Genomic DNA, 57,671 nt, shown 5'->3' with positions numbered 1-57,671 from the left:
GAGTTGAGAAAAAATAATCGTGATCTTACCCTGCGCGGAAGAAAAATAATTGCCGATGCATTGCAAACAGAATTACCTGCACCCGATACTATGATTGGCCATCTTGCCAATATTCTCATGGGCAAAACGGATCTTCCTCCTTATGGATTCAATTACATTCATCCTATCCAGGAAAAATTATTTTCGCAGTATAAAATTGAAGTTCCTGTTTTTACTTTCAAAAGAAATGATCCGAAAGCGTGGGTGAGAATTGCGTGTCAATGCTATAATGACATTTCGCAGTATGAATATTTGGCATGGGCACTAAAAGAAATAGTTGCCTGAGTTGGTTATGTTGGTTTGGTTTGTTAAGATCTGAAGCAACTCAACGAACTTATCCAACCAACAAACTATCTTCGCCGAGTGAAACGCATTGCCATATTCGCATCAGGATCGGGAACGAATGCGGAGAAACTCATTCAGTATTTTGAATTTCATAAAAGGGCGCAGGTGACGTTGGTGGTTTGCAACAATGAGAAAGCAGGCGTGGTGGAAATTGCGAAAGAACACGGTGTTGAAACGCTGCTCATCGCCAAAGAAGAATTCTTTTCCGAAAATTCCATTGTAGATGAATTGAAAGTGCGCGGCATTGATCTTATTGTGCTCGCAGGATTTCTCTGGCTCATTCCGGAAATCATCCTCAGGAAATTTCCAGACAGCATCATCAATATTCATCCGGCGCTGCTTCCGAAATTCGGTGGCAAAGGAATGTTCGGAAACAAAGTACACGATGCCGTGATCGCTGCCGGTGAAAAAGAAAGCGGCATCACTGTTCACTTTGTGAATGAAAAATTCGATGAAGGAAAACACATTGCTCAATTCACCTGCCCGGTTCTTCCCGGCGATACTTCGCGCACACTCGCCGCACGCGTGCAGGAACTCGAACACAAATATTTTGCTGAAGTAGTGGAGAAAATAATTTCGTGATAAATTTTCTTAGCGGGGCCTGCTTCGCATTCTCAATTATTTTTTCTCACACAAATTTTTTTCGGAGACTCTCACTGATCAGCGCTTCTGCCCGGATGACCCGTTCGGACGGGCTGCTGCCGCTTTCTCCTTAGGAGTTCACCACTTCCGCTTACTGCATTCTGCTTCTATCCTACGTACTCATTATTTTTCCACGTCCCCGTTTTCTTTGTTCCGTTCGGGTAGGTCATTGTTCCATGGCCATCGTATTCATCATCTTTCCATTCTCCTTCATATTTTGTTCCATTGGGAAAAGTCATGGTGCCAGTGCCGTTCCGTTTTCCATCGGAGAATTGCCCGATATATTTTTCTCCCGATTTAAAGATCATCGTTCCGTTTCCGTCGAATAAATTGTTTTTCATGTCGCCGGTATATTTTGTTCCTGTCGTATACGTGTACGTTCCTTTTCCTTCCATGTTCCCTGTGTGAAATTCCCCCACGTATTTATCCCCGTTCGCATAGGTAAGTGTTCCCTGCCCTTCATATTTATCATCGGCCCAGTTGCCGGAATATTTTTCTCCGGAAGCAAAAGTGATCGTTCCCTGCCCGCTTCTCTTACTGTGTTCGTAGTGCCCTGTATATTTTTCTCCACTGGGAAAAGTAGTGGTTCCTTTGCCGCACATTTCTCCCGCTTTCCACTGACCAACGTAAACCTGCCCGCTGGCAAAATACATGGTGCCCTGCCCTTCGTAATCGTCATTCTTCCATTGCCCGTCGTATTTTGTTCCTTCAGGGAAAGTCATTACACCCTGGCCGTTTCTTTTTCCATTCTTGAAATTTCCGCTATACACGTCGCCATTGGCAAAAGTCATTGTACCATGACCGCTGTATGTTCCTTTTTTGAATCCGCCTTCGTATACTTCTCCGGTGGAGAATGTCATTTTTCCTGTACCATTCATGCAGTCGCCGGAAACGCATCCTTGAGCAGAAGAAAAATTGTAAATGAAAATAAATGCGGGGAGGAAGAATAATTTTTTCATAGGACTGGTGGTTTTAATTTTCAAATATAAGACGCAAAGAGGAATAAGATTACGACGACGAGTGCGTTATATCATCTTAAATTCTGATAAAATGCACAATAGAATTGAATTCCTATTTTTGCACTCCTTATTAAACCGGACCCATAGCTCAGTTGGTTAGAGCAGCGGACTCATAAGGTGTTGGTGTTTTTCGTTCTTCAAAATAATCGGACTCGTAGCTCAGCGGTTAGAGCGCTCGACTCATAATCGATCGGTCGCAGGTTCAATCCCTGCCGGGTCCACGGCAAACGCCCTGAAATCAATAGGTTCAGGGCGTTTCGCTTTTTGAGTGAAGTGAATTTTTTTGAGAAAAAAATTAGAGCGGGAAGAATTTTTCTGGCAAAACGTGAAGGCGAAAAAAACCTGACAAAACAACCGGGTGCGGTTACGGGTGCGGTGGAAGAACGGTTTTTTTACGCGAAGCAAAATTTCAGGAAGGAAAATAACAGGCCGTGTAACGCCGTATAACGCGTTTTAAGGGCGGTGTTTGGCCGGTGTGGTAGTTTTTCCCAACCAAGGGCGGAGGCAACGCGGAAACAAGGGTTGTGCTGAAATACAACCCCGCGTTTGACAATTTTTGTTTCCCATACATAACGTGAAAAAAGGATTGACTCTGGTTTCCGCAGAGTTAGCATGGCGGTTAGACAAAACCAAAAACGACAGCCATGAAAAAAAGTTCTTTGCAAAACACAGCGCCCGCCCAACAGCAGAATGAGAAAAAAGAAAATTTCTCAATTATAAGTAAGGAACTCAAGGATATCGGGTTCATCGTCCACGATCAATATTTTCTTTCTGGTATCCACAATAATTTTTTTTGTAAAAGCATTGCCACTACAATAGGTTAACAACATCTTAATATTACGGAATCATCAATTAATCCAAATCAAAACCACATTGAGTTTTATTACCTAACGGACACGCGTGAAAAAAACATTTTTTTAAACCCAAAACTTAATATCGGCTTAATGACCTTACAATCTGGGAAGGATAGTTTTACAATGTGCAAGCAAATTCATTTTCCCGAGAAAAAGAATCCTACCGCCTGTTATTGGTGGATACTGACGAAATTTTTTTGGATGCACTCAAAAACATTTTTGAAAACGCCGACTTCAAGGTTGTGACTTGTAATAATGGAAAAGAAGCGATTGAAATTTCAAAAATTTTCCAACCGCATCTTGTTTTATTGGAATTGGTTTTACAAGGAATGGATGGAATAGAAGTTTGCCACGATATAAAATCAATTCCATCCTTGAAAAAAACATTCATCGCGTTTTACACTTCCAGAAGCGAAGATTATTCACAAATTGCAGCTTTTTCCGTTGGTGCCGACGATTATATTATTAAACCTGTTCGTCCAAATGTTTTGATGATGCGCGTGAAAGCGATTTTGAAACGTCATCGTTCGAATGATTTTAATAAATCGGTGGAAGCCGGAGCAATCAAATTAAATCGTGAACGTTATCTTGTTGTAAAAGGAAATGAAGAAATTATTTTGCCACGAAAGGCATTTGAATTACTTGCGTTAATGCTTGCCACTCCAAAAAAAGTTTTTACGCGCGAAGAAATTTATCAGGAAATTTGGAGAGGGGAATATGGAAGAAACAATCGAACGATTGATGTGCACATTCAAAAACTGCGGGATAAAATCGGCGAACAATTTATCAAGACGGTGAGGGGAATAGGTTATTGTTTTGAAACGAAATGAAAAAATGATGATCAAATTTCAAATGCGCAGATTGCAAATTCTTTTTCCCATTGTGCCATTTCTATTTTCTGCGTGCGGGGAAAATAAATCAAACGAAAAGGTCGACAGCATAATTTCTAAAACTGTTTTTGTTGATTCTTCCAAAATTCAAAAAATAACAGAACTTCCTCCCCGAAAAATTTCGGAAGCTGAATTGGCTTGTTTTTACGTTTTGAATGATAAATATGCCGGAACTCCCAAATCGGAAATTTTGTCGAAGTGGTTGGAAACATTTCTTGATTCTGTGAATGGAAAAAACATTGACAGCAACGATAATCTCTTTAACAATGGCGGTGGCGGCCCCATGGGTGCGCAATGGAATCCGAATGCTGATTTATTGTTTGCGGCTTTTTTCACTGGAAAATTGGATACTTCCTCCGTTATTTTCAAGATGAATGATTTTCCTGTTTTGAAAAACAAGACTGGAATAAATAAAAGAAAAGATGGAATTACCGTCTGTTGGTTTCTCATTCCCAAAAACAGATTTACAGTGATGCTGCATCTTGCATCTGAAAAAGAGATAAAAGAAATCTGTGAAATAAAAAAGTTGGATCAAAATTCCTGGATTAAAAATTCTTGTACGGTGATGAAAATTTCCGCCGAAGCGAAAGCGAATGGCAGTCAAACAATTCTTTTGAATTATTTGCTTGCGTCATTTGGCGAATAGGGAATCCCCAATCATGATTTTTTTATTGTGCTTCTGAATAAACCCGTTCGCCGGTAAGTGTTCCGTCCCCATTCCACATTCTCCAGGTTTTGCATTTTTCACCTTTGCAATAATGCATTTCCATCATTTCTTTTCCATCGTCATTCCACACCAGCCAAGTTCCATCTTTCACGCCTGAAAGGTAATTTGCCTCGCCAATTTTAATTCCTGTGTCATTCCATTTTTCCCACAATCCATCGCGCAATCCATCCAAATAACGTCCCGTTTCCATTTTATTTCCACTCTCATAAAAATAAACTGCAACTCCATTTGCTTTTCCCTTGATAATATTGATTTCAGATTTTTTTGCACCATCTGCAAAATGTTCCGTGAATTGTCCGGTAAATAAATTTCCTGATGCGTCAACATACAATCCGTTTGCAATAAAAATGCTTTGCGCGTTCAACGAAAAAATTGAACCGGCAAAAAGAAACAAAAGAAGCGCGAATTTTTTCATGACTGTTAGTTTTTGGTTATTGATGCCATAACGTTAACAATACAAATTTCGAGCGTCGATTGAACTTTACATAATGATTAGTTTACAGGAATTTTACAATATCCGTAAAACAATGATTTTCAAGCATGATATTTTCTCCTGCAATGAAAAACTTAACATTGGAAAATTAGTTCTGCTGAATTTCCACTGAAAGCGTGGAGCAATAATCGCACCCTGAAGTTTCAGGATCATTCACTACTTGGGTTGTTTTATAGGTGATGTAACTAAATTCCAATTGGTATGAACCGCGGGGAAGATTTGGAATAAAAAAATTGCCGTCGAAATCCGTGTAAACATTAATGTCGGTTCCAATCACATGCACTTGTACGCCTGCAAGCGTTTCGTGTGTGGTTTTGTCGGTCACATTTCCACTCATGAAAATTACATCGCCGTTTGTGTTTCCTGCGAAAAGAGAAAACCGAATTGCAAAAAGAAAAATAAGAGCAAGAAATTTTTTCATGGAAATTTTCTGGTGTAAAACTAATGAAAATCCTCCATGACTCGGGAAAATCAAACTCATTAAAGAATGAAGTAAGTGTAAATTCGGAATCTGATTTGTAAAGTTGGGGTTATCCAAAAAACGGATTGTAATTTATCAGAGGGAATAATCTACTTACAATTTTCTAACTCAATAAAATTTTACCGATTGAAATATGAATTAACCTTTGAAATTTTCGGAAACGATTACATTCAAGACCGCAGTGTCAATTGAGGCAATTAACTCTGTTCCCATAAAATCAGGTTCACCATCATAATGAATTGCTCCTTCCGATTTCCTTGTAATTGTAATTTTCTTTCCACTGAAACTTTCAAGAAATCGAGACGTGTCGAGTTTTTTTCCGAACATTTTTCCTGCAATTCCAATCATGTTCCACCACCGGAAGGGAAGTAAAATTGAAAAATGTAAAATTTCGTCCCTCACATTTGCCTTTGGTGCGATCCACGCATTGTTTCCATATTGTCCGGCATTTGCAATGGTCATGAGAAAAGCATTTCGTTCAAATTTCTTTCCGTCAATAACAATCGTGTAATTTTCCGAATGATAGGAACGGAATTCCGCTAAAGTCATTTTGCCATAGGTCCAGAATCCTCGTGAATCGCTTTCTGCAAATAATTTTCCAATGTGTGCATCAAATCCAACTCCTGCAGTGCAGAAAAAAGAACGATGATTAATTCTTCCACGATCAATTTTTTTCACCACACCTGTTTCCAATAATTTCATTGCTGCCGATGGTTTTAACGGAATTCCCAAATGACGTGCAAGACCATTTCCCGAACCGAATGGAATAATTCCAAGCGCGATAGTTGTCCCGCACAAAACTTCGGCCAATTGACTCACGGTTCCATCACCTCCAACTGCAACGGCGATATCAAATTCTCCAGTTACGATGTTTTGAAAAATTTCATCGCGATCAGAAATATTTTTCCAGAGAATAATTTCACTGTCGTAGGAATAATTGACCAAACTGCGAATGAGCTTGACGCGATCCGTTTTTTTGTCACTTCCAGAATTCGGGTTAATGACAAAAGCAATTCTCTTTCGGTTCATAATTGGGAAATAAATGGGAAATAAAATATTGGATTAAACAGGAAGTAATTCTGATGACAAGGGATCTGCCGGTGCATTCGCTTCCAACACTTCATTGAAATTTTTCACAAAAAGATTTTCCGCTTTTGATTCCCATTTGCGGAATGATTCCGACATCGATTGGTGTTTGGGAAGCCAATCCAAAAATTTCCAAATATCAAATTTCAAATCAAAAATTCCAACTCCGGCGCGTTGTGCATCATGACCGTTGCACAGTTGTTCGAAATGTCCCTCGACGGGAACCATAAAAACCGGTTTGTCGAGATAAAAAGCCTCACAAACCGATTCAAATCCCGCAGTACTGATCAAGCCGTTGCAGCTTGCCATGTACTCGAGAAATTTCATGTCGCTCAGTCGATGAAAAAAAAGATTTTCGTGAACTTCAATAAATTCCCTTTCCGATTCCATATCGGTAAAAACATGCAAACAAATTTCTGGATTTTTCTTGTGCCAGTTTTCAATATCATTTCTGTAACCCGCGTTGACAAGATAGCAGAGATAATAACCGCGCTTGTTCACCGACAATGTTTTTACTTCCCGGCGAAGCAGCGGAGGAACAACTTTTAATTTTTCATCATTTGAAGATGCCAATTGTGAAAAAGACAACGCAAGAATTCTTTCCGCACCGGCAGAAGTCAAACGCGTGTAATTCTTCAGAAAAATTTTGTCTATTTTATGTCCTTGTGGAAATTCAAAATCGGGATGGTCACCAAGGTATTGATGTGCAATGCAAACGATCGGAGGCCGTTTGCTTTTGTGAGTTGTTTTTGAATACAATCCTACCATCGGCTCATAAAAGTTGACGATGATTTCAGGATTCCATTCTGCCACTTTTTGTTTCAACAATTTTGCGGAGCGGAGATAGGTTCTGATTCGTTTCAAATTATGCCACACAGTTGCGCCGATATTTATTCCCCGATTGTTTTTGGTGATGAAATTCGGACTTTGCATTCTCACTACGGGAATTTCTGAAAATTGTTTGTGAAAAAAATCAGGAATTGTTCTTCGTTCGCTTGTGCCGACAATTGCGCCACAAATTTCAAAATCATTTTTCTCGAGTAATTGTCGAAGAGAAACCGCTTGCGTCATGTGGCCGCGGCCTTCGCCCTGGACTACAAATAGAACTTTGGATTTCATATCATTAATTGGTTTTTAGTTCACGAACATTATCCGTTTCTAATTCCGATTCCGTTGACAAATGCATTTCCAATTCTCTCAACCATTCTGTGTAATAAATAATTTTCCATTCCCCTTCATACGTTTCAACAAGTGCGGTCAACGATTCCACCCAATCGCCACTATTGAGGTAATGAATGTTTCCAATCATTTTATTCGCGGGCGTATGGATGTGTCCGCAGATAACTCCATCACATTTTTTCTTTTTCGCGACGGAAGCCAATTGTGTTTCGAAATCGGAAATGAAACTGACTGCGCTTTTTACTTTTACCTTGATGACTTGTGAAAGCGAATAATAGGATTGCCCGCGTCTTTCTCTCCAATTATTGTAATGTTTGTTCAGCCAGAGCAAAAAAGTGTAACTCACATCACCGAGTTTGGCAAGCCATTTCAATTTGGTTGTGACCATATCGAAAATGTCGCCATGAACTACATAGTATTTTTTATCACCCGATTCCAGATAATAATCCAGGCGAATTGAAAAGTTGCCGAGTGTGAAAGGAAGAACTTCATCCAGAAAATCATCGTGATTGCCACGGATGTAAATGATTTTTGTTTTTTTCGATGCGAGTTTTAAAACGAGTCGGATAAATTTTGTGTGTTTCTTTTCCCATTCTCCGGATTTTTTCAATTGCCAACCATCTATAATGTCTCCATTAAGAATGAGCTTTTCGCATTTGAGATGTTTGAGGAAATGAATGACTTCTTTCGCTTTGGATGTCGACGTACCCAGATGAATGTCGGAAAGAATGATTGTTTTATATCGTGTTTTCTTCACCTTATTTTGGTTGAACAAATTTCCCTTTTCAATATCAAGGGAAGATGAAGGGGCAATCACGTTTGTACTATCATTGTGTTTTGCGTAGGGAATTCAGGATGTGAATTCTTCATACTCTGTTAACGGGCAAAACACAAAGTCAATATGTTCTTATGAAAAATTGGCGATTTCAAAAAATGTTAATGCCAATAACTTCGTTCAGGAATTTAAGTAGTGGCAGGTGGAAGAAAATAAATTGGCAATAGCTTTGACGTCAGCCACAATTCAACTCGTTTCAACAATAATTCTATTCTGATGGGTTTGCCGATAAACGCATCAGCTTCCAATTTCAAACCAAAATCTTTTGCAGTTGATTCGTTTAATGCAGAAAGAAAAATAATTTTTGTCTTATCGAAAATCGGATTCTTCCGCAATTCAATGCAGGTTTCGTATCCGTTCATCACTGGCATGAGTACGTCAAGAATGATAAGATCAGGTTTGAATTCCAGTGCCAAATCCATTCCTTCTTTACCATCAGAGGCGGTAATTACGATGTAACCTCTTCGAAGGAGATTGTAGGAAATGAATTCTCGGATATCCGGCTCATCATCCACGATGAGAATTTTCATTTGTTTGTTTTTCACTTTAGGAATATTTAAAGCAAATCTACCGCCACAATGTGGTGTGAGTATTATGAAGAGGTTAGGGTTCTATTTTTATTTTTAATCGGAAATTTTTTTCAGGAACAATAATCGATTAACAAGTATAAATTCAAAAGAGCCGCCCCATTTCTGAAGCGACCCTTTTCTTACTACTAAAGAATACTCTTTAGTTTTTCTCGACTTTATTAATTCAATGACAACATTGTCACCCTGAGCAAAGTCGAAGGATTATTTGTTGATCATCACTTTCATCGTATTCACTTTTCCGTCGTTGATGATGCGGAGGAAATAAATTCCGTTATCCCAATTGGTAACATCGAATGTCATCAAATTGTTTCCGGAAGTGAGTGCGCGATTTTCGTTGATCATTAATTTTCCCGTTACGTCGTAAGCAACAATCGAAACTTCTTTATCGGAAAGAACATTCATTTCCAAATTGATTTGCTCGTTCGCTGGATTTGGATAAAGAGTTGTTGTTTCACCTGCAGGAGTAACAGTATTGATTCCCACGTTGATCATGATTGGCATACAAACTGAATCAGCACAACCGAAAGAAGTCATTGCAGTGAGACAAGCCGTGTAATTTCCATTCCCGGAATACGTGTGAGTAGGACTCAGGTTCGAAGAAGAATTTGAATCGCCAAAATCCCAAGTGTAAGTTGTCGCACCGGTAGAACCGTTCGTGAAAACAACTGTCGGCATGTTGGTGGAATTGTAAGTGTAACTCGCAACAGGAAGTGGGTGAACGGTGACAACAACATTTTGTGATGTTCCTGTTCCATTGCAAGCATTGCTGTTTGTTTCCGTTACGTTATAAGTTCCGGCAGTTCCAACAGTAATGCTTTGTGTTGTTTGTCCACCTGGCGACCACATGTAAGTATCACCTTGAGAAGCAGTAAGTGTTACCATATCACCTTGACAAATTGAAGTGTTTCCTGTGATTGTAATTGTTGGAGCAGGAGATGCACTTGCAGAAACTGTTATCGGTGCAGAAACGGTCGATTGGCAACCATTCGCATTTGTAACTTGCACAGTATAGTTTCCGGAATTGTAAACGGTGATGCTTTGTGTAGTTGCAAGTGTGCTCCATAAATAAGATGCAGAAGCATTCGCAGTTAGAATTACACTGTCGCCTGTACAGAAAGATGTCGGACCACTTGCGGTAATTGTTGCATTCGGAAGTGGATTCACAACAACAGTTACTGCCGATGAAGTCGCTTGACAACCGTTTACATCAGTAATTGTTACCAAATAATTTCCAGCTGTATTTGCAGTAATGGAAGGAGTTGTTGAACCATTGCTCCAACTGTATGCGGAAGAATTATTTGCAGTCAATGTTACATTTCCACCTTGACAGAAAGTAATTGGCCCGCCGGCAGTGATGGTTGCCGTTGGTGCAGCATACGTTGATACAACAAGGTTTGCAGAAGTTGTAGAACATCCTGTTGAATTTGTAACAACGAGATTGTAAGTTCCAGCAGCAGTTGCAGTATAACTTTGGTTCGTTGCGCCGTTAATGTTTACGTTAGCCAACATCCACTGATAAGTATAACCACTTCCTGAATTTCCATTCAACACAACTGATCCACCAGAAGGACAAATTGTTGTTGAGCCAGCAGCAGTAATTGTTGCAGCGGGAGCACCCGTTAAATTATAAGGAGTATTAACCGGATCGAAATTGCACCATCCGTTCATCCAATCATCCGCTGTAGTTTGTGTTCCTGAAAATGCACCAACATAATTTGTTTGCGTAAAGAAAGGGCTGTTCAATTTTCCGCTGTTCCAAACCGGTAATCGTGTTGGGGCATTGTAATGTGACAACCAAATTGTCGTGTCAGTATTTATCGGCAACATTGGATTGAAAGGAAATACACTTCCGTTGTTGAATGGATTTGAATTTCCATAATGCGCTGTAAATTGTGTGTATTGATTTGGATTGGAAGGATTTGTTGAAAGTGTGCTCAGCGCTTTACTGTTATAACAAACAGGCGAAGTACTTGTTGGAACTTCATTTGGATTTGCAAGGTTGAAAGGATTTGCAAGACGTACTCCGGTTTGTTCAGTTGGATAAGTCCAGTTTTGATATTTAGGACCCGCTTGAGGATTGTCGAAAAATAAATTGAAAGGACCGGAAAATGACGAAGCGGTTGTTGCACTTCCGAAAGGAGTAGTAGATGTTGTATCAGCTTCCGTTGCTGTATTTGTCAATGAGCGAGCGCCATCAATTACAAACTCCAATTCCTTTTTTACTGGAGTTGCGTTTGTAGGAATTCCGCAAACAATATCTCCGCGAAGTTGACCGATTGAATCACCTGCGGCACCGAGTATTTCATAATTTCTTGTTGTTGATCCATAACTCGCTGATGATTGATCAAACAATATTCCGCAAGGATAACCAACAAAAATACTATTCATAATACTGATTGCATCTCCTCGTCTAATATGCGCGGCGGAAACAAATTGCGGATCATAAGCAGTTGAAGTTGGACTTACCAATGGTCCAATCACAGTCATGTTGCAAAAAACGGGACGTGTTAATCCAGTTGTGTCTCCTGCTAATCCTGTTAATGTTCCAGATTGATAACTGTCCGATTCAAATGCTTTCGAACCGGATTGGTCAGCTGCAAAAGGATCTCTAATTCCACATCCGAATTGAACTTTTCCGCGATAACCATTGTCTGTATCAAAATCATCATCCCATCCGCGATAAGCGACAAGATATTTGCAATTCACATTTCCGCCAAACCATTCGAAAGAATCGTCGCCGGAATAAGAAACCTGAATGTGATCAATATTTGTTCCGTCACCAACTCCGCACAATGTAAGTCCGTTGATTTCATTGTTGGGAGAAAATGCGACGCCTGCAAATTCAATTCGAACATAAGACATCGAACCTGAATTATCGTGTGGCATATCATTTCCTGCGCCACCATAAAGTGAACGTGGTCCACCTTCAACCTGACTTTGATCACCATTCCAATTTACAAATGCGCGACCGCAAAGAATTACTCCACCCCAATCGCCATAAGTACGAGAACCTGGAGCTTGATTAGAAGTGAAAACAATTGGTTCCGCAGCTGTTCCATTTGCATAAAGTTTGGAACCACGTTCGACGATTAAAGATCCTTTTGTGTTCTTGTCGCCTTTGATAATTACACCGGCATCAATTGTCAATATTGCATTTTGACAAACGTAAACGTAACCCATTAATAAATATTGGTTACATGCTGTCCAATGTGTGTTGGTGTAAATACTATCCTGGACGGTGATGACGGATTGTGCTTTCAGATTTTTCGCTGAAATTCCTGTCAACAACAGCACCAGAATCATTCCGAGTGTGTGTAACGATTTTTTTTTCATTTGTTTTTGATTTTTTGCCGATGCTTAGTTTCGGCGTGATTGTTTTGAAATTGAATTGGGTTGATGAAATAAAAAAAGCATATAAATTTTTTTATTCAGGCAAATGTATCCACGCAGTATTATCACGTCTTTGCGCCTGCATTATTCTATCAACGCTAAAATGATTGGAGTTTGTAAAGTGTTGACGAGAATTGTAAATAAATTATTTCCGCGAAAAAAACAGGTCAAGAAAAATGGATGGAATTATTTTCCAGTTAAATTCACTTTTATTCCTGCTGTAAAATATCTTCCCAATTTATATCCCATTATTTCCTCATCCATTCCATTCTTTTCAAATTTTCCATTTCTATTGGTGTCTTGAACCATTCGGACATGCTGATCCAAAATATTCTGAATTCCGAAAGTCAGGGAAAAACATTTCCAGATTTTTTGAGAAACAGAAATGTCAAGCGATTGTCGGGGAAGTTCGCCAATGTTTGCATAGTTAAGCGCGCCAACCAAAAAAAGGCGCGGCCCGAAAACATTATATAAAAGGGAAGCTTGAAATCCGATCGAATCATTCTGATAATAAATTCCACCATTCACCACATAAGGAGATTGTCCCTGCAACGGATTTGAAGCCGCCTGATTTTGAATACCACTTATATAAAGTCGACTTTTTATCAATGAGAAATTTGCAACAACATTAAAATTTCCAAATGTTTGCGTTTGAAAAATAGTATCGAACACAGCAAGATTTTTCCGCATGTCAAATTCAATTCCCTCTGTAAACGCATAATCAGCATTGATAAATGAAAACGCGCGACTGTCACTTCCGCCCGAATTCAAAATCACTTGTTGAATAGGATCTTTCAATGATTTGTAAAAAACTCCGAACTGAATATAATCGGCAAGCCCGGGATAAAATTCAAAACGTGCGTCGTAATTATCAACTTGCGCAACTTTTAAAACTTGTCCTTGCGGCGCAAGAACGGTTGGATAAAGCGAGCCATAAGTTCCTGCAAGAAAATCGAAATCGTAAAAATAAAATGGAGACCATTCCCGAAACTCAGGTCGGTTCAAGGATTTTCCGTAAGCCAAACGGATCAATGTTTTTTCATTGAAGTTGTAAGTTGCATTGACAGATGGCAACAGAAATTTCGTTGTGATTTTCGGATTGATGCTGTCTTGATTTACAAAACTCTGAAGCGCCTGTTGATTGAACTCGTAGCGCGTTCCCCCCACGATTTTTATTTTTTTCCCGATTGGCAAACTCAATGAGGTATATTCCGCCACTTGTAAATTCTGTGCAGTGTATTTATCCGAAGCGCTGGTAATCTCATCCATTTTAAATCCGGTGCCGCCAATATTTTCTGGAGAAAAAATTTGATCAATCGGTAAAAATTTTAAATAATAAGCAGTTTGACTTGGATTGATTGTATAGCCGATAACTCGCGCAATAAATTGCCGCGATTTATATTCGGCGTAAGTTCCAATGTTCACATCAAAATGAAATCTGTTTTTTGCAGAATCACCCCCGATATAAAAAGTGTGGCGGAAATTTTGATTGAAAGAATACACACGTTCGTTTTGCCACGCGAAAAATCTTCCTCCACCGTGAATCGGATCAACAATCGGTGCCACTTGCGCACTGTACATGGAGTCACCTGCTGTGCGCGCTTTCGCGTACGTGATGCGGCGCAAGTCGGGAGCATTTCTTTCTGTGTAACCAAAACCCGCTGTCCAATTATATTCTGTCTTTCCATTTTTCGATTTATGATCGCCAACCAACTGTGAAGAATAAATCAATCTGTTTTCATAACCTTCTGCATACGATTTTTCGCTTGGACCATCGAGGTAATTACTCACGCGTTGTGTCACCCAACTTCTCCCTTGAGAATTTATCAAATTTTTAAATTCCAATTTATTGTTTCCAAAAAGCATCGAAAAATTTTCAATTGCATTCGTGCGCACCGTCTGTGTGCTTTGTATGTCCGCGTAATCTTCTGTCTGCGTAAGCGAGTCCCAGTCCTGCCGATGAATTTGATAAGTTGTAAAAACATTTGAATAACTGACACCAAAAGTATTTCCAAATAAAATTCCATTTTTCAAATGAATCGGTGCAGCATACATCAAACTGAATCGCTGATCAGGAATTGCACCTTTGCTTAAAATTCCCCAGTCGTTGTGAAACGCCAATGTTTGTTGAGTATTAGTTGCGCTGCTGCGATTGAAATAATCTGGCGAGCCATCCGGCATATTTCTATAACCGTTATCGATTCCGAATTTGTCCATCGAACTTCCCAAATTATAATAAAATGTTTTTCCCGTTGTTCCCGCGCGAAAAGAATTTTGATAATTTACGCTGAGATAATTTTTTTCCGGAAATGCTTTCGTATAAATTTTCACCATTCCTCCAGCGAAATCGGCTGGCAATTCGGGCGAAGGAGTTTTATAAATTAAAATGCGGTCTACCATGCCACTTGGAATCATTTCAAAAGAGAACGCGCGTTTGTCGGTTTCCATACTCGGTGCGCCGGCATCATTCAACCAAACGGAATTGTATCGTTCGCTCAATCCACGCACCATGATAAAACGATTGTCAATAATTGTAACACCAGGAATTCTTTTCACAACTTCACTTGCATCCCTGTCCTGCGATTTTGAAATTTGAGCACCGCCAATCACGCTCACGGCCTTGTCTTCATTTTTCATTTCCGCCGCAACACTGCTTTCCGTATTGGAAATTCTAATTTCCTTGATGACAACTTCCGAATCCATAACAGTCGAAGGTTCCATCACAACATTTAGCACAATGTTTTTTTGTCCCGATTTTATTTCAACGCCGGTAATTAATTGTGTTTTGTAACTCTGCGCAGAAAATCGGATTTTGTAAATTCCAATTGGCATTCCCGTAATTTTGTAATTTCCATCAAAATCCGAGCTTGTTCCTTTTTTCCCAACAGAAGTGCTGTCGATGAAAACAACTGCGCCGCCCAATAATTCTCCAGTTACTTTATCTGAAATTGTTCCGCTGACTGATCCTGTTTCACTGTTTGTTTGCGAGAAACAAAAATTTGTGTGCGAGAAAAAAAACACGGTAATTATAAATTGTAAAAAAATGCGCATCAAATAAATGTCTTGAATGCGAATTACTTGTTATGCTATGACACGAACATTACGCCCTAGTTAACGTTTTGTAAACTGAAATTGATTTATAACAAAACCTTGTCCCATTAAATTAATCTTACGTTAACACAATTTTCAAAAAATAATCTTTCAATTTTTGAGTAAGGACAATTTTTTTTTCATCGGAAAAATTAATGTACTTCCACTGCTGCTCCAGTCGAATTTAATTTTAAAACACGTGGGGAGGAGCATCTTGCAGCGAATCTTTCCGCATTATTGTATCAGCTTGCTAAACTCATGGAAAATGAGGATGGCATTATTATTTTTGATGGAACACCAGTTGACACCTTGGCCTTTATAGAATTATTTACGAAAGACAAGAAAGTATATTCTTCGCTTTCTCCTCAAGTAACTAAAGTAATGGAGCACTTCGATTTAATTTATTTAATTGAGCGGGCTGATAATGACTATTCAAAAAACACTACCCTTTTGACAGGTGATCAGCGAAAAGAAATAAATGAATTCATAAAAAATATTATTCAAACATTAATACATGGAATGAAAAAATAAAATTTTCCGAAAAGGAACTTGAAAAAGATATCGACTTACAAGTAGATAACTCAATTAAGGTTATTATGGACTTATATATTCAGAAACGAAGAAATTCCTGAATTACACACTCACCCCGCTCCTAAAACATTCTTCAAGAAAACTTTTGATTTAAACTCTGATCCCCGCCACCAGCACATCATCCACCTGTTCGAGATCTTTTTTCCAGTTTTCAAATTCTTCTTCCATTTTTTGTTTCTGCTCTGCTACGGGCAATGAAGAAATATGCTGCAATAATTTTTTCAGGTTTGCTTCTTTGAATTTTTTCCCGAGCGGCCCGCCGAACTGATCGGCGAATCCATCGGTGTAGAGATACAGCGCATCTCCTTTTTGCAATTCAAGTTTGCGCGTGGCGAACGGAATCTCTTTTTCTCCTTTGCCCACCGGCATTTTATCGGTTTCACAAACAATGATCTCTTGTCCACGCACGATCACAGGCGCATTGTGCGCAGCCGCATACGTGATGGAATTATTTTTTCTGTCGATGCAAAGCAACACTGCATCCATTCCGTCTTTCCCCCCATCCTGTGAAATATTTTCTATAAGCCGCGAGCGCACATGATCGAAAATTTTTCCGGGTTCATTCATTTTCTTTTCAATGATGGCTTCGTTGAGATAAGAAATATTCAGCAGCGACATGAAGGCGCCGGGTACGCCGTGGCCTGTGGAATCACAAATAGCCAAATAAAATTTTTCTCCCTGCAGAGTAGCCCAGTAAAAATCGCCGCTCACAATATCTTTCGGTTTAAAGAGAATAAAACTTTCTGCCAGATTATTTTTCAGTAGCTCTTCATGCGCGAGCAACGCGTACTGTATGCGCTGCGCATAATTGATGCTGTCACGAATGTCTTTATGTGCGGCCGTAACTTTTTCTTTTTCTTCCTGCAGCTCAAATGTACGTTCACTCACTTTCTCCTCGAGAACTTCTTTTTCCTTCCTGAGAATGCGTTCTCTTCTCCTTATGAAAAGCCACACGCCGAGAATGAGAGAAAGAATGCACAACGTATAAAACCATTTTGTTCTCCAGAACGGAGGCGAGATCGTAATGTGTATCACCGCTTCTTTTCCACCCCAGTAACCATCGTTGTTCGACGCGCGCACGCGGAACGTGTATTCGCCCGGATCAAGATTAGTGTACGTAACAAATCTTCTTGTTCCGGCGTCCACCCAATCGGCATCGAATCCTTCCATCATGTATTTGAACTGATTTTTTTTCGGATTGGTGAATTCGAGTCCGGCAAAATCGAAGGAGAAAAAATAATCGAGATAAGTAAGTGAAATATCACTGGTGAAAAGAATGTCCTGTGTCAATGGATATTTTTTATTCAGTACAGAAAACCCGGTGATGAATGCAGGTGCCGGCGTTTGATTCGGTAAAATATCTTTCGGATAAAAAATATTCATCCCATTCACACCGCCGAACCATATTCTTCCGTCGCCTGATTTGAAAACCGCATTCTGGTTGAATTCATTTCCCTGCAATCCGTCATCGGTTGAAAACGTACGCACACTTCTCTGCGCAGGATCGAAACAACAGATACCACGATTGGTACTCATCCAAATTTCGCCGTGATCACCTTCTGCAATTCCGTTGATCACATTGTTCGGCAATCCGTCATTCTCGGTAACGGTCACAATTTTATTTCCCGCTTTGTAAACCAATCCTGAACCGGCAGTACCGATCCACAGGATGCCGAGTTTGTCAATGTAAATTGTAGAGATCCCGATCTCATTCGGGTTTTTCCAGATGAGCGAATATTTATTTGTTTTTGTGTCGAGATCGAAAACCTGCCCGCCGGTAAGTCCGATAACAAGATGATGCGGGCCGCTCTGTGCAATTCCTATAACGCAGTTGCTGGGAGAAATGCTGTCTGATTTTTCGAATGGGATATTGATGAAACCGTCAATGGAAGGATCGTACTTCTGAAAATCTCCGTAGCCAGCCGCAATCCATACCGTTCCATTATCATCACAAAAAATATCGGTGACCGTACTTGCGTTGAGATTATTCGGAGCGCCCGACGCAGGTTCCCAGTGCTGGTATGTTTTTGTTACAGGATCATAACAATGCACTCCGGTTCCTGCAGTTCCCATCCAGATTTTCCCGGAATGATCGCGGCACATTCCCTGGATATTCGATCGATTACTCGGCGCGCCGATAGTTTTGGTATGATCAATGGCATCATCAAGTGGTGGTGGCTCAAAAAATTTTGTCGCTGTTTCATAATGAACCGGGCCGGCAGAAGTTCCGATCCATAATCCTGAAGCGCCGTCAGAACAAAATGACCAAATCGTATTTGCGGGAAGACTATTATTGTTTTTCGGATCCATTTTCATCAATCCGAATCGTTCGAGTTTTGAATCATAAACATTCACTCCGCCCTGCCATCCTCCGGTCCAGATGAGTCCGCCTTTATCTTCCGTAACACTCCACACATTATTGTCATTGATCGTCCACGGATCATTCGGATCATTCCTGAAATTTCTCCATGTCCATGTGGAAGGATCTACTTCATACAATCCGTTTTCAGCTGTAGCGATCCAGATATTTCCTTTGTGATCTTCGTGAATCGACCACACCATCCCGGAAAAAATTCCTGCAACAGGGCCCGTTGAATCGTATTCATATTGCATTTTTCCTGTTGACGGATCGAACAGATCGATTCCTCTTCCCCAGGTTCCTATCCACACTCTTCCTTTTCTATCGACACATATAGCGCCACGGCTGTTCGGAGAATTCAAACGCAGATCTCCTTCGTGATCACTGTAAGAAGTGAATGATTTTTTCTTCGGATCAAAATCACAAACACCGTTCGACCATGTGGCTATCCACAAATGCCCATTGGGCGCACAGCAGATGCCGCGTACATCATTCCCACAAAGAGAATTTTTATTTTTTTCATCGTGCCGGTAATTGGTGAATTTTCCGGTACGCGGATCGAGAACAGAAATTCCTTCTTTAAAAGTTCCGATCCAGATATTACCACTGCTGTCCTGCGCAAGAGCGAGAATATTATTGCCGGCGAGCCCATTTGTACTTTTAAAATAATGTTTGAATTTCCCTTTTGCCGGATCATATTCATTGAGGCCGTTCTTTGTTCCCGCCCATATATTTCCCTCACGATCGGCGAGCATGGCGCGTGCCGAATTGTGCGAAATGGAATTACTGTCGTTGGGATCGGGACGAAAAATTGTAAAATGATTTCCATCGAAACGCGAAACACCATCCAGCGTTCCCATCCACATGAATCCCTGTTTATCCTGCACGATTCCGAAAACCGAATTCTGTGAAAGTCCGTCTTCAATGGTGTAATGGCGGAAAAGCCCTTTGTCCTGTGAAGAAAGATGAAGACAAAAAAATAAAAAAAGCAATAGTGTCGCGGCGCGTTTCACAGAGGAGAAAGGTAGAAAAAAGTAAGCAGTAGGCAGTAAACAGCAAACAGTAATCAGCACCCTTTAAGAAAGTTTAAAATAATTATCGCCTCTCATCCGACTACTCTATTGTAATTTTGCAGCAATGCATCGTATTCCGGGTTTTACCGCTATTATTTTTTTTCTCGCTTTCCTGTTGCTGATCGACTTCTATGTTTTTTCGGGAGTCCGCACATTGACGACGGGCTACACTGCGCGCACGCGGAAAATAATTCACTGGAGTTACTGGATAGTGAGCGGTTCTCTTTATCTCTGGTTCTTTTTACTTTATTTTTTAGTGACGTTTGATAAACTGATTCCCCGGCCGGCGATGGCGTTCATTGTAACATGGGTATTGTTCTTCATTCCGAAACTTGTTTTTGTTTTTTTTCTTCTGGGCGAAGATGTGTATCGTTTGCTCCGAAGCATTGTCGTTTATTTCCGGAATCTTTTTTTGCCGGGCGATAAAATTGCGATCTATGAAAGCCGCAGAAAATTCGTGAGCACCATTGGCCTTGCTGTTGCGGCGATACCGTTTCTCGGAATTCTGCACGGCATGACCATCGGGAAATTCAATTACCGTTTGCGCAGGGAAAAACTTTTCTTTCCTGATCTGCCCGAAGCGTTTGATGGATTCACCATTACACAGATCAGCGATATTCACGTCGGAAGTTTTGATCCGGTTTCTGATCGTGCAGAAATTGTGCGTGCGGTACAGATGGCGAACGACGAACGTTCCGATCTTTTTGTTTTTACCGGCGATCTCGTGAATAATGTGGCGTTCGAAATGAACGGGTGGATGAATGAATTTTCAAAACTCCGCGCACCATACGGACAAATTTCCATTCTTGGAAATCACGATTACGCCGATTACGTTCACTGGGATTCTGATGTGGCGAAGGAAGCGAACATGCAGGAACTTTACAGCAAACATGCGCAACTCGGATTCAAATTACTGCGCAATGAAAATGTTTACATAGAAAAAGACGGGCAAAAACTTTTCATTCTCGGCGTGGAGAACTGGGGCGCCGGGGGATTCACAAAAAAAGGAGACCTGGATAAGGCGCTGGAAAATGTTCCGGCTGATGCTTTTAAAATTCTTCTATCGCACGATCCTTCGCACTTCGATAAAATTGTTTGGAAACATCCCACGCACGTTCACCTCACGCTATCGGGCCACACGCACGGAGCGCAATTCGGTGTAGAAATTCCCTGGTTGAAATGGAGTCCCATACAATACAAATATCCGCACTGGGCCGGGTTGTATTCTACGAACGGAAAATATCTTTATGTGAATCGCGGATTCGGATTTCTCGCAATGCCGGCGCGCGTAGGAATCTGGCCGGAGATCACGGTGTTCACGTTGAGAAAAGGATAACAACATTTTCATTGGATATTCCACCGATTGAAAGATTATCTTTGAATGGTTAAAAGAAATTACACCCTTCACAAGATGGAGCAAAAAGATACCCGGTGGCTGCAACGATTGCAGAATTTTGAAAAAGCTTTTTTATTTTTCGAAGAAGCGGTTGCAAAAAAGACTTTTACACCGATCGAAGTCGGAGGATTAGTACAATCATTTGAATTCACTTTCGAACTGGGATGGAAAACGGTGAAAGACTTTTTGTATGAGCAGGGAATAAAAACAGATTTTCCGAAACAGGCCATTAAGGAAGGATTCGCGACACAGGTAATCACCGATGGACATACATGGATCGAAATGCTTGAAAAAAGAAACGAGTTATCGCACACCTATAATGCGGAAGTGGCAAAGAATGCAGTCGCGATCATCACCACTAAATATTATCCTGCTATCCGGCAGGTTTATCAGTATTTAAAAAATAAACGTGATGCCTGAGTCTTTCGGATTGAAAAAAAGTGATCTCGAAATTCTGATCGCTATTTTTAAAAAAGAAAATACAATAGAACAGGCGATCATTTTCGGAAGCAGAGCAAAAGGAAATTTCAGTAGTGGAAGTGATGTGGACATCGCGCTGAAAGGAAAAGATTTAACCGATGATATTGTTGCTCATCTGCGTTTCCAATTGAACGAAGAAACGATGTCTCCCTACAAATTCGACTTGCTGAATTATAATACGATCTCAAACGCGGATGTGATCAGCCATATTGATCGCGCAGGTAAAATATTTTATTCAAAGTAATTTCGGATTTCTCCCTTTCCCCGGAAGAGTTGGTGTGTGGCCGAAGATCCGGTGTTCACACTGAAGAAAGGGAAAGCAAGATCGATCGATTCGTAAAAATTTTTAGCGAACTTACACTTTCACGCCTATCACTAAAACATCGTCCACCTGTTCGAGGTAGGATTTCCAGTTTTCAAATGTGTGTTCAAGAATTTTTTTCTGGCCGGGCATCGGCAGGTTTGCATTCGCAGAAAGTAAATTCCCGAGTTGTTTGTATTTGAATTTTTTTCCCTGTGGCCCGCCAAACTGATCGGCAAATCCATCGGTGAATGTAAAAACAGTATCGCCTTTCACCAGTTTCACCTTACCGGTTCCGAAAGTTTCTTTTTCTCCTTCGTATTTCCCCACCGGCATTTTATTGGCAGCATACACATTGATCATTCCGTTACGCACGATCCACAAAGGATTATTGGCCGCCGCATAATGAAGTTCCATCTCCTTCAGATCATACACACAGAGCACGCAATCCATTCCGTCCATTACGCTGCTGCCGTCATCCTGCATTTCGTTCTCTTCGGGGTTCAGTGCATGAATGATCTCGTCGCGCAACTGATCAAGAATTTTTCCGGGATCGGTTATATTTTTTTCGATGACAATTTCATTGAGGAATGAAACGCCGATGAGCGACATGAAAGCGCCGGGAACCCCATGCCCTGTACAATCGGCCGTCATGAAAAATAATTTTCCGTTCAAATAAACCGCCCAATAAAAATCGCCGCTCACAATATCTTTAGGCCGGTTGAAAATAAAAAACTCCGGAAGAAATTTTTGGAGGTAGGATTCTGAAGTGAGCATGGCGCGCTGGATTCTCCTCGCATAATTTATGCTGTCGGTGATGGATTTATTTTTTTCCTCGATCAATGCATTTTTCTGCCCGAGAATCCTGTTGAGCCGCTGATTTCTTCGCAGGCTGAAGAAAATAAAAATCGCGAATCCGATCACGAACACCAGCACCGCGAGCGCAAACATTAACAACTGGAATCTTCTTTTCGCTTCATTATTTTTTTTCTCGATTAATGCATCGCTGATGGTTTTGTCTTTTGTGAGTTCTGCGATCGCTTTATCTTTTTTCACCGTCTCGAATTTCGTCTGCAATTCCGAAATATTCTTGTCGCTTTTTTCGCCAAGAACAGAATCATTGATCTGCGAGAAAACCAAATGTGACTCGTACGCATTCCTGTAATCGCCTTTCGCTGCATACACATGCGAGAGTTCATCGTACACACTCAACAACACATCCTGCGATCCGATGTTGTGCGCGATCTGTTCCGATCTCTGCAGATCATTCAAGGCGGCAGCGCTATTTCCTTTTTTCTTTTCCACCTGGGCCATGCTGATGAGTGTAATCGCACTTCCGCGCTGATCGCCGGTCTCCGTTTCCAATTCGTACGCTTTGGCATTATTCTCCTGCGCTTTTGCAAGATCATTGAGCATCACATACACCTGCGCATTATTCAGGTAACACGTGGACATTCCGTTCTTGTCGCCCGCTGCTGTTTTATTCGCAAGCGCTTCATTGTTGTAAAACAAAGCCGAATCGTAAATACCCATTCGTCCGAACACGTCACCGAGATTAACAAGACACGTGGTGGCAATGCTTTTATTTTTTCCTTTTGTCAATAAAAGACATTTTCGGAAATAACCGAGTGCCTGATTATAATTTCCCTTCGAAGTATAGATGAGGCCTATGTTACTCAGGCAGGCCATCTGGCCATTCAGGTTGTTCATTTTTTCTGCGATCTCTTCTGCTTTGAAATAACAATCAATCGCTTTGTCATATTCTCCGCGCTGATCATAAATTCCACCGAGCGTATTGTTTGCAGAAAGTTGCCCGTTAATGAAACCTGTGCTGATGAATAATTGCTGCGCTTCATTCACGTACGTGATCGCGCTGTCGTAATCGCCCTTGAGCGAGAGTGCATACCCGATGTTGTGTTCTGCACGGGCAATCCCGGTTTTGAAATCAAGTTGCGTGGCAAGTGAAAGTGAATTTCTTTCAATAGTAATCGCCGTATCCGGATCCCTCCTGCAATATTGCCAGGCCAATCCATTCATCACATTCACGCGATCGGTATCGCGGCCGGTCAATGGAAGATAATATTTCAGCGAATCAATATTTTTTGTGAGAGGATATTTCATCGCCTGCTTATTCGCTGAAGAAGAATCGGTTTTGTTTTTATTCCCGTCATTTCCGGAACAAGAGAACAGGAAAAAAAACAGGAAGAATAATATTGCCGGAGAAATTTTCATTGGCGTAAAAATCGGGAACGCAAATTACAATTTCGTTTTCAGATGCGATGTCCGTAATACAGAAAATCATTCATGAAACACGGATACCAATGATGAGCATATCATCGGTCTGCTCATACGTTCCACCAGTGGTCATTTTATAATTCATCCACTGATCTACCTCGCGAACGAGCGCTTCGCGTTGTTCTTTCATTGGCAAGCGGTGAATTCTCAGTAGCAATTCCTGGAGTTGCCGGTATTTGAATTTTTTCCCTTTCGGTCCTCCAAACTGATCAGGAATTCCATCGGTGAAAATATAAACGCAATCGCCTTTGGAAAGATTCACATCGTGGTTGGTGAACGGTCGTGGATTTTTCAGATACGCGCCTATTGGTTGTTTATCGCCGGCAACCTGCAGCAGGTTCCCATTCTGAATAATGTACACCGGGTTATTCGCACCGGCGAATTGCATTTTCATTTCCGTAAAATCGATCGCACACAAAGCAATGTCCATTCCGTCTTTGATAGAAAAATCATCCGTCGCTTTTTGCTTCAGTGTTTTAATCACACCTTGGTTGAGATAATCGAGCGCAGCAGCCGGATTATTTACGCCCGGCTCAGTAATGGTTTGTTCGAGTATCGTGTGCCCGACTATACTCATGAAAGCGCCGGGAACTCCGTGGCCGGTGCAATCGAGCGCTGCAATGATGGACAAACGTTTTCCATTTCCCTCTGAAGGAGTAGTGGTCACCGCACTTGCCCAATAAAGATCGCCGCTCACAATATCTTTCGGGCGATAAAAAACAAAATGATCCGGCGCTACGGTCTGCATTTCCTCTTCCGTAGGAAGAATCGCAGTCTGAATTCTTTTCGCGTAGTTGATACTGTCGGTAATGTCTTTGTTTTTCTGTTCAATGATCTCTCTCTGATTCTGCACTTCCGATTCGAGACGAAGACGTTCGCGTATGTCGCGCGCGTAAATGACGATTGCAGGCCTGCCCGCGAATGGCGCAACTTTAGCGCTGCATTCCACCGGGAGAATATCGCCACTCCTGGTGATGAATGGAATATCCTTGTAAATGAGTCCGCCTTTTTCCCAGACATCAGCAACAATAGTTGAACTTTTTTCGAGATACTCTTTGGGATGAAGATCGAACAATGATTTTTTTTCGAGTTCTTTCTGCGAATAGCCGAGCAATACCGATGCACTCGGATTGGATTGGTGAATTCTTCCGTCAACAATATCAATAACAATCATTGCATCGTTTGCCTGGTCGATGATGCTCTGGTAATTGCTGATCTTTTTGTGAAAGCCGTCGTACTGTGATTTCATTTTCTTCATCGAAAGAAAATTCACTGAAGCAAATATTCCTGCTCCAAGTGCGATCACTGCGGCGATTATGAGTCCTGTAAGCATCAGTTTAAATTTTCAAGTACGGAAAAGATCTGCATCGGGTTCAGAAATTCTCCGGCGCGATCGGAACGACAAATGAATTGTACAATTCCTTTCTTGTCGAGAAGAATCGATGCGGGCAATGGGGAACCCACTTCATATTGCTGTCCCATGATCGGTTCAAGATATTGTATGCCGAATAATTTCAGCGCCTCCTGTTTGTCATCGGAAAGAATGCGGTACGACAAACTTAATTTCTCCACCATTTCTTTATTGGTTCCTTTCGGATCGGGACCGATGGCGAGTATCATCACATTTCTTTTCCTGAACTGGTCGCTGTTCTTTTCATACGTACGCAACATGATGTGACACGTAGGGCACCAGTCGCCGCGAACAAAAAGCAGGAGCGCCGGATGAAGATCCCTGAATTCAGAAAGTTTTACTTCATTTCCATTCTCGTCGTTCAAACTGAAATCAGGGGCGGGAGATCCGATCTTCACACCCAGTTCTCTTTTTGCGCCATCTGCAAAAGCTTTACTTTCTTTTATTCCAGCAACAGCACCGACAAGACTGAAGAAAATAATGGGGAGCGGAAAGACCCATCCCATCCATTGCCCTGCACCAAAATGAATATTGGTAAAAATGTACAAACTCAACCCGGAGAAAAGTAAAACGGGCTCCAGCCATTTTGCCTTTACATAGCCAAGAGATGTTATGAATAGTCCCCGAATGAAATAAGTACAACCAATGAGCAGGAGAGCCGTGAGAATGAACGGAAAAGTTTTACAAACACAATCGATGGAATAACCGTAAGAGAGTAACGCAGAAATATTTGCTGCCGAATGCACGGGCAATGTAATTTTTTTCACGAGCATAAGTCCAACTATCCAGCCGATGAACGCAGGAATGGGAATGATCCAGAGCGGAACATTCCACCCCGAATGGAAAAGCGCCGGTGAAAGTGCCGCCAGCAAAAAAGAAATTGCTGTGAGAAGATTATACATTTCCGAAACTTAATTCATTTTATCCACAATAGGAAAGATGAGTGACGGATTAAGGAACTCACCTACTTTATCGGGCCGCGAAACATACTGAACGATCCCTTTTTTATCGACAAGAAAAGATGCGGGCAAAGGAATTCCTTCGTTGTATTTTTCTGCGAATGCATTATCGTATTCCTGCAACTGCACGCCGTATTTCATCGCCGTCTTCTGTCCTTCGTCGGCGAGCACTTTGAAATCGAGGCCGAGCCGTTCCACCATTTCACGATTCACACCCACCGGATCGGGCCCGATCGAGAGCACGAAAATATTTTTTCCTTTGAAGCGTTCGCTTTCTTTCTGGTACGTGCGCAACATCATGTGACAACCGGGACACCAATCGCCGCGGACAAATATGATGAGCAGATTTTTTTCATTTGCAAAATCAGAAAGACTCACCATTTCTCCGTTCTGATCCTCAAGAGAAAAAACCGGCGCTGGTGATCCGATCGCAATTTTGTATCCCTTCATCGTGGAAGCGAGAAGTTGTCTTTTATCTTTCACAATTCCCCAGGTAATGATGCCGCCGAAAATAATAGCAGGCGCGGGCAGCAGCCAACCGGAAATATCACTGTGCCCGAGAATATTTCCGGCGAGATGACATCCTACGGCGAGAAACATCAGCACAAGTTCAAACCACGTTTTACCGGTGTATGCGAAGAACCGGAAGAACATGATGCGGCCGAATGTGGCGAATGTGGCAAACATCATGGTGAAAAGCAGGAAAGGAAAATGATCGATCGGAAAATCGAAAGCAACTCCTGCGATAGCGCCCGCATACAACTGCGTGAAAAACTGAAATCTTCCGGTGAACTTCGAGAAGTCTTTCATCGCTACAAAGTATCCTACTGCAGCAATGATAGCAGCAGCAAGATGAAATTTTGTAAAAAAAAGAATCGTTGCGGCGGCGAGTGCGATGATCAGTCCGCCAGCGGTGAATACCGGGTACTTTCTCATAGGTGAGTAAATATACGTTTTTCAGTCGCGGGCAGATTTCAATTATTTTCGTGTCGTGATAAAAAATATCATTTTCGATCTGGGTGGAGTAATAATCGATCTTGATGCCGCGGCCACCAGCAGGGCATTTGCGGAACTCGGCGCAAAAGATTTTGAGAAGCATTATACTTTTGCAAAGCAATCCGGAATTTTTGATGAGTTTGATAAAGGAAGTATCACGGAAGAAGAATTCAGGAATGAACTCCGGAAATTTTTGCGCAGCGGGGTAAGTGATGAGCAGATCGATCATGCGTGGAATGCAATGCTCATCGGAATTCCCCGCGCGCGGCTTGATCTTTTAAAGGAAGCGGGGAAACAATTCCGGATTTTTCTGCTGAGCAATACGAACGTAATTCATACCCGTTTTTTTTCTGATCCTGTTCACGAAACTTTTCTCTCATTCGATCCCACAAATTTTTTCGAACGCTGGTATTATTCCTGCGAGATCCACATGCGCAAACCTGACCGTGAAATTTTTGAATTTGTACTAGAAGCAAATAAACTCGTGGCGGAGGAAACGCTTTTCATTGATGACGCACAACAACATGTAACCGGTGCGGCACAATGCGGGATTCACACAAAATTTCTAAGGGTAAAAGATGGGGAAGATCTTATCAGTTGGTGGAAAAAAGAAAATTTCAACTGATCTCCTGGCACAATTCGATGAGAACTCCTCCGCAGCTTTTCGGGTGAATGAAACAAACCAGTTTATTGTCGGCGCCTTTTTTCGGTTCTTCACTCAGCAAATGGAATCCTTCCGCTTTCAGTCGTTTCATCTCGGTCCGTATGTCGTCCACTTCAAATGCAATGTGATGAATGCCTTCTCCTTTTTTCTCAATGAATTTTGCAATGGGGCTTTCCGCATTCAATGCTTCCAGTAATTCGATCTTGTTTTCTCCCATCATGAAGAATGATGTGGTAACGCCTTCACTCTCCACCATTTCTTTTTTATATGGAGCAGAAGAAAATATTTTAGAAAATAACTGATCCGACTCTTTTATTTTCTTTACAGCTATCCCGATGTGTTCGATCTTCTTCATGAAAAGTTTTTAAAAAAAGAATCCCGCGCTTGGCGGGATCTTCAATGGTTCAATATTTTTTACTGTTTGAAAAATTCTGCAGTGGTGTTATCGTAATTGAGAAAGTATCCTCCTTTTGCAAGACCGGAAACGTCAATAGAGCTTCCGAATCCTTTTTTGACGATAGTACCATACTGATCATAAATTTCCCAGAGTGTTTCTCCGCCTTCGAAAGTGATCTTGTCTTTCGCTTTTACAGGATAGAATTTGATCGGTGCTTTGGTAGAAGTACATTTTGCAACAGGTGAAGTGCGTGCCTGGCCGGAATAGTCAACTTGCTTTACGCGGAATTGATTTTCCCCTGAATGGGTCACTACTTTAAATGTATAATTGTTCGGGCCTGCCGTTCCTGTTCCATCAACCTCGCCTACTTTCACCCATTTATTCCAGCGGAACTGTTCGATAACGTAAGTAAGTTTTCCCTGCTCCCCGGTGGTGGTCCACTTGAGCATTTCTTCTGTGCAATCAATGGTAATACTTGTAGTAACAAAAGTGGATTTAGGTTTAAGAACTTCGGGATTGAGAACTTTGGGTTTGCAATCGTCTTTGTGAAAAATCTTGATCGTTACAGGATCACCGATCTTGAGATTATAATTACGAAGATCAACTTCAAATGCAGAGGACCCGATCTCATCAGTGGTCACTACATCATTCACCCTTACTTCATATACACAGAAACCGACGCCATTACTATTGAATGGATTCTGCACATAAAGATTTTTTCCCTGGTAAGTGCCTTCGAGGAGGATCATAGATTGGGAATAACTCTTCAGGGTAATAAAGAGTGCTATGATCGATAAGAGTAATATTCTATTTTTCATCACATAAGTGCAGAGCACCTCCGATTTTGACGGGCAATATTAGAACGTTACGAGGGAAAAACAAAATAAAACCGCAATAATTTTCGATAAAACGGCACTTGGCGTCGCCAAGGAATGAAAAAGGAGCTGTACCATTAAAGATGCCTTATAATGAGCTTGTAACATTTATTGCCAAAAACGACCAAAACTTGACCATTTTACTGAAAAGCACTAATCTTGCACGACGAAATTATACCTTTGCCCGATTAAGGCAAAAACGTTACTACAACTCAATTATGAGAAAATTTTTTCTTTTCCTTCCTCTTCTTTTTCTGCTTGGCTCCTGCGGCAATGATACCGCGAATTCCAGGCCCAAAGAAGGAAAGGGCGGTCGAACTTATGGTGGCACTCTGAAATTCAATGAGACGGATAAGTTTCAAACCCTTTTCCCCACTCAGATCACTGATGCGATCTCATCACACATTGCTACACAGATCTATGAAGGACTTGTAAAATTTGATCCGCGTACTTTAAAGATAGCTCCCTGTATTGCTTCAACCTGGGAAGTGGATACATCTGGCACCTTATATACATTCCATTTACGTAAAGATGTAAAATTCCAGGACGATCCTTGTTTTCCCGATGGTAAAGGACGGCTTGTGACTGCGGATGATGTTCGTTATTCATTCGAACTTCTCTGTAAAAACGATGGCAACAACGCAAATTTTATTTCCACATTTAAAGGAAGAGTAGTGGGTGCGAATAATTTTTATAACTCCGGCGCAAATGCAAAACCCGGCTCGCTTGAAGGAATAAAAGTTGTAGATCCTCAAACCATTCAAATCCGCCTCGAAAAACCGAACATCTCATTCCTTTATATACTTGCTAATACAACAGCGAGCATTGTTCCGAAAGAAGCCGTGGAAAAATACGGAGATAAAATGCACGTTGGAACCGGCGCTTTCATTGTATCATCCATAGCCAATGACAGCAGCAGTGTTATTCTTGTTCGCAATGACAATTACTACGGAAAAGATTCGCTCGGCAACATTCTTCCTTTTCTCGACTCCATCAAAATCTCCTATATAGATAATAAAAAATCAGAGCTTGATCTCTTCCAGAATAATCAACTCGATTTTGTTTGGGGGCTGAGTGCAGAAGCTGTTAAGACTTTTGTTCCGCAGGTAATTTCAGAATTCGAACAGAAGCCGCCGAAATTCCTTCTCGATCACTCCTCAGAATTTGTAACGCAGATGTATGAGTTCAATACTACTCGTCCACCGTTTGATAATGTAAAAGTCCGCCAGGCGTTTTCTTATGCCATTGACCGCGATTATATAGTAGAAGAAATTCTTGCCGGTGAAGCTTATGGTCCCGGAATAAACGGGATTTGTCCGCCTGCACTTCCGGGTTATAAAGCAAGTGAAGTAATAGGTTATGAGCAGGAAAAAGAATCGGCAGAAGAAACAAAAAAACAAAAAGATGCTGACCGTGAAATGGCGCGCAAACTTCTTGCCGATGCCGGTTATCCCGACGGAAAGAATTTCCCGAGTGTGAAACTCATTCTCAACAGCGGCGGATCAAGGAATACGCTGGTGGCTGAAGAGATCCAGAACGAGATCCGTGAAGTGCTTCATGTTAATATTGAGATCGCCAATGTTTCATTCCAGCAAAAACTGAATGATGAGAAATTTGCACGCGCCGATATTTTCCGCTCTGCCTGGGTGGCCGATTTTCCTTCTGCCGAATCTTTCCTCTCTTTGTTTTATGGCGCCGATGTTCCCGACAGTACTTCACAACCTTCTTTCCCGAATACCAGCCGTTACAGAAATCCGGAGTTTGACAAATTGTATGACGCCGGAAGAACTGCTAAAACAATTGATGAGGCAAATAAAAATTTCCTCGCAGCAGAACAACTGATGATGGCAGATGCTCCTGTTATCATTCTGTGGTACGATGAGAATTACCGGCTCACGCAGTATCGCGTAAAAAATTTCTATACCAACCCGATGCGCTATCTCGATTTCTCACAGGTGTATCTCAAAGAAGAACCTGCGAAGAAGAATGGAAAAGATTCTGCTTCCGGTGGTGGAAAAAAGAATGACGCTGAAGAACAGCAACACTGATCAGTCAAAATATCTTATCGAACCCCTGTTCAAAAACGAACGGGGGTTTTTATTCAACCCTAATTTCTTTACCCATGAAAAAAATATTTTTCTTCATTATGATGTCCCCGCTTCTCGTGAAAGCCGGCGACAACGAACAGAACATTGAAGCTCCGATCTCCGCCGTCACTGTTTATCTCAGCGGCGTTGAAGTTTCACATTCCAAAACAATTTCACTTTCTCCCGGAAGAAATGAATTGCATTTTGTAGGACTCACATCAAAGCTGATCCCGAAAAGCATCCAATTCACTGCGGCGGGAGATGTTTCCATTCTCTCCATAACCAATCGTATCGATTATATCTACGGTGAGAAAAAAAATGATGTGGTGCTGAAACAACTGAATGATTCTCTCGAAATGATGAGTGACCAGGAAGCGATCTTACAGGGACAGATCGACGCCTACACGCGCGAGAAAGCAATGCTTGATGCGAATCGTTCCATCGGCGGAAATGAGAAAGGAGTAACAAATGCTGAATTGAAACTCAACGCCGATTTTTTCCTGCAGCGAATGACGGAGATCAATACCGAACTCGTGAAGCTCAACAGGAAAACTTCTGAACTTTCTGAGATCATTTCGCGTTTGCATCAGCAGGTGAATGAAGCCAACCAGCGCACCAATCCGCCAATGGGCGAAATAACTATTCTCGTTTCTGTTGGTGGCACTATGAAAATAGAATCGCTTTGCAATCTGAGTTATGTTGCAAGTGATGCGGGCTGGGCGCCGAGTTACGATCTCATTGCGGAAGATGTGGAAAAACCGATCGACCTGAAATACCGCGCAAAGGTTTTCAATAACACGAACGTGGACTGGAAAGATGTAGCGATGAAATTATCAACGTCAGATCCGATGCAGAGCGCACTTGCGCCTGAACTCGACAAGTGGACGCTGAATTTTGATAATGATTACAACAGTTACGGTTACCAGCAGCAACAATATTATAACAACAATAATTACGGTGCGAACAATAATGCTCCTGCTACACTCGAAAGCCAGAATCTTGCCAACTCCGCTCCTGCGCAAAAAGACAGATCGGTGGTGATCGCGGGCGTGATCGATTACAAAAATCAGTCGCAACAGAATCAACAGCAACAATACAACCAGATTGAAATATCAGAACTGAGTGCAGAATTCGATATCAAACAGAAATATGATATTCCCGCAGATGCAAAACCTTATATCGTTGATGTTACATCGTACAATCTCAACGCAACTTTCCAGTACCAGAGTGTTCCGAAAGTTGACCGCGATGCATTTCTTCTTGCGCGCATCACCGGATGGGAAGATCTTGATCTTGTAGAAGGCCCTGCCAATGTTTATTTCGGCGGAACATACATCGGTCAGTCCTATATCTACACACGCAGCACAGATGATACGCTCGATCTTTCTTTCGGACGAGATCAGAAATTAGTGGTGACACGAACAAAACTTTCTGAAGTGAACAACGACAAAACTGTCGGGACCACGAAGAAAGAAACTTTCTCTTATGAAATTGCCGTGAAGAACACGCGGAAATCTATGGTGAATGTGAAACTCGAAGACCAGGTTCCGGTTTCGCAGGATGCAGAGATCACAGTGGAAACTCCGGAACTTTCGAAAGGAGTTCTCGATCCTGCAACGGGAATCATCACCTGGAACCTGAATATTCCGCCGGGAGAAACAGTAAAAGTGAAACTCACTTACGTGATAAAATATCCGAAAAACAAGAGGGTAAAAACACAACGGAAAAAATCTGTTGCTTGTCCCAGCTTCTGAAAATAATTCAACTGCATAATTTTTCTTCAATGAAAGAACGGCTCTCGGCAAATGGAGAGCCGTTTGCATAAAACGTGAAAGACTACTACCAGATACTCGGAATTGCGGATACCGCCGATGAGCAGGAAATAAAACTTGCTTACCGCCGGCTTGCCAAGCGCTGGCATCCGGATGTGAACGCAGGTGCGAAAGGTGCAGAAGAAAAATTCAAAGAGATCGCAGAAGCATACGATATTCTTTCCGACCCTGTCCTGCGAAGTAATTATGACCGCAAACGATCGCGACAGAAATATTATACCGGCGATCTCTCTTTCATGTACGCTTCTGAAAAAGAAGAAGCCGATGCGCGCGACCCGCGCAGGAAAGCGTACTCGCCCGAGGATCTTGCGCGCGCGCGTGAACGCCATCGCACACGTGTGGCTGCGCATATAAAGCGCAGAAAAAAAATTCTTGTCGGAATGGTAATCACCTTCGTTGCTTATATCGTGGCTGCATCGTTATTCGAAAATTATATTCACTCGAAGAAAAAAGATGAACTCAATAACACATTGGGTAATGCATCTCTGAATTCAAATGTGCTGCCGGGAAAGAACGGCGAAATTCAGAATCTCGATTCTCCATACGACACGATATTCGGAAAAGGAATTTACATACAAGCATCGCCGAACGAGATCGTGGTTTACAACCCCGTTTCGGATGCAATAGTATGCGCGGTGGAAGTGGCGCCGCCCCACCGAACGATCCGCAACGAATTCATTCACGCAAATAATGCATTTCACCTTACCGAACTTCCGAACGGTTCATTCACTATAAAAATTTATACCGGTACCGGGTGGGATAAGAATAAATCCATTGATCACGGGAAAAAAATAGGTGGATTCTCAAAGGATGAAGAATTCTTTGCGCTCGATGGAAAAACTTTTTCGCTGCAGAAACCAACCTACGAACACAAGAACACCAATACCAGCGACACCATTATCGTAGATCCCACCAAAATGAATTTCCAACATATTACCGAAGATCAATTCTTCTTCAACGGCGATACCTTGCGCTGATCTTTCCCGGTCATTCCCCAATTCTCGCTTTATTCATTTTATTGACATGATAGACTTATCTTTGCGTTCCTTTTAAAAAACCAGATGTCACAGATTCGGAATATTGCTATTATCGCTCACGTTGATCACGGGAAGACCACCCTCGTTGATAAAATGTTATTGCAGGGAAAATTATTCCGCGAGAACCAGGAAACAGGTGAACTCATTCTTGATAATAATGAACTGGAACGTGAACGCGGCATTACCATTCTCGCAAAAAATGTTTCTGTCGTTTATAAAGGAATAAAAATAAATATCATTGACACACCCGGCCACGCCGACTTCGGCGGAGAAGTGGAACGCGTACTCAATATGGCCGATGGTGTGCTGCTGCTGGTGGATGCATTCGAAGGGCCAATGCCGCAAACACGTTTCGTTCTTCAGAAAGCACTGCAGCAGGGAAAAAAAGCAATTCTTGTCATCAATAAAGTAGATAAACCGAATTGCCGTCCCGATGAAGTGCATGACCAGGTGTTCGATCTTTTTTTCAATCTCGGCGCAACAGAAGAACAACTCGGATTCAAAACTGTTTTCGGTTCTTCGAAACACGGGTGGATGGGACCCGATCATAAAAATCCTGCGAACGATATCAGTTTCCTGCTCGATACGATCATCGAATATTTTCCGAACGCTCCAATGCACGCAGGAATTCTTCAATTACAGATCACTTCGCTCGATTACACTTCATTCGTCGGAAGAATTGCAGTGGGCCGCGTTTTCCGCGGAGTGATCAAAGAGAACATGCCGGTATCACTCATGAAACGCGACGGAAGAATTCTGAAAAGCAGGGTAAAAGAACTTTTTGTTTTCGACGGACTCGGAAAAAAGAAAATTGATTCAGTAACTGCAGGTGATATTGTTGCATTGACAGGAATTGAAGGATTCGAGATCGGCGATACACTTTCAGATTTTGAAAATCCGCAAGCATTGCCTGCGATCGCGATTGATGAACCGACGATGAGCATGCTCTTTACGATCAACAATTCTCCTTTCTTCGGCAAAGAAGGGAAATTCGTTACATCAAGGCATATCAAAGAACGTTTGCAGCGCGAGCTTGAAAAAAATCTTGCGTTGCGTGTTGAAGAAACAGATTCTCCTGATTCGCATTTGGTTTATGGGCGCGGAATTCTTCATCTTTCTATTCTCATAGAAACCATGCGCCGCGAAGGATACGAGATGCAGGTGGGGCAACCGCAGGTGATCATTAAAGAGATCGATGGAGTAAAGCATGAACCAATAGAAGTACTCAGCATTGATACGCCGGAAGCAACTTCAGGAAAAGTCATCGAATTTGTAAGTCAGAAAAAAGGGGAGTTGCTCGTGATGGAACCAAAAGGAGATCTCATTCACATGGAATTTGATATTCCTGCACGCGGACTCATCGGCTTGAGAAATAATATTCTCACTGCAACTGCCGGCGAAGCGATCATGGCGCACCGCTTCAAAGCATACGAACCCTGGAAAGGACCGATTCCAGGAAGGATGGCCGGGGTTCTTGTTGCAAAAGAAAAAGGAACAGCAATGCCCTACTCGATAGATAAACTCCAGGATCGCGGATATTTTTTCGTAGATCCGGGACAGGAAGTTTACGGCGGACAGGTGATCGGTGAACATATTCGCCCGGATGATCTCGTGGTGAATGTAACGACTGAAAAAAAACTGACGAACATGCGCGCGTCTGGCAGCGATGAAAAAACTGCGATCGCACCGGCAATAAAATTTTCTCTCGAGGAAGCGATGGAATACATACAGGGAGATGAATATGTGGAAGTGACGCCGGTTTCCATCCGTTTGAGAAAAGTTCATCTCGATCCGACGGAGCGCGACCGATTGAGGAAGAAGATGGCCGCTGAGTGATGAAAATAAAAAGTCCCCACGAATACTCATGGGGACTTTTCTTTTTATTTCATCAATCACGATTTCGGAGCGGGCGGCGGAATAGCGCGAAGTGATTTCGCGCTGATCAGCATCTTGTCGATATTCTCTTTTTTGAATTCGTTGTCCGTGTTATTCATGTTGTCGCGCACATAATAAGTCGTGTTGTCGATCTTCACGATATGGTAGAAATGACAGAGGGTACGGTCACCGAGATTGATCTCCCAACGCAGATCAGTTGCAGAAGAGTCGGTGAATTTTTTCGGAAGCTCATCGCTCGCAGCAACGATTGGTTTGTATTTCATGGCGTCTGATTCTTCAGCGCTTGCTGAATTGACGATGATATCGTACAATGCGCCTACTTTCACTTCAACGCCTTCAGGAGTTTCGGAGATCACTGCAAGTCCGAAAGTAGAATCCGGAATATTGATCTTGAGCGGAAGTCCTTGTGGTTTGAGTTCTTTTGCGACCATTCCTTTAGGAACCGTGTCTGCCGCTTCTTTGGGTTTGTCGCCTCCGCATGCGGTCCACAACAATGGAATGAAGCATGCGGCAAAAAAGATGATTTGTTTCATGATGTCTGGTTTTTGCTTGATCGGTTATGGTAAAATCTGAATGTTGATTTCAAAGATACAATTTCGGCTGAGTCATGAGCTGATGCGGCGGCGATGAAGATGAAGCGTGATCTTTTTCTGAAAGCGTCGAAAGAAAAAAATATCCGGTGATGAAGAAATTTTTTTCATACTGCATTTTACCAATGAGAAAGCAGGAATATTTAAAATGAAAAAGTCCCGCTGAGCGGGACCTTTTCTTAAGCCTGGAAGGATTACTTCTTCTTTCCTTTTTTAGCTTTCTTAGCTGCCTTCTTTTTGCCAGCTTTCTTTTTGGTTGCTTTCTTTGCCATGGTTTTTGGTTTTTGAAAAATTTATTTGCTGACGAAGTAAGAGAAAATCATGACATAAAAAAAATTATCACCATCATATTTTTCAACACTGCTTTGTTAATAAGGACAAATTGATTACGCATGATTTTTTTTGCACAGATTTTTTTTCGTGATCAGAATTTTTTCTGGCAGATTTTTTTTCTGCAAATGTGAGTTTCCCCAATAGAAATAGGCGATCATTGACGCGCAGAGATTTTTTTCTGAAAATTTTTTTAGCTGAAAATGATCATTCACACAACAATCCCGATGAAGATGAAAATGAAATTTATTTTATCCTCGCCATGTAAAATCCGTCCCCGAAATCAGGATCGAGTCGCAATTCTTCTTCTTTTACATGCAAATGATCCTCCAGGAAGCTATTCACACGCGTTTCTCCTTCTGATGGAAGCACACTGCAACATGCATAAACGAGTTTTCCGTCCTTCTTCAGCAATGCTGCGTACGTTTCAAGAATTTTTTTCTGTTGAAGTTGCAATTCCTGCAAATCTTCCGGAAGAATTCTCCATTTGATATCCGGATTTCTTTTCAGCACTCCGGTTCCGCTGCAGGGAACATCAAGCAACACGCGATCGAATGTTCCTTTCAATGATGAAAGATCTGTTTCTTTCCGGATGAGCATCGTTTCCACTACATCTACTCCGTTTCGCTTGCATCTTGATCTTAGTTCATCGAGTTTTCTCTGCGAAACATCCGTCGCAATGATCTTTCCTTTGTTTTTGATCAGCGCAGCAAGATGAAGCGTCTTTCCTCCGTTACCCGCGCACGCATCGAGCACGCGCATGCCCGGGCTCACGTCGAGAAAAGAAGAAACGCGCATAGAAGAAAGATCCTGCACTTCAAATAATCCTTCGTGAAAAGACGGAAGCGAATACACATTATAGAATTCTTCCACGAGTACCGCTTCCTCACTCTCGTTGACCGGCGATGCACGCACTCCTTCTTCCTTCAGTCGACCGATCAATTGATCGCGCGTAGTACGCAGCGTATTCGCGCGGATGAATAATCGCGGCTGGCGATTCAGCGCCGAAGAGATCTTCTCCCATTTTTCATCGCCCAGTTCTTTTCTTCCTGCTTCATCCATCCAGTCGGGATAGGATTCTTTCATTTTATGAACGCGCAGATATTTTTTCAGTTTTTCTTTCGCTGAATTTGTTTCGCCTTTGTATTCTTTGCCTTCATAAATTTTTTTCCAGACGTTCCACAGTTCCACGAGAAGCTTTACATCATCGATCGTATCGATTCGTTCATAACCAAGAGCAGAAACCAGCGGGCGGCGAAAACGAATAATGCCGTAAAGACGATCCGCCAATTCGCCACGCAAACGATCATCGCGCAATTTATAATGACGGAAAGTTTCATTCAGCGCGCGGTCGGCTGTGAATCCTTTGTGATAATAATATTCCAGCGCTTCTTTGAGCAATGAGATTGATGCCGGGCCGCGATGAACAGATTTTGTTTTGCGCATCTGCGAATGTACTGAGTTATGAGTATTGAGTATTGAGTGCGGAGAATTTCTGATGATTTATTATATCGCGTAACACACCACACTCATAACCCATAACTCATAACTCAGTACTTTCGTATCGTGATAAAATATTTTGTACAGGTCGATTATTGGGGAATTACCTGGCGCGATCCGCAAACTGCCTTCACCAACCTGCTGATGGCGGCGGCGGCACTCTGGTGCGCAACAAAAATTTTCCGGCTGAGAAAAAATCATCTTAGTGCCAAAGACTGGGCGGGATTTTTTCTTTTCAGCGCCATCGCTTCATCCATCGGAATAATTGTTCACGGATTTTCTGCGTACACGAGTGAAGCACTTCATTTCAAAATATGGATAACCATGGGATGGATGCAGATGGTTGCCATTGCATTTGCACAAATTGCAACTGTGAGGATTTATTTCACGGAAAAAATTCAGATCGCAAAAATTATTGCCTCTGTTCAATTCATGCTCTGCGCCGCTTTTATGGTTTACATCCGCAGGTTTGCAGCAGTGAATATTGATCTCGGACTTGGTTTGCTTCCGATCATGATCCTGAACTTCTCTCAATTCTCTGAGAAAAAAGTTCCTTCGGCATTATTGGGAACCGGAATTTCATTGGCAGTGATCCCCGCTGTAGTAGTAGCAACGAAATTCATGCCATCGCCCTGGTTCAATTATAATGACATTGCGCATTTACTCCTGATGATGTGTACGATCGTGATGTATGTGGGCGTGAAAAAAAATCTGTCAGTAGTCAGTAGTCGTTTGTAGGTTGTCATCATTTCCGGATATTGCCTACCTTTCATTATCAATTTTTTGTTCCGATGTTTTTCAACCCCGGATTGATCTTCAAAGCAGTTTGCTTTCTTTTTTTATTCACTGAATTTCTTCCCGCACAAACTCCGAACTGGATCTGGGCAAGAAGTGCCGGTGGCAGCGACTTGGATGAGGCGCGGAAAGTAGCAACTGATCTTTCCGGAAATATTTACGTCACCGGCGATTTTGTAAGTCCCTACATAATTTTCGGGAATGACACTTTATATAATCTTAATCCTGCTACTCCTGATTTTTTCATTGTAAAATATGACAGCATTGGAAATGTTCAATGGGCGCGCAGTGCAGGCGGAGCAGATTTCGATGAAGGAGATGATATTACCTGCGATCTGAATGGCAATATTTATGTAACCGGGTATTACAATTATTACCCGATAACATTTGGCGCATACACGCTGACGAATAGCGGAGGTGCCGATCTTTTTCTTGTCAAGTATGATCCTTCCGGAAATGTTTTGTGGGCAAAAAAAGCAGGCGGAAATGGCGATGATGGCGGTGAAGGAATTATTACTGATAACGCAAATAATATTTATGTGACCGGATCTTTTTCCAGTTCAACCATTTCATTCGGCACTCATACGCTGAGCAATATTGCCTACGGAGATTTTTTTGTGGCGAAATATGATGCCGGTGGAAATTGCATGTGGGCAACATCGGCCGGCGGAAATTATTACGATTATGGTTCTTCAATTGCCACAAATTACAATGCGGATATTTATGTTGCGGGAACTTTTGAGAGCACGCAGATCATTTTCGGAAATGATACGCTGACCAATACATTTTCCCAGAATGCGGATGCGTTTCTCTGTCATCTCGATTCGGCAGGAAATTTCATTCACACAATGAGCGCCGGCGGAACAGAGAATGATTACGGAATGAGTGTGACGTGCGATGGAAGCGGAAATGTTTTTTTTGCAGGAGATTACTACAGCCCTGACATTTCCTTCGCCCCCGACACACTTACAAATGCGAATTGGGGGTTCGGTGATATTTTCATTGTAAAATCTGATCCGAACCTGAATGAACTATGGGCGCGGAGCGCAGGAGGAAACAGTAATGATTATCTCCAGGATATTGCCTGCGAACCCAGTGGCAAATTACTACTCGCCGGATATTTTAAAAGCCCGGTGATCAGTTTCGCAACTTTGAATCTCTCCAATGCGAATTTCCAGTATCACGATCTTTTCGTTGCGGATTACGATGGGAATGGAAATGTGTTGTGGGCAAAAAAAGTGGGATCCAATTATGATGAATACGGAATGGGAATTGCCTGCGATCCTTTTGATAATATTTATACCACTGGTTTGTATTCAAGCGCAGCGGTTTCGTTTGGGAATGCAACACTGGTCAATACTTCTGTCGGCGCTGATATATTTCTTGCAAAACTGAATTTAATGACGGGCATAGAAGATAATTTTTCTGCTGCTGATTTCAGTGTCTTTCCCGACCCGTTCATTACTTCCACGCTTCTTCATTTCGAAAATCCTCTCTCGCACGAAAAACTCCTGATCTATAATTCAAACGGACAATTGGTGCGCGAAATGAAAAATATTTCCGGAACGGATGTTCGTCTTGATCGTGATGGACTTCCCGCAGGAATTTATTTTTTGAGAATTGAAGAATCCGGCTTTTCGGCCAGGATCATTATTGCAGACTGAAGAATTATTTCATTGGGCATTAGGCCTTCATGAAAATATTTTTTCGCAAATCCCCAATGACAATTGGCCAATGGCCTTATTTATCCAGCATCACTCTGTCTTTCCCATCGAAATACGGCGACTGCACCGAAAGAATTTTCAGCGGCTCTTTTGATGTGACCATTGCCGAATGCGGTGTTCCTTTCGGAATGAAAATGATATCGCCGGCTTTGATGTGAAAATTTTTATCGCCAACCGTCATGTCTGCTTCGCCTGAGATCACATACACCTGTTCGGAATGCGTGGCGTGCAGATGCTTCTTCACTTCTTTGGGAACAATGATCACAAAACTGCTCGAGAGCGAATCGTGATACAGGGGTTTGATGTAATTCGTGGTCGTGCCCGCGGGCGCCTGCACCGTGTCGAGCGATTGCACATTTACCTGCGATTTGAGAATGGAGAATGGAGCGAGGAGAAGAGACAGCGTGATGATGAGAAATAATTTTTTCATGGCCGGGAAAGATTGAGTTGAGGTATGAATTCCGCTAATATACGAATGGAAGATGGAGCATGCATGTTGGAAAATGGACTGGTAGTGGGTCAGTTTGAAATTTTTGATATTTCTTTGATCCTTTGTGACTTTGTGGCCTCGTAAGCGTAAGTATTTTCCAGATAAAAATTGTTTTGTTATCAATGAAATTTCGCGATGCCACAAAGACACAATGGCACTAAGTTTCAAACTGAAAATATTGTCAAAATCCAAACTGATACACTACCTGAAATCAGTCCATCCTCCGTCTTCTAACCTCCATTCGTATATTCGCATGTCGTCCTGAGCGAAGTCGAAGGGCACAATCCATTCCCGCTTGAACAAACTATCTTTTTTTACTTTCCTCTTTATTTTCGTTGCATTCATTGTCATAAAATTGCAACAGGTTTTTTCTACCGAACCTTTTATTCGCGATTCGTATGCGCTGAGCTGGGATAATTACGGATACTACCTGCATCTTCCCGCAGCTTTAATTTATCACGATCCGGGAATTGAAAATAAAAACTGGCTCGATTCGCTGAATAAAAAATATCAGCCGGGACGGACTTTTTATCAATGTTATGCCGGGCAGAAAAACCGGCTCGTTAATACTTATCCCGTGGGGCTTGCGATCTGCAATCTCCCGTTTTTTCTTGGCGGACATCTCGCGGCAAAAATTTCCGGTTATTCTGCTGACGGGCTTTCGCCTCCATACCAGTGGGCAATGATCTTCTCTGCTTTATGTTTTGCTATTCTCGGAATGTTTTTTTTTCGAAAACTGCTTCTCCGTTTTTTTGACGATGTGGTGACGACGGCGCTGCTCCTGCTCATTGCATTTGGCACCAATCTTTTTTACTACGCAACTTATGATTGCTGCCTGCCGCATATTTTTCTTTTTGCTATTGATTGCGGAATTCTTTTGCTTACTATTTCCTGGCACCGTGAACAAAAAAGATCAACTGCTCTTTTTCTCGGACTCCTCATAGGGCTTGCCACTATTACCCGTCCGTCGGAAATAGTGTGGATCATCATTCCGTTATTTTGGAATATTGTGGGATGGAAAAGTTTCATTGACAAAATGAAATTGCTCCTGAAGAATTTTTCTCACGCTTTACTTTTTGTTTCAGGAATGATAGCCGTGGGTTCGCTGCAATTATTTTACTGGAAATACACGAGTGGAAACTGGTTCTCTTATGGCCACCAGGAAGGATTTGATTTTCTGCATCCGTTCACCCTTAAAGTTCTTTTCAGTTACAAAAAGGGCTGGTTGCTGTACACGCCGGTCATGGCATTGGCCATATTGGGGTTTTATTATCTCTACAAAAATCAACGACAGCTCTTTTTTGTTTTCACACTTTTTTCCCTTGTCAACTTATGGGTGATCTCTTCGTGGGAATGCTGGTGGTACGCGGGAACATTCGGCCAGCGTCCTTTCGTGCAGTCGTACGGATTGATGGCAATTCCACTGGGATATTTTTTTATTGCCTGGAATAAAATTCTGTGGAAAAAAATTACGGTGAAATTTATTTTACTGTTTTTTGTGCTGCTGAATATTTTTCAAACCGGACAGATCAACGCCGGAATTCTCGATACGTGCCGCATGACAGAAAAATATTACTGGAAAATTTTTGGCCGAACGACCATGAACAAAGATTGGATGGAATTGCTCGAGTCGGATCATTACAATCCATTGCCACCGCTCGCTACCTGCATCAATAAGTACAATGCGAAAGTTGTGCTGCAGGAAGATTTTGAAAATTTCAAAAATGACGGATCGTTTCACGTTCTCGATTCCACTGGTAATCGCGGAAAATGTATTCAACTGGATGCCGGTCATGAATTCGCGATCACGTTTCGCAAACCTTATAATGAACTTACGAAGCAGGAATACCTCCGGGTAGAATTGAGTGCTGATATTTTTGCGACGGATGAATTTTTTCAGAAGCCCGCTTATTTCGCGTTCATGATGAATGGCAAACGAGGCGTTAGTTATGGATACACCAGTGTGGCAATTGATACTGCAATTGTGAAACCGGGGAAGTGGTGCCATTTCAGCGCAGAATATTTCACTCCTTATATATTGCACGAAAGTGACGAACTCGTGGTGCAGCTATGGGATGCCAATCACGCACGCCTGCTGGTGGACAATGAAAAGATCATTTTGTATGAGCCAAAAGAAAAGTAAAGGCACGCGATTTGATATTCATTCAGAAATTCTATTTTTATTCCCACACACAAACAACAACTCATGAAAAAATTTATTCTCCCGTTGATCGCATTTTTTCCGGTTCAGTATGCTTCTGCACAAACAGCGAAACAAAATGATCTTGCTGCCGATAATATGAAAGGAAAAGTAGCTATGGTCACGCAAAAATATTATCAGGTGCTGCAGACTGCTGCCGGAAAAGATTCCGTGGGACAGGAATGGGAAATGACGGATCATACTTATATAATGGCTTACACCGACAAGGGATATGTGGCGTGGGCAAATTTTTACAAGACCGGTTCTTTTCTCGATTACCGTTACGTTTTTAAATATGATGATGCCGGGAATCGAATTGAAGAAACCTGGTTCGATTCCGACAACGCGCTTGATTACCGGTTGACAAGAAAATATTCTCCTAAAGGTTTTATCATGGAAATGAAAAAATATTCCGACACCGCGGGAACGTATGACGAGAAAACTGTTTACGAGCCGGATCCCGTTGGCAATCCTTTAAAAGCAACATTGTACGATGGGAATGATGCGGTGGTGCAAACCACGTCTTATAAATATGATGAATATGGAAACTGCACAGAGGAAGATAATTTTGATGCAAAAGGGAAACCGCTTGGAAAACTGATGCGCACATTCGACAGCCGCCACCTGAAAACTTCGGAAGATGCCTACACGGGTGATGGCGCCATCATGACCAAACAAAAATACCAGTACGAGTACCGCGGACATCTCTCACAACAGCAGAATTTCGATAATAATTCAAAACTCGTAGAGAAAAATGTTTTTGTGTACAACGATAATGCCGATCAGAGTGAATGGACCAACTTCGACCGCACAGGATTCGTGATGTACAATTACACGTACACTTATGAATATGATTCTACAGGAAACTGGACGAAACAGTACCAATTGAAAGACGGGAAAACAGTTTTTCTCTCGACGAGAGAAGTGAAATATTATTGAAAATAAATAGCCGATTAATCACAGCTCACCGATTCCCCGATGGGCTATAATGGGAATCTATTTCCCTTCCTGTTCGATTAATTTTTCCATCTGCTCAGCTTTATCATTCCTGTTTTCATATTCGTAAAATTCTTTTGCTGCGCGGTAATCTCTTTCGGTTTTGGCTTTTTCTGCGGCATACTCTGCAATGATATAACACACCTTGTAAGAATCATGCATGCATTGCCCGTCTATAAGGTAATGCCTGAATTCATCAATGGAGATATCCCGGACGCATAAAGCGATTTTCTCATCGAGATAATTTATTTTATTCGCATAATCTTTTTTATCGATGGCATACATCTGCGCCCCCATAATAGTTATATAAATTTCTTCATAAGCTGCCAATGCGCCGGTGTAATCTTTCAAAGCAAAAAGACTGTCTGCCTCCTGGGGATGGAAATTTTTCAGGGCTTCAACATATAATGCGGAATCACAAATACTGAATTGCCGCAACGCATATTTCTGGCCGGGAGAAATGTAAAGAGCAAAACAATAGTAGTCGTGCGCTTTTTTAAAATTATTCCCGGCAAACGCCGAATCGGCAATGGCGATTTCGTAAGTCGTTTTTTGTTTGATGAATGCCGCCGTATCGCTGGTATACGGGCAAATGGTAAAGTACGGGACATGCAGGTATGCCTCGCAAATCCTGTCCTCCAGATAGTGTACTCCCGGTTTTATTTTCAGCGCCAGTTCGTAACAGGAGATCGCATCAGTATAATTATTTGTGAAGGAATCATTCTTCGCCGCAAAATATTTATCGCCCATTGAAACATAGTCGTCGTACCTGAAATCGTTAACGCCACTGCCGGTGTTCATATCCTCTCCGCCAAAAAAAACATCTTCCTTCGAAAAATACTCAGGGTGCTTTCTCCCAGTCGAGTCGCTGAACCAATATACCCCTGAATCTCCATGCGTAGTTTCATATTCCGCCATTGGCTTTATCTTTCCCACGGCGAGAGAATCTTTGGGCTGCGACGAACAATCGACGGCAATGAAAATGAAAAACAGAAAAGAAATATTTTTTATCCGAATAATGGAACTCGGGTTTATTCTATTCATGGTCTCGCGATTACCCGGTGGGCTATTTAATCAATGCGTTATCAAATCAAATTCATTTCGAAACCTTCACTCTTATTCCTTCCGAATGTGCACTGAACTCCGGCGCGTACATGCACTGTGCTTCGGTAATTCCATTGGAAAAATCACCGGCGTGAATAACAGTGAGCGGATATTCGAACACGTGCGTTCCTTTCGGCAAAAAGCTGAAGAAGAAATCTGTCGAAGCATCTTTTGTGCTCTCGTAATAACCCAATCCATCTTGATATTTATATTGGGAAATTACATTCACCGGTTCGAATCCTGATGCGCGCATGTCTTTCATGTGTATGTATTGCATGTCGCGGTCGTTGCGAAGTTCTATGCGCACGCGGAGTTTGTCGCCGGGTTTGAGAATGGTTTGATCCGTTACCGGTTCTATCACTTCTCCCGATGAAGTTACTTTCACAAGGAATAATTTTTTCGTCACCTGCATGGGAGTTTGTGCCGGAGTTATTTTATCCATGTCTTCGAAATATTGCCAGTACATAGCGCCCCACGAAACACCCGGACCTTTTTTCGACACTGTAATTTTTCCCATATCGGGTTTGATCTGATCTGCGGTCCACGAAGTTTTAAAATATCCTGTACCTGCTTCTTCTTTCAGTCCCATCGCTTTCGGATCGATCGTTTGCGTTCCTACCACAATGGAAACATCTGATTCGGTCGCAAGCCAATTTGTTCCGTCGATGAGTAATGCATAACACGCTTCTGCAGTTGCTGTTGTTGTTTTCCAATCGTTCGTCTGTTTATTTTTCAGCAACCACACACGAAGATCATCCACCGATTTCTGATCGTTCTTCACATCTTTAAATGCTTCGATCATCATCGCCTGCGTTTCAATCGGTGCCTGGTACCAATAATATCCGCCCGTATTATCTTTCCAGTACATTCCGAGTTCATCACTGTGCAATGCAGTTTCAGAAAGTGATTTCATGATGTCGCCGGAAGTTTTTGCATCGGCATAACGGAATGTTGCGAGTGCAAGTTCTGCTTCGGAATAATTCCCTTTTCCAAGCCAGTATTTTTTCGCCTGCCCCATGAAATAATCAAAAGCAGTTTTGTTACGCGTACTCATGGAAACATCTTTGAAATAACTTCTCGCATACAAATACTGAATTTGTTCATAGCTGAGATGATCTTCATCTATGTGCGCTTTGTCATATTTCAGAATGTATTCGTAATCTTCACGAATTCGGTTGTCGAGATAATTCACACCATTGGTCACCATGTTCCAGCAGCGATTATCTTCGCGAACCGATTTCACGCCGAGATGATCGAGATGTCCCATTCCTGTAATGATGTATTGCGTAATGTAACGATCATCAGGCATTCCATCGAACCACGGCCATCCTCCATTGGAGACTTGCATCTTTTCTAATTTTCGCAATGTGCGGTCTTGTTCATCCGACATTTTATTGAGATCGAACAACAATGCAACGCGGCGTTTTCTTTCCGATTCATCTTTTGAATCGAGCACCCATGGCGTTTCGGTAAGAATAACATTTTTCAGATCCTGATTTTTTTCAAGATTGGAAAGGAATGCATCCTGATCTTTATTTTTCCACACATCGAATACTGCTTTGATCTTCGGAGAAGAATTTGCAATGTTCGTTGCAATGGAATTTGCATAATAGCGCGAGAAAGTTTGTTCCGCGCACTCGTACGGGTACTCCATCATGTACGGGAGCGCCTGCACTGCGTACCATGCGGGATTCGAAGTGAATTCCAAAGTGAGCCGTTGATTCGTGAGTGTAGAAGATCCATTAGACTGATTCACTAATTTTTCAAAAACAAAATCTTTTGTTTCTCCACCGCGAATAGGCAGCGGCATAGTTTCCGTAACGAGAATACGATTGCTGAGTACAGGCAGAACATTCGTTTCTCCATCGGTGAAATTTCCTGCCGACGCGACAACTTTATATTGTATCGGCCCTGTTCCTACGGGAACAAAAAGGTCCCACGACAACGGAGCGCTTTGTCCTTTCTTCACATCAAATTTCAATTGTGCCTGCGAGGTGAGAATTTGTGAATCGATCGGTTTCATTGTTGTTGCATCGTACAACATGATCTGCGCATTTCCGGAAAGATCTTTTCCGCTGAGGTTGGAAACTTTCGCAGTGAATGTGAGCATGTCTTTTTCACGAAGGAAGCGCGGCGGATTCGGCATGATCATGAGATCTTTTTGCGTAACCACTTCTTTCTCGATCTGCCCGTATTTGAGATCTTTCGTGTGCGCGAATGCCATGAATTTCCATTTCGTGAGCGCTTCATTCATCGTGAATTTGATAATGACACTTCCGGAAGAATCGGTTTCGAGTTGCGGATAAAAGAAAACTGTTTCGTTCAGATTTTCTCTCGCTTTAATGTTATTCAGATTTGTTCTGGCGCCGCCTTGCCCTTCATCCGATCCATTTTCATTTCGGCCATCGCCGAAAGCCCAGGTTCCTTTAGTGATAGATGCTTGGCCGGTTGCCAGTGTTACATCGTAAGCACCTGTCGCTGCCGGCGCATCAGCATTTTTTCCACCCGACGAATACCACGCATACGTTTCTCCCGATTTTTCTTTTTTGTTATCGCTGATAGAAACAGAATCCGTTTCTGTCTGCTCTTGTGAGCGTGAAATATTTCCATCCATTTTATCGGAAATAAAATCTTCATCGTCTTCATAATATCCCCAATAGCGATAACCGTAACTGTAGCCAAACCAGTTCAGCTCATCATACGTTTTAGAATCATAATCGGCATAACCATTCCAATCGTCTTCATAGAATTCGGCATTGGCAACACTGGTCACACCCTGCTGCCAGTAAAGTGAGCTGTAATAATTCTGGTAGATAGAAAAATTCCAGTAGTTGGCGCGGAATTCATCGAGTGATGCATCGTACATGGCCGCTACCATTTCTGCTGCAACTTTTTCTCCCTTCGGCCCCCTGATCTTCATTTTCCATTCTTCTTTCGATCCGGGTTGCATTTTATCGCGGAAAGTTTCGAAAGAGATATCGAGATCTTTACTTTCCCACGCAACAGAAACAGTCTGGTCTCTCGTGTACGCGCGATTGTGATAAACGAAAGCAAAATGCACTCCGAAATTTCCACGCATGGATTCCGTTACAGGAATTTCAATGTACTTCTGTTCATCATTAAGCTTGAGCCATTCGTGAGAAAGAATTTTTTCATCCTGCTCGGTTTCATACAACACCTGCACATCTTTCGCAGGAGTGCCCACGAGGAAAACTGCTTTATCTCCCGGCTGGCAATTCACGTTGATCGGCTGGAAAGAGAACATATCTTTTGTTGCCGGAGTTTTTTCTTTGATGTCGTACAATGTGAAATACCGGATGTCTTTTACTTCCTGTCCGTACTTGTCGTGCGTCATTGCTTCCACGATGTAATCGCCGGGAGCCCACGAATTTTTTTTCCAGTACACTTTTTTCTCTTTACCGGTGTTGATGGATGACGAAAGAACTTTTTCTCCCTTTTCCCATTTTGCCATTTCATTTTCATCCTTGTAAGGATCATCGGGGAACCAGTTGTTCCAGTCTTCTTTTTTGTAAATGAATTTATCGGGTTTTGCCCATTGGCGATCGCGGAAATAATGATCGGGTGATTTTAATTTTGTCACTGTGTAATTCACGATCGCAGAATCGGATTGTCCTTCGAGATTGGTGAGTGAAACATAAACTGCATTCGTGTCATTTTTCTCAATGTATCCGCCCGCATCAAAATTCAGGTTGAGTGCAACGTAACCAACCGAAACGTACGTTTGCGTGCTGTGCGTTTCGCCGGTGATGTCGGTTACATCCACATAAATTGTGTAAGTGAATGTGGGTTTGCTTGCAGGAGTAACACTCCGGTCGGGAAGCGCTTTGAATGGAATTACAAATCCGCCGGTGTCATTTGTGATCGTAGTTCCATTCGCGATCTCAACCGTGCTGCTCTGCGGATAATATCCGTACCAGTAATACCACCAGTAAGGAAAACTTGCACTTCGTTCAACGCGATACTTCACTGTTGCGCCATCAACAACAGAACCGGCAAACATTTTCGCTGTGCCTTTTACTTTCACGCTGTCGTTCAACCGGAATTCTCCCTGCACCGGTTCGCAATTCACATCGAACTTCGGACGTTTATATTCTTCCACGCTGAAATAAATATTTCCCGATTCATTCTGCAAATGCATTTGCCCGGTGAGCCCGGATGAAGGCGCAATGAATGTTCCGCTGAATGAACCGTAATCATTGGTAGTGAGATCGAGCGACGTCCCGACCTTCTGGTAATTCACATCGTAGAATGTAACGCTGGTAGGTTGATCTTTCATGATCTCATTTTTCGTTCCGTCCGTTTCGATCATGATGCCTTTGAAATAAACTGTTTGTCCCGGGCGATAGATCAATCGATCGGTGAAGAAAAATGTTTTCGGATTCATTTCCGGTTTGTAGCTGTACGGCTTGTACTGGTAAATATCTGTCGTGAAAAGATGATTCCCGTTTGAATTCACTTCGAGAAACATATTCCGGTAATCAGATGGCGAAGGAACCAGCACATGACCGTCGGCATCGGAAGTGAAACGTTCTCCTTTGCGGTAATGATACCCACGATCGCTGTAATCATATTTCTGGTACCACAACTGAACATCGGCGCCAACAATGGGCGCACCGCTGTTGCGATCGAAGAAATAATAATCGTAAGCAGAATTTTTCAGTTGGCGATCGATGTAACTGATGGACGAACTCCACATGGTTCCATAAGCAATCCCATTCTTCGTCATTTTAAAATCTTTGTCGGGCGATGCGAGGATCACATAATATCCTGCGGGCAATCCCGGAATTTTAAATTCCGAAGAATGCATATTGTAGTCACTGTCATCGGGAACATTTTCATCCCATAGCTGCACCACCGGAAGTTTCAGGTAATCTTTCACGATCTGTTCCTGTGTGCGGTTGTCGTAATAATTATCATGCACGTCTTCTTTCAGTTTTGCAACGCGGAAATAAAGATGGTCGAGATTTTTCCAGGTCACGAGTGCGCGCGAAGGTTCGCCGGGAACAGCCGTTGCTTCATTGGTAAAATCGAGTGTTTTCTTAATGATCTCTGTGCGGATTACATTGCAATTCGTGGCGCCGGTAGTCAATGGAAATTTTTTGATGACCGCATCGCAGATCTCCAGCGCACGTTTTTTTTCCCATTTATATTTTTCATCCTGGTTCGGAGTATAACCATCACCAAGCGAACTATGATAATAAGCGAGATAATAATAAACTTCTCCTGTAACCGGGCAATCAGGATAATTGGCGGCGAGTTGACGAAGCGCCGCTTCATACAAACTGTCTTTCCCGTCGGCAACAGAATTATCATGCACAAAATTTATTCTTTTCAGATCGGCATCTACGAGCGCATCCGGCTTTTTATCGTTGAGATGAAACGCAACCAGCGATTGTAAAATTTTCAACGCATCATATCGCATGGAAAGGGTATCGTTCGTTGACAATTTCATGGCAGCAAATTTTTCCGCCGAATTGAAATAAGCAGGATCATCGAGTTCGAAATGATCGGCCGGGCGGGTAATATCCGGTTCTTCGGCGGAGAAAAAATCTACAGCGCGATGCGCAAGAAAATCATAGAGCGTAGGACGAAGATCGCGCGAAACATTTCCTTCGGTGATCACCGCATCATACACATCTTCATGCGTGCGCATGAGTGAATCGGCAGGAATAACTGAAAGACGATATTCTTTCATAGCCATATCCACGAGATGAGTAAGATCCCACGTATTAATGGAATCATTCTGAAAATTCACGGTCTGGCTGCGTTGCTGAAATTGCCAGCGGTTGCGCTGATAATATTCCCAGTACAAACTTCCGAGCATGGAATGCAGAACAGGAGCCAGCGGATACTTCGCTGTTTTCATTTCATTCTGCAGATCGTAGATCGCAAACTCTTTCGAATTTTCCTGGAACGCATCGGAGTAGAGATACCGATGCATGAGCGCTTTCACGATCTGTGCATTGTTGTGATCAGCTTTCGCTTTATCAAGAATCTGGTTAGTGAGATTGAACGCCGACTGGTACAACCCTTTATTCGCCAGCGAATCCACGCGTTTCCATTCCTTCTCGTAAGAAGAACCTTTGCCAATGAAAAGCATCGGTTCTGCTTTTGCAGGATGGTGATTAAAATTCCAGATGAGTGCGGCGCAAAGAACAAAAACTGCGGCAACAATAAATTTAGGAAGACGGTCAGACAGACCTGCCTTCGTGGTGGTTTTCGGAGAAGTATCCATAGTGTAGGAAGCGATTTACCTGAAGATGCAAGGTAGAGCGAAATTCCATAAAGAATGTGCCAATGGGACGCAGATCGCTTCGTTACTCTCGCGATGACGCGCCCCATTGGCACATTTGCACATTTGCAGCATTAGCAAATTATTTTTTCAGCTTATCGGCAAACACTTCCCTGAATTTTTCCACTTTCGGTTTTATCACGTACTGGCAATAACCGGCATTGCCATTATTCGCATAATAATCCTGGTGATAATCTTCTGCCTTATAGAAAACAGTGAACGGAGAAATTTCAGTTACTACCGGGCTGCCCCACGTATTTTTCTCATTCATTTTGTTTTTGTAATACTCCGCTTTTGTTTTCTGCTGTTCGTTGTGATAAAAAATCACAGAACGGTATTGCGTGCCTTCATCATTTCCCTGGCGATTGAGTTGTGTAGGATCGTGACATTCCCAGAATGCAGAAAGCAATTCGTCGTAAGAAATTTTTGTAGTGTCGTAAACAATGTTGCACACTTCGGCGTGGCCGGTAGTGCCGGTGCACACTTCGGGATACGAAGGATTTTTCACCGTTCCCCCGCTGAAACCAGAAGTAACGGAAACCACTCCATTGAGCATTTCAAATTGCGCTTCCACGCACCAGAAACATCCGGCGCCGAAAGTTGCGGTATCGAGAACAGAATTTGCTGACATATTATTTTGTGTTGTAGAATTTTTTGAGTTGGATGAATCGGCTGCAGAATTTTGTCCGCATGCTGTAAACGTGCTTCCGAGGAGCAGGGTAAACAGCGGGTAGAGGATCTGTTTCATGCAGAGATTTACGTGGGCAACGGAAGAGTGGATTTTATTTTGAGTTTTTTTAACATCGCTTATGAATTGTGCATTTCATTTGCATCTTTTCAAGACGGTAATTTGTTTGCTTTATCAGACTAAACCACCCTGAAATTACGCCTTTATTTCATCCAACTAAAAAAACGCTACTATGAAAACAACTCTTTTCTCCGCCGCATTTGCATTCATCTGCATCGCGGCCCCGTCGCAGAATTCTTCTGTCAACATCAGCACCGCTCCGCCAGAGCACACGATCACGGTCACCGGCATCAGTGAAATGGATATTGTTCCCGATGAAATTTATGTGAATGTGGGGATCGAAGAATTCACCAAAGACAAAAAGAAATTTTTCATTGAAGAACTGGAATCCGGGTTCCTGAATTTTCTCGACAAGTCGGCTGCAACTCCTGCCACCGATGTGAAAATGGATTACACCGATGCACGCATCATTGCCATGAAACGAAAACAGAAAGATGCGATCATCAGCAAAACATACGAAGTGAAATTCAAAAACAGCGATCAGGTTACGCTGCTGCTGATTGCCGAAGATTCACTGCATCTCAATAATGTTTACATCAAACGTTATTCGCACAGCAAGCTCGACGATTACAAACAGCAAGTGCGCGCGAAAGCGATGGCCGATGCCAATGATAAAGCGGTGTACATGCTGGCTGCGATCGGCCAGAAAAAGGGTGCGGCCATTTACGTGCATGAAATTTTTTCAGATGTGGTCGTAATGGATGGGATCAATGATTATGGTGATAATGTTTTTCTCGAAGAAGATTTTCTGCGAATGGAAGACGGGAGATATTTTCCTTCCGGCGCTGCGGGAAATTCCAATGGTGGCTATGATAAGCGAATGATCTATTCTGCTTTTGATGAAGACATGCAGGATTATCGCGGATACTCCGGATCGCCGATTCACAAAACGATCAAGCTGAAGTATTGGGTGAATGTGACTTTTTCTCTCGCATAGCCGACGAGCGGTTGTGAGTTTTGGGTTACGAGTTTGGGGTCGGAATTTTTTTTCTGCCCTACCTACTCATTACTCATAACTCCTAACTCAAAGACCGCCTACCTTTACCCGATGAATATTCTCCAACTGATAATCGCCTGGCTTTTTATCATGGCCGGTTACAACCTGTGGAATAAATTCAAAGCCGATCGTGAAACAGGAAAAAGTTTTTTTGATTTCGGCGATTTTAATTTTCTTGTTGCTTCGCTTACGTTGATGCTGGTGTTGTGGGGGATGTTTTCGCTGATTGCTCCCGAACCGAAATTCATCAGCGCCGATGAACAGATCGAATACGGGAATAACACGCATCAGCCGCATTTGGTTTGCGATGCATTATGGAAAAAAATTCATGATGAACCATTGAATGCAGATCTTCATTTTAAAATGCTGCAGGCGCACTTCGAATGGCAGGATGAAAAAATGAGCCGCGAAGAAATGAAAGTTTTTGATGCTGATGGTGTTCGCATTTTCAATTACTACAGTGATCTCGCTGAATCGGCCGGCGATGTAGAGCGGCAGGATCTCGGCAATATATTTCTTGCCATGTGGTACATTCTTCGTCCCGGACACGACGCAGAGAATGCGGCGTTCTACCTGCGTCAGGTAAAAAATAAAACACAGAAATATTACAATTATCTCATTGGTGAAACTAATTTTTATTCTACCGGGCCGGAAGTTGCCGAAGCCGATTTCAAATCGGAAATAAATCTTAACGGTTACCTCGAAGGATCGTATTCAGAGCTGGCGTGGATCTACAACATCACGGGCAATAAAGATGCGCTTGCGGAACTTGCTTATGATCCGGTGAAAAAAAACTGGGTCGACAATGAACTCCGCTACAAGGTTTATTTTCTGCACGGCGATCTTGGTTCTTTTTATTTACTGCGTTTCTATTCCATTTTTCACACGCTTCCGTTCTGGGGAATACTCAGCGCCCTGCTGGTACTTTTCACGTGGCTGTTCTTCCTGCGCAAACTCAGTTTTCTTTCGAAAATAAAATGGATGCATTTTTTTCTCGCCGTGGGAATCGGCGCGGTGCTGGCGATGCTCAGTTTATTGCTTTATGCATTTTATCATTACGTTTTGCATTACCGCGAGAGCGGCGCGCTTGGACATGATTTTCTCTATTGCTTTGCAGGAATAGGATTCATAGAAGAATTAGTAAAACTTATTCCATTCCTGATCATCCTGCATTTCACGAACATCATCAAGCGCCCGATCGATTACATTCTCATTGCATCGGCAGCCGGATTGGGTTTCGCATTTTTCGAAAATCTCATTTACATTTCACAGTACGGGCTTGACGTGATCCACGCGCGTGCGCTCACCGCCTGCGTGTCGCACATGGTCTCGAGCGCGATCATCGCGTACGGGTTCATTCTTGCAAAATTCCGTTACCCCGGAAAATTGTGGATCATCCCTCTTTTTTTTCTCGCCGCGGTTTTCGCTCACGGCTTCTATGATTTCTGGCTGCTGAATGAACAGGTGCGTTCATTTTCGCTCATCACTTTATTTTTTTATTTCAGTGAAATTCTTGTTTACGCTTCATTCATCAATAATGCGCTGAATCATTCGGTGCCTCAGGTTTATCATGCTTCCATGATCACACTCAACACACAACGGCTGGCTTCTTTCATTGCAGGATCACTCATCCTTGTATTTGCGCTTGAATATGTAGGCAATTGTTTTGTGTACGGCACTTCTTCCGGAAATACTTCGCTGCTGAGTTCGTTTCTCTCCGGCGGTTATCTTTTATTTTTTCTTTCCGTTCGTTTGTCGAACATCGATATTCGCCCGAATGAATGGGGCAGGATCGAATTCTTCGCAGGATTATTTCCTTCACAATTAATGCGCAGCCGGAAACAAGGCGGAAATCATTCTACCGTAGGAACAAAATTTATTCTGCGCCGCGATATTTCTTCCGGGCCATTCGCTGCGCATTTGCCGCTCACCGGAACTATTACCAGGAAACTCACAATACAACAGGACAGCGGCTGGTTTGAATTCCGTCCCGATGAAATTCTTTCGGTGGGAATGATGAAACACGAATTCATTTACCTGCGCGCGCGCATGCAGGACGATCAGATCGTGGCCGGGAGCACAGTAGTTGCAGGAATTTATCTGCGCATGCAGGACCCGGCGAATCCTGAAAAATCGAAATTAGTTTTTGCAGATTGGGTGGTGACGTAGGGGGAATACGAAATCCCGAATTAATTCGGGAAAAAGTTACGAAATACAAAAGGGCACGAAATTGATAATTCAGCGCTGATGGTTCAAACCAAAAATTTATTTCAAAAAATTTTTACACCAGCGAAATATCGAACTGCACAAGATCAATAAATTCCTGCACGCGCTCATCCACTTCGTCCTGCGTGAGGCCCACCAATCGATCGACACCGAATTTTTCTACTGTGAAAGAAGCCATCGCTGATCCGAAAATGATTGCGCGCTTCATGTTGTCGAATGAAATATCTTTTGTTTCGGCGAGATAGCCGACGAATCCCCCGGCGAAACTGTCGCCTGCGCCTGTAGGATCGAACACATCTTCGAGCGGGAGCGCGGGCGCGAAGAACACTTGTTCTTTATTGAAAAGCAATGCGCCGTGTTCACCTTTTTTAATGATGAGTACTTTCAATCCCATGGCAAGAATTTTCTGCGCTGCTTTTACCAATGAATATTCGCCTGAAAGTTGCCGCGCTTCTGCATCATTCACCGTAAGCACATCCACTTGCGAAATTGTTTTTTTTAATTCATCCATCGCCGTGTCCATCCAGAAATTCATCGTGTCGAGTACAATAAGTTTCGGACGTTTTTTCAATTGCGCCATCACTTTTTGCTGCACCGCCGGCATAAGATTTCCCAGCATCAGAAAATCACATTCACGTGCCGCTTCGGGAACAATGGGATCGAAATCGGCAAGCACATTCAGCTCGGTGATGAGCGTATCACGCGAGTTCATGTCGTTGTGATATCGCCCGGACCAGAAAAAAGATTTCTGTCCTTCTTTGATCTGCAGCCCATCGAGATTTACACCATGCTTTTTCAGCATTTCGAGCGATTCTTTCGGAAAATCACTTCCTATCACTGAAACGAGTTGAATATTCTGTTTGAAATACGAAGCCGCCAATGAAATATAAGTGGCGGCGCCGCCAATGATCTTGTCGGTTTTTCCAAAGGGAGTTTCGATAGCGTCGAATGCCACCGTTCCAACAACTAATAAACTCATAGAAGAGGGATAAAGATTTGCGCAAATGTATTGTATAATTCGTTCGTAGGTGCTAATATTGCACCCCGTTTTAGCAGGGAATTTTCCTGTTGGGCGGAATTAACCAGTATAAATAAATTCCTCCTTAGCTCAGCTGGTTAGAGCACATGACTGTTAATCATGGGGTCCCTGGTTCGAGTCCAGGAGGGGGAGCGCTCTTATTGAAAAACCATCTTGAGAAAAACGAGGTGGTTTTTTTGTTTTTACACTCTGTTAATCATGTCCCGACCGAGGTCGGGATGGTTCGAGTCCAGGAGGGGGAGCGCTCTTA

Annotated in this window: 42 protein-coding genes and 2 tRNA genes (1 of these 44 running past the window's edge); 21 read left to right on the top strand and 23 right to left on the bottom strand. The window is 42.4% G+C overall.

Features of this window, described 5'->3' with window-relative positions:
* Nucleotides 1-324: the final stretch of an aminotransferase class V-fold PLP-dependent enzyme gene (locus tag HY064_10395; GenBank protein ID MBI3511061.1), read on the top strand. It extends 861 nt beyond the left edge of the window; 324 of the gene's 1,185 nt are visible here — the last part of the coding sequence; its start codon lies beyond the left edge, outside the window; its stop codon occupies nucleotides 322-324.
* A gap of 78 nt (nucleotides 325-402) precedes the next feature.
* Nucleotides 403-966: a phosphoribosylglycinamide formyltransferase gene (gene purN, locus HY064_10390; GenBank protein ID MBI3511060.1), complete on the top strand. Its 564-nt coding sequence runs from the start codon at nucleotides 403-405 to the stop codon at nucleotides 964-966.
* A gap of 167 nt (nucleotides 967-1,133) precedes the next feature.
* Here the strand turns inward: purN and HY064_10385 are convergent, their stop codons facing one another.
* Nucleotides 1,134-1,985 carry an MORN motif-containing protein gene (locus tag HY064_10385; protein ID MBI3511059.1) on the bottom strand — a complete coding sequence of 284 codons (852 nt, stop codon included), beginning with the start codon at nucleotides 1,983-1,985 and terminating at the stop codon, nucleotides 1,134-1,136.
* A 208-nt stretch (nucleotides 1,986-2,193) separates the two neighbouring features.
* Here HY064_10385 and HY064_10380 point away from each other — a divergent pair.
* The 3 genes from HY064_10380 (at nucleotide 2,194) to HY064_10370 (ending at nucleotide 4,435) form a co-directional block, all read left to right on the top strand.
* Nucleotides 2,194-2,266: transfer RNA gene (locus tag HY064_10380), tRNA-Ile, on the top strand.
* An 809-nt stretch (nucleotides 2,267-3,075) separates the two neighbouring features.
* Entirely contained in the window at nucleotides 3,076-3,729 is a 654-nt protein-coding gene (locus HY064_10375) for a response regulator transcription factor (GenBank protein MBI3511058.1), read from the top strand.
* Between the two features lie 430 nt (nucleotides 3,730-4,159).
* Nucleotides 4,160-4,435: a hypothetical protein gene (locus tag HY064_10370; protein MBI3511057.1), complete on the top strand. Its 276-nt coding sequence runs from the start codon at nucleotides 4,160-4,162 to the stop codon at nucleotides 4,433-4,435.
* A 22-nt stretch (nucleotides 4,436-4,457) separates the two neighbouring features.
* On the opposite strand, the gene HY064_10365 is transcribed toward HY064_10370, so the two are convergent.
* The 8 genes from HY064_10365 to HY064_10330 all read right to left on the bottom strand — a co-directional run bounded on the left by HY064_10365 (nucleotide 4,458) and on the right by HY064_10330 (nucleotide 15,591).
* Complete coding sequence (locus tag HY064_10365; protein ID MBI3511056.1) at nucleotides 4,458-4,931, bottom strand: hypothetical protein; 474 nt, start codon at nucleotides 4,929-4,931, stop codon at nucleotides 4,458-4,460.
* A 166-nt stretch (nucleotides 4,932-5,097) separates the two neighbouring features.
* Nucleotides 5,098-5,430, bottom strand: coding sequence for a carboxypeptidase-like regulatory domain-containing protein (locus HY064_10360; GenBank protein MBI3511055.1), 333 nt, complete (start codon nucleotides 5,428-5,430; stop codon nucleotides 5,098-5,100).
* 198 nt (nucleotides 5,431-5,628) lie between these two features.
* Nucleotides 5,629-6,519 (bottom strand): diacylglycerol kinase family lipid kinase, encoded by an 891-nt coding sequence (locus HY064_10355; protein MBI3511054.1) that lies wholly within the window; start codon nucleotides 6,517-6,519, stop codon nucleotides 5,629-5,631.
* A 33-nt stretch (nucleotides 6,520-6,552) separates the two neighbouring features.
* Nucleotides 6,553-7,695 (bottom strand): hypothetical protein, encoded by a 1,143-nt coding sequence (locus HY064_10350; protein MBI3511053.1) that lies wholly within the window; start codon nucleotides 7,693-7,695, stop codon nucleotides 6,553-6,555.
* Nucleotides 7,696-7,699: 4 nt separating this feature from the next.
* Nucleotides 7,700-8,512, bottom strand: a complete 813-nt coding sequence (locus HY064_10345; GenBank protein ID MBI3511052.1) for a UDP-2,3-diacylglucosamine diphosphatase — start codon at nucleotides 8,510-8,512, stop codon at nucleotides 7,700-7,702.
* Between the two features lie 206 nt (nucleotides 8,513-8,718).
* Nucleotides 8,719-9,120 carry a response regulator gene (locus HY064_10340; protein ID MBI3511051.1) on the bottom strand — a complete coding sequence of 134 codons (402 nt, stop codon included), beginning with the start codon at nucleotides 9,118-9,120 and terminating at the stop codon, nucleotides 8,719-8,721.
* 261 nt (nucleotides 9,121-9,381) lie between these two features.
* Nucleotides 9,382-12,513, bottom strand: a complete 3,132-nt coding sequence (locus tag HY064_10335) for a T9SS type A sorting domain-containing protein (GenBank protein ID MBI3511050.1) — start codon at nucleotides 12,511-12,513, stop codon at nucleotides 9,382-9,384.
* Between the two features lie 243 nt (nucleotides 12,514-12,756).
* Nucleotides 12,757-15,591, bottom strand: a complete 2,835-nt coding sequence (locus HY064_10330; GenBank protein ID MBI3511049.1) for a TonB-dependent receptor — start codon at nucleotides 15,589-15,591, stop codon at nucleotides 12,757-12,759.
* 327 nt (nucleotides 15,592-15,918) lie between these two features.
* Between HY064_10330 and HY064_10325 the strand changes: the two genes are divergently transcribed.
* Nucleotides 15,919-16,191 carry a hypothetical protein gene (locus HY064_10325; GenBank protein MBI3511048.1) on the top strand — a complete coding sequence of 91 codons (273 nt, stop codon included), beginning with the start codon at nucleotides 15,919-15,921 and terminating at the stop codon, nucleotides 16,189-16,191.
* A gap of 150 nt (nucleotides 16,192-16,341) precedes the next feature.
* On the opposite strand, the gene HY064_10320 is transcribed toward HY064_10325, so the two are convergent.
* Complete coding sequence (locus HY064_10320; GenBank protein MBI3511047.1) at nucleotides 16,342-19,623, bottom strand: SpoIIE family protein phosphatase; 3,282 nt, start codon at nucleotides 19,621-19,623, stop codon at nucleotides 16,342-16,344.
* Nucleotides 19,624-19,747: 124 nt separating this feature from the next.
* Here HY064_10320 and HY064_10315 point away from each other — a divergent pair, with 124 nt between their 5' ends.
* The 3 genes from HY064_10315 (at nucleotide 19,748) to HY064_10305 (ending at nucleotide 21,803) form a co-directional block, all read left to right on the top strand.
* Nucleotides 19,748-21,019, top strand: coding sequence for a metallophosphoesterase (locus HY064_10315; protein ID MBI3511046.1), 1,272 nt, complete (start codon nucleotides 19,748-19,750; stop codon nucleotides 21,017-21,019).
* Nucleotides 21,020-21,094: 75 nt separating this feature from the next.
* On the top strand, nucleotides 21,095-21,499 hold the full coding sequence (locus HY064_10310) for a nucleotidyltransferase substrate binding protein (GenBank protein MBI3511045.1): 405 nt from the start codon (nucleotides 21,095-21,097) through the stop codon (nucleotides 21,497-21,499).
* Nucleotides 21,492-21,803 (top strand): nucleotidyltransferase domain-containing protein, encoded by a 312-nt coding sequence (locus HY064_10305; GenBank protein MBI3511044.1) that lies wholly within the window; start codon nucleotides 21,492-21,494, stop codon nucleotides 21,801-21,803. The genes HY064_10310 and HY064_10305 overlap by 8 nt, the downstream gene beginning before the upstream one ends.
* 111 nt (nucleotides 21,804-21,914) lie before the next feature.
* Here HY064_10305 and HY064_10300 read toward each other — a convergent pair whose 3' ends face one another.
* The 4 genes from HY064_10300 to HY064_10285 all read right to left on the bottom strand — a co-directional run bounded on the left by HY064_10300 (nucleotide 21,915) and on the right by HY064_10285 (nucleotide 27,461).
* Nucleotides 21,915-24,092 carry a tetratricopeptide repeat protein gene (locus HY064_10300; GenBank protein MBI3511043.1) on the bottom strand — a complete coding sequence of 726 codons (2,178 nt, stop codon included), beginning with the start codon at nucleotides 24,090-24,092 and terminating at the stop codon, nucleotides 21,915-21,917.
* A gap of 70 nt (nucleotides 24,093-24,162) precedes the next feature.
* The gene (locus HY064_10295; GenBank protein ID MBI3511042.1) at nucleotides 24,163-25,488 is read right to left on the bottom strand and encodes a SpoIIE family protein phosphatase; all 1,326 of its coding nucleotides are present in this window, start codon (nucleotides 25,486-25,488) and stop codon (nucleotides 24,163-24,165) included.
* Nucleotides 25,488-26,468, bottom strand: coding sequence for a redoxin domain-containing protein (locus HY064_10290; GenBank protein MBI3511041.1), 981 nt, complete (start codon nucleotides 26,466-26,468; stop codon nucleotides 25,488-25,490). Before HY064_10290 ends, HY064_10295 begins: the two co-directional genes overlap by 1 nt.
* Nucleotides 26,469-26,477: 9 nt before the next feature.
* Complete coding sequence (locus HY064_10285; protein MBI3511040.1) at nucleotides 26,478-27,461, bottom strand: redoxin domain-containing protein; 984 nt, start codon at nucleotides 27,459-27,461, stop codon at nucleotides 26,478-26,480.
* A gap of 55 nt (nucleotides 27,462-27,516) precedes the next feature.
* On the opposite strand from HY064_10285, the gene HY064_10280 reads away from it, so the two are divergent.
* Entirely contained in the window at nucleotides 27,517-28,146 is a 630-nt protein-coding gene (locus HY064_10280) for an HAD family phosphatase (protein MBI3511039.1), read from the top strand.
* Here the strand turns inward: HY064_10280 and mce are convergent.
* Complete coding sequence (gene mce / locus HY064_10275) at nucleotides 28,139-28,540, bottom strand: methylmalonyl-CoA epimerase (protein MBI3511038.1); 402 nt, start codon at nucleotides 28,538-28,540, stop codon at nucleotides 28,139-28,141. The two genes, HY064_10280 and mce, sit on opposite strands and share 8 nt — an antisense overlap.
* Nucleotides 28,541-28,599: 59 nt before the next feature.
* Nucleotides 28,600-29,331: a hypothetical protein gene (locus tag HY064_10270; GenBank protein MBI3511037.1), complete on the bottom strand. Its 732-nt coding sequence runs from the start codon at nucleotides 29,329-29,331 to the stop codon at nucleotides 28,600-28,602.
* A 344-nt stretch (nucleotides 29,332-29,675) separates the two neighbouring features.
* On the opposite strand from HY064_10270, the gene HY064_10265 reads away from it, so the two are divergent.
* The 4 genes from HY064_10265 to typA all read left to right on the top strand — a co-directional run bounded on the left by HY064_10265 (nucleotide 29,676) and on the right by typA (nucleotide 36,249).
* A complete protein-coding gene (locus HY064_10265) occupies nucleotides 29,676-31,505 on the top strand; it encodes a peptide ABC transporter substrate-binding protein (GenBank protein MBI3511036.1) in 1,830 nt (609 codons plus the stop codon).
* A gap of 74 nt (nucleotides 31,506-31,579) precedes the next feature.
* A complete protein-coding gene (locus tag HY064_10260) occupies nucleotides 31,580-33,298 on the top strand; it encodes a DUF4139 domain-containing protein (GenBank protein ID MBI3511035.1) in 1,719 nt (572 codons plus the stop codon).
* Between the two features lie 74 nt (nucleotides 33,299-33,372).
* Entirely contained in the window at nucleotides 33,373-34,353 is a 981-nt protein-coding gene (locus tag HY064_10255; protein ID MBI3511034.1) for a DnaJ domain-containing protein, read from the top strand.
* Nucleotides 34,354-34,437: 84 nt separating this feature from the next.
* Entirely contained in the window at nucleotides 34,438-36,249 is a 1,812-nt protein-coding gene (typA, locus tag HY064_10250) for a translational GTPase TypA (protein MBI3511033.1), read from the top strand.
* 56 nt (nucleotides 36,250-36,305) lie between these two features.
* Here the strand turns inward: typA and HY064_10245 are convergent, their stop codons facing one another.
* Both HY064_10245 and HY064_10240 read right to left on the bottom strand, forming a co-directional pair.
* Nucleotides 36,306-36,842: a hypothetical protein gene (locus HY064_10245; GenBank protein MBI3511032.1), complete on the bottom strand. Its 537-nt coding sequence runs from the start codon at nucleotides 36,840-36,842 to the stop codon at nucleotides 36,306-36,308.
* A 633-nt stretch (nucleotides 36,843-37,475) separates the two neighbouring features.
* On the bottom strand, nucleotides 37,476-38,675 hold the full coding sequence (locus HY064_10240) for an RsmB/NOP family class I SAM-dependent RNA methyltransferase (GenBank protein MBI3511031.1): 1,200 nt from the start codon (nucleotides 38,673-38,675) through the stop codon (nucleotides 37,476-37,478).
* 120 nt (nucleotides 38,676-38,795) lie between these two features.
* Here HY064_10240 and HY064_10235 point away from each other — a divergent pair, with 120 nt between their 5' ends.
* Both HY064_10235 and HY064_10230 read left to right on the top strand, forming a co-directional pair.
* On the top strand, nucleotides 38,796-39,467 hold the full coding sequence (locus tag HY064_10235; GenBank protein ID MBI3511030.1) for a hypothetical protein: 672 nt from the start codon (nucleotides 38,796-38,798) through the stop codon (nucleotides 39,465-39,467).
* A gap of 53 nt (nucleotides 39,468-39,520) precedes the next feature.
* Nucleotides 39,521-41,188, top strand: coding sequence for an SBBP repeat-containing protein (locus HY064_10230; protein ID MBI3511029.1), 1,668 nt, complete (start codon nucleotides 39,521-39,523; stop codon nucleotides 41,186-41,188).
* 76 nt (nucleotides 41,189-41,264) lie between these two features.
* Here HY064_10230 and HY064_10225 read toward each other — a convergent pair whose 3' ends face one another.
* Nucleotides 41,265-41,678, bottom strand: coding sequence for a cupin domain-containing protein (locus HY064_10225; protein ID MBI3511028.1), 414 nt, complete (start codon nucleotides 41,676-41,678; stop codon nucleotides 41,265-41,267).
* A gap of 355 nt (nucleotides 41,679-42,033) precedes the next feature.
* Here HY064_10225 and HY064_10220 point away from each other — a divergent pair, with 355 nt between their 5' ends.
* Together HY064_10220 and HY064_10215 are read left to right on the top strand one after the other, a co-directional pair.
* Nucleotides 42,034-43,881 (top strand): hypothetical protein, encoded by a 1,848-nt coding sequence (locus HY064_10220; protein MBI3511027.1) that lies wholly within the window; start codon nucleotides 42,034-42,036, stop codon nucleotides 43,879-43,881.
* Nucleotides 43,882-43,944: 63 nt separating this feature from the next.
* The gene (locus HY064_10215) at nucleotides 43,945-44,877 is read left to right on the top strand and encodes a hypothetical protein (GenBank protein MBI3511026.1); all 933 of its coding nucleotides are present in this window, start codon (nucleotides 43,945-43,947) and stop codon (nucleotides 44,875-44,877) included.
* 57 nt (nucleotides 44,878-44,934) lie between these two features.
* Here HY064_10215 and HY064_10210 read toward each other — a convergent pair whose 3' ends face one another.
* From HY064_10210 to msrA, 3 genes are all read right to left on the bottom strand, one after another.
* Nucleotides 44,935-45,978: a hypothetical protein gene (locus HY064_10210; protein MBI3511025.1), complete on the bottom strand. Its 1,044-nt coding sequence runs from the start codon at nucleotides 45,976-45,978 to the stop codon at nucleotides 44,935-44,937.
* A 52-nt stretch (nucleotides 45,979-46,030) separates the two neighbouring features.
* Nucleotides 46,031-52,294: a hypothetical protein gene (locus tag HY064_10205; protein ID MBI3511024.1), complete on the bottom strand. Its 6,264-nt coding sequence runs from the start codon at nucleotides 52,292-52,294 to the stop codon at nucleotides 46,031-46,033.
* A 139-nt stretch (nucleotides 52,295-52,433) separates the two neighbouring features.
* A complete protein-coding gene (gene msrA, locus HY064_10200) occupies nucleotides 52,434-53,099 on the bottom strand; it encodes a peptide-methionine (S)-S-oxide reductase MsrA (protein ID MBI3511023.1) in 666 nt (221 codons plus the stop codon).
* Nucleotides 53,100-53,271: 172 nt separating this feature from the next.
* Here msrA and HY064_10195 point away from each other — a divergent pair, with 172 nt between their 5' ends.
* The gene (locus HY064_10195; protein MBI3511022.1) at nucleotides 53,272-54,096 is read left to right on the top strand and encodes an SIMPL domain-containing protein; all 825 of its coding nucleotides are present in this window, start codon (nucleotides 53,272-53,274) and stop codon (nucleotides 54,094-54,096) included.
* A 111-nt stretch (nucleotides 54,097-54,207) separates the two neighbouring features.
* On the top strand, nucleotides 54,208-56,325 hold the full coding sequence (locus HY064_10190; protein MBI3511021.1) for a PrsW family intramembrane metalloprotease: 2,118 nt from the start codon (nucleotides 54,208-54,210) through the stop codon (nucleotides 56,323-56,325).
* A gap of 112 nt (nucleotides 56,326-56,437) precedes the next feature.
* On the opposite strand, the gene HY064_10185 is transcribed toward HY064_10190, so the two are convergent.
* Nucleotides 56,438-57,361: a bifunctional hydroxymethylpyrimidine kinase/phosphomethylpyrimidine kinase gene (locus HY064_10185; GenBank protein ID MBI3511020.1), complete on the bottom strand. Its 924-nt coding sequence runs from the start codon at nucleotides 57,359-57,361 to the stop codon at nucleotides 56,438-56,440.
* Nucleotides 57,362-57,479: 118 nt separating this feature from the next.
* Between HY064_10185 and HY064_10180 the strand changes: the two genes are divergently transcribed.
* Nucleotides 57,480-57,553 (top strand) — tRNA-Asn (locus HY064_10180).
* Nucleotides 57,554-57,671 lie beyond the last annotated feature (118 nt).

This window comes from Bacteroidota bacterium, assembly GCA_016194975.1.
In the GTDB taxonomy this organism is placed as follows: domain Bacteria; phylum Bacteroidota; class Bacteroidia; order Palsa-965; family Palsa-965.
The sequence above is the reverse complement of the archived record's forward strand: the minus strand, read 5'-3'. Positions and strand labels throughout refer to the sequence as shown.

Excerpts from the sequence above, each read along its gene's own strand:
- HY064_10270 (MBI3511037.1), bottom strand. The coding sequence starts at position 29,331 with ATGATCCTCCTCGAAGGCACTTACCAGGGAAAAAATCTTTATGTGCAG.
- HY064_10215 (MBI3511026.1), top strand. The coding sequence starts at position 43,945 with ATGAAAAAATTTATTCTCCCGTTGATCGCATTTTTTCCGGTTCAGTAT.
- HY064_10185 (MBI3511020.1), bottom strand. The coding sequence starts at position 57,361 with ATGAGTTTATTAGTTGTTGGAACGGTGGCATTCGACGCTATCGAAACT.
- HY064_10230 (MBI3511029.1), top strand. The coding sequence starts at position 39,521 with ATGTTTTTCAACCCCGGATTGATCTTCAAAGCAGTTTGCTTTCTTTTT.
- HY064_10260 (MBI3511035.1), top strand. The coding sequence starts at position 31,580 with ATGAAAAAAATATTTTTCTTCATTATGATGTCCCCGCTTCTCGTGAAA.
- HY064_10335 (MBI3511050.1), bottom strand. The coding sequence starts at position 12,513 with ATGAAAAAAAAATCGTTACACACACTCGGAATGATTCTGGTGCTGTTG.
- HY064_10350 (MBI3511053.1), bottom strand. The coding sequence starts at position 7,695 with ATGAAATCCAAAGTTCTATTTGTAGTCCAGGGCGAAGGCCGCGGCCAC.
- HY064_10315 (MBI3511046.1), top strand. The coding sequence starts at position 19,748 with ATGCATCGTATTCCGGGTTTTACCGCTATTATTTTTTTTCTCGCTTTC.
- HY064_10340 (MBI3511051.1), bottom strand. The coding sequence starts at position 9,120 with ATGAAAATTCTCATCGTGGATGATGAGCCGGATATCCGAGAATTCATT.
- HY064_10360 (MBI3511055.1), bottom strand. The coding sequence starts at position 5,430 with ATGAAAAAATTTCTTGCTCTTATTTTTCTTTTTGCAATTCGGTTTTCT.
- HY064_10290 (MBI3511041.1), bottom strand. The coding sequence starts at position 26,468 with ATGTATAATCTTCTCACAGCAATTTCTTTTTTGCTGGCGGCACTTTCA.
- HY064_10325 (MBI3511048.1), top strand. The coding sequence starts at position 15,919 with ATGGAAAATGAGGATGGCATTATTATTTTTGATGGAACACCAGTTGAC.
- HY064_10385 (MBI3511059.1), bottom strand. The coding sequence starts at position 1,985 with ATGAAAAAATTATTCTTCCTCCCCGCATTTATTTTCATTTACAATTTT.
- HY064_10285 (MBI3511040.1), bottom strand. The coding sequence starts at position 27,461 with ATGAGAAAGTACCCGGTATTCACCGCTGGCGGACTGATCATCGCACTC.
- HY064_10295 (MBI3511042.1), bottom strand. The coding sequence starts at position 25,488 with ATGCTTACAGGACTCATAATCGCCGCAGTGATCGCACTTGGAGCAGGA.
- HY064_10245 (MBI3511032.1), bottom strand. The coding sequence starts at position 36,842 with ATGAAACAAATCATCTTTTTTGCCGCATGCTTCATTCCATTGTTGTGG.
- HY064_10205 (MBI3511024.1), bottom strand. The coding sequence starts at position 52,294 with ATGGATACTTCTCCGAAAACCACCACGAAGGCAGGTCTGTCTGACCGT.
- HY064_10210 (MBI3511025.1), bottom strand. The coding sequence starts at position 45,978 with ATGAATAGAATAAACCCGAGTTCCATTATTCGGATAAAAAATATTTCT.
- HY064_10355 (MBI3511054.1), bottom strand. The coding sequence starts at position 6,519 with ATGAACCGAAAGAGAATTGCTTTTGTCATTAACCCGAATTCTGGAAGT.
- HY064_10225 (MBI3511028.1), bottom strand. The coding sequence starts at position 41,678 with ATGAAAAAATTATTTCTCATCATCACGCTGTCTCTTCTCCTCGCTCCA.
- HY064_10240 (MBI3511031.1), bottom strand. The coding sequence starts at position 38,675 with ATGCGCAAAACAAAATCTGTTCATCGCGGCCCGGCATCAATCTCATTG.
- mce (MBI3511038.1), bottom strand. The coding sequence starts at position 28,540 with ATGAAGAAGATCGAACACATCGGGATAGCTGTAAAGAAAATAAAAGAG.
- HY064_10305 (MBI3511044.1), top strand. The coding sequence starts at position 21,492 with ATGCCTGAGTCTTTCGGATTGAAAAAAAGTGATCTCGAAATTCTGATC.
- HY064_10265 (MBI3511036.1), top strand. The coding sequence starts at position 29,676 with ATGAGAAAATTTTTTCTTTTCCTTCCTCTTCTTTTTCTGCTTGGCTCC.
- HY064_10365 (MBI3511056.1), bottom strand. The coding sequence starts at position 4,931 with ATGAAAAAATTCGCGCTTCTTTTGTTTCTTTTTGCCGGTTCAATTTTT.
- HY064_10310 (MBI3511045.1), top strand. The coding sequence starts at position 21,095 with ATGGAGCAAAAAGATACCCGGTGGCTGCAACGATTGCAGAATTTTGAA.
- HY064_10300 (MBI3511043.1), bottom strand. The coding sequence starts at position 24,092 with ATGAAAATTTCTCCGGCAATATTATTCTTCCTGTTTTTTTTCCTGTTC.
- HY064_10195 (MBI3511022.1), top strand. The coding sequence starts at position 53,272 with ATGAAAACAACTCTTTTCTCCGCCGCATTTGCATTCATCTGCATCGCG.
- msrA (MBI3511023.1), bottom strand. The coding sequence starts at position 53,099 with ATGAAACAGATCCTCTACCCGCTGTTTACCCTGCTCCTCGGAAGCACG.
- typA (MBI3511033.1), top strand. The coding sequence starts at position 34,438 with ATGTCACAGATTCGGAATATTGCTATTATCGCTCACGTTGATCACGGG.
- HY064_10190 (MBI3511021.1), top strand. The coding sequence starts at position 54,208 with ATGAATATTCTCCAACTGATAATCGCCTGGCTTTTTATCATGGCCGGT.
- HY064_10370 (MBI3511057.1), top strand. The coding sequence starts at position 4,160 with ATGAATGATTTTCCTGTTTTGAAAAACAAGACTGGAATAAATAAAAGA.